The sequence below is a fragment of the Actinokineospora diospyrosa genome (assembly GCF_024171925.1).
Lineage (GTDB): Bacteria > Actinomycetota > Actinomycetes > Mycobacteriales > Pseudonocardiaceae > Actinokineospora > Actinokineospora diospyrosa.
In genome coordinates this window covers 1-57,671 of record NZ_JAMTCO010000019.1, presented here as the reverse complement: position 1 = coordinate 57,671, position 57,671 = coordinate 1, and the positions used below count along the sequence as shown (strand labels likewise).

The following is a 57,671-nucleotide window of genomic DNA, read 5'->3' as shown; positions in this document are numbered from 1 at the left end:
TGGCTTGGGGTAGCCGTGCAGGCGCACGTGGACCTCACTGCCGTCGGGCAGCCGCATCCGTTGGTACGCGGCCGGGTTGCTGCCACCGCGCCCCTTGACAACCACGGTCTGGAACACCCGATCGGACACCACGACCGCGCAACGCGACTTGCTCGCGGCCAGCAACTCCTCCACCCCGGCCGCCCGCGCGGCATCCACCGCGAGCGTGACGTCCACCCCGGGGCGGTCCTTGATCACCTGGCCGCTGTGCACGCCCACCCGCAGCGGACCCGAGGTGGTGGCCCGCTCCCGGCTGATCGACTCGATCGTGGGCACCAGATCGGTGAGCACGCAGGACACGGACGCCCTCTGCTCCGGCACGAGCGCCACGAGCCCGTGGTGGGTTGACCAGCGGTCGACGTCATCCGGGTTGACCTCGCACCGCTCCAGCGCCCTGTTGAACGCTTTGTGCAGATCGGGGTCTTGGCCCTGGGTGACCACCGCCAACACGGTCGCCCGCAAGCCGATGGCCTTGGGCTTCCTGCCCAGCTTCTCGATGATCATCTCGGCCACTCGCGCGGGCGAGACGAGGCGCGTGTCCACCGCGCACGTCGTCGAGGTGATGTCGGGCATGCTGGTCTCGTCGAACAGCAACGGCAGCAGGTACGTTTCCGCGCTGCTACTCGCCTTCTCCTGCGCCGCTTTGCGTTCGAAGGCGGTCCATTCGCGGCGCGCGTACTCCGCGGAGGCGAACAGAACGCACAGCTTCGACCTCTCCCGGTAGATCTTGCCGAGATGGTCGAGGAGGTTGTGGCCCCACAGGTGCACCGTCGCGTGCGCGTCATAGAAGACTCGCACGCGGCGAGCCTTCAACAGCGTGGCGATCTCCTCGGCGTAAGCGCGCTCAGTTCCAGCGAACGTGAGGCTGACGTCATATTCGCGCTCGACGACCATCGCGCGTGTCTCCCGTACCTCCGGTGGGTGTGTGCCACCAGGAAACCGCCACCACCACACCCGCGAGCTAGTTGGCACCCTTCTGTCGTATAACTGTCAGCCCAGCACCCGAACCAGGCTCCAGTCGTGTCCTTGCTCTCCGTGCACTGGCGGTTCAAACTGTCGTGCGCGGTCGTCTACTTCTCGCGAGTGCGATGCAGGAGTATCGCGAGGTCTATCCGTAGGTCGTTGAGGGTCCTGGACATAGCTCCCATCCGCTGCTCGATGGCATCCAGGCGTGCTGTCACGGGGTCAGGATCGCTTGGGGATGATGGCGGCTACATGGGTCCAGTTCCCGGCTTGCGATTGGCTCGGCATGTCAGAGGTTCCAGAGGTGTGGATTCGGATGACGTCGAAGAGCATGTCCTCGCCCAGCTTGAGTGGGTATCCGGCTGGGTGAGGACGCACCCATCGCTCTACTCGGCCGGGTATCCGCTCGCGGCGAGCGCGTCGACCGAGGGCTGAACGGTGGTGCTCTGACCAACCGCTGCGGTTGCCAGGGCGAGGAAGTCGCGGAGGGCGTCGTCAGTGAAGGTGAGCACCACGGCTCCGCTCATGCGGCCTCCGAGCGTGAACTCGGTCTCGCCCGCAGCGATGCTCTCGTAGGACATCGGGCACCCGGTGGTGAGCTTCGCGTAGACATCGACGGTCGGGGTGTGCATCTGTGGAGCCTCGCACTTCTGTCGCATGGTCGAGCCGCGCGACGTTGATATTGAGCGGATGTCAACTGGTGGGTGCCATACGGCATCCCGTGCTGTGCCGACAAAACTACGTCGATGGCTGCAGTCGCGACAGAGCGGAAATGTGCCCACTTTGTGGCGTTGTTGTGGCGCTATCGCCGCAACGCGTTCTTTCTGGACCATCCTGGGTCCAGTGCATGTCTGACCCATGAGAATTGCCATACCTACTCGCGATTTGTCTTACTGTTAGGTGAACTCCGGCATCAGATCTGCTGATGTCAGCCCGACCGGATGGTTCGTTCGGGTGAATCGGGGCGACTCAGGCGGGCCTTGGTGCTGCCCACGGACTGTTTGCCCAGGTCAGCGCTTCAATGGCGACTGGTGACGCTGTCGCGAAACGTGACACGATTGAGGGCGTCAGATGCGAGTGGACGGGGATGTCATGGCTACGCGACGGCGTGCTCTGGCCCAGCGCAGAGTGGCGATGGGATTCACGCAGGAGACCTTGGCGGAGGCGCTAGGGGTCGAGCGGTCGACGGTAGCTCGGTGGGAGTCGGGAAGCCAGGCGCCAATGCCAGGGTTCCGGCGTCGGCTAGCGGATGCGCTGTCGCTGTCGCTTCGCGAACTCGTGGTGCTACTCGAAGTGGGTCCTGCCGAGTCTAATCTCGATCCAGAGCCCGTCGGTGTTGTCGAGGCGGACCAACTGACTGAAGGGACAGCGGGGCCACCACAAGACCAGGCGCCACGGGATCGACGGCCACACGTTGAGGCCCGGGGATGGCACGCTCGTGCAGGTGTAGACGTCGATGACGGACTGCCCGGCAGAGATGCCGTGGAGTCGGTGATGAGGTTGGGAGGCGCTGACGTGGACCGTCGCGAGTTCCTCATGTCTGCCGCAGCGACCGTCGCGGCCGCGGCGTTCGCCCCCAGCGACCCGGATGCGATCACACGTCGAGTGGCGCGCGCGGGAGGGGTTCGGGTCGGTGCCGGAGAGGTCGCGGCGATCCGCACGATGACCACGGCCCTGGGGGACACCGCGTCGGAGTTGGGAGGTGCGCACGCGCGCCACCTGGTCGTGCGCTACCTGGTCGATGACGTCGGGCGCTGGTTGAACGGGACCTACAACGAGGCCATCGGACGCGAGTTGGTCACCGCGACCGCCGAATTGGCGCATCTTGCCGGGTGGATGGCTCGAGACGCCGGCGAGAACGGCGTCGCCCAGCGGTACTACCTCCACAGCTACCGCTTGGCGAACGAAGCAGGCGCTCCCGAAGTCGCCGCCACCTCACTGCGCGGGCTTGCCGACCAGGCCCTTGATCTCGGCTGCGCGGGTGCGGCGCTCCACTTCGCCGATGCCGCCGACCACACAGGACGCCATCTTGGCGAGCCGAAAGCACGGGCCTACTACGCCACGACTCACGCGCGCGCGGCGGCAGCCGACAGCGACCTCGCGACCGCCCGCGCCCGACTGTCAGTGGCCGAAATCGCCATGGAGCGCGCGGTGGATACACCAGGCATCAGCTGGGCCGGTCATTACAGCCCGGGCCGATGGGCCCACGAAGCGGCACTGGTTCATGCCCGCATGGGAGACATGCTCGCCGCCGAGGAACACATCGACCAAGCGCTCTCGCTTGGCCTCGACCGCCGCCGCACCCGCGCCATGGTCTTGGCCGATCTTGGCAAGATCCGATTTCGCCGCGACGACGTCGACGGCGCCGTTGACGCGTGGAGCGAGTTCGTGGTTCTCGCCGAGGGCGTGCACTCGACACGTATTGATCGCAGCGCTGCTGACATCGCCTTGCGTCTGGGCTCGGTCAAGGGAACCACGGCTGTTCACGTCCGCAACCTGCTTGCCCACCGCAGCCCACTCTGATCCGATTCGCCGAGCACGATCCGTGCGGGAGGTCACTCGATGGTGGAACCCAGGGGGCTATTCACGGCTTGCCGCGGAGCAATGAAGCCCCCGGAGCGTGGCAGAACGAGAGCTGCGCGAGGAACTCGACCTCGAGACCACCGCGGGCCGAATGCTCTCGCTCGACTGGGTCCTACCTGTGGCCCGCTCCGTTGGGGTAGCACCGATTCCTCGGAGTGGTCTTTGCGCCGCGTACGGACGCAGTTGTGCCACCTCGACGCCAGGCGCTGCAGGATCGACAAGGCCTATGCCGAGGCTTACGCGCAGTGAGCCTGCCCAGAGACGCCTTCCACGCTCCTGCCGAGGACCCGCTGCGGTTGGCACATGAGTGGCTGTTCGAGGACGGCCCGGTGGTGGTCCATGCGCGGGCCGGGCGACGTGTCGGTGCTGCTCTTGTCGGGGAGCTCGAAGCGCGGGTGGTGCGGCTTCGCCTTCTTGATGACGTGGTCGGTGGGGGTGACCTGTATCCAATGGTGCACGCTGAGTTTCGGCACGTGGGCGACGTCGTAAACCGCGCTGCCTACACCGAGGACACCGGCAGGCGACTGCTCACCGTCCTCGGCGAGTTGGCGCAACTGGCGGGGTGGGTGTCCAGCGACGCCGGGCGTCACCACGAGGCACAGCGGGTGTACCTGGCCGGGGTCGCGGCGGCGCGATCGGCCGGGGACCACGCGCTCACCGGCCAACTGCTGTCCTCGCTGGCTTACCAGATGACCACCGTGGGCGACCCCCGTGACGCGGTGTTGCTCGCCCGGTCGGCGGCTAAGGGAGCCAGGCAGGCGACACCAGTGGTGCGGGCGCTGCTGCACGAACGAGTCGCCTGGGCTGCCGCCCGATGCCGGGACCGCGACGGCACGCGTCGCGCGCTGGACACCGTCGACGAACTCTACGAGGGCCGCGCATTGGGCATCGCGGAACCGGAATGGGTCTACTGGCTCAACCGCCACGAGATCGACGTCATGGCCGGTCGTTGCCTGATCGAGCTGGGCGAACCCGAGCTCGCCGAACCCCTGTTGACGGCCGCGATCGCCGCCTACCCCACCGGACACGCCCGCGAGATCGCCCTCTACCTGTCCTGGCTGGCCGAGTCCTACGCCCGCAGCGGCAACCTCGACGCCGCCCGCGCCACCCTGCATCGCGCCCGCCACACCGCTGCCGGGGTGCATTCCGCACGGCTGGACTCGCGCATCCACGAGGTCACCAGCCTCGCCTGAGGTCCGTGATGGGTGATCCCGTGATGACGCCTACCGCCGGTGTCGTGGGCAATCCCGGCCAGGCCAACTACGTCGCCGCCAACGCCTACCTCGACGCCCTCGCCGAACACTGCCGCGCCCAGGGCAAATCCGCCACCGCGATCGCCCGGGGCCCGTGGGCGGGATGGGCGCCGAGCACAGCCCCCAGCATCCTGGCCATCTGCTTCGCCTGCCGAGGACGACAACACTCCGCTGCGTCAACTTCGACAACGGTATAGCGGGGTCTGGTGTATAGACGAGGCGTGGCCGATCTAGGTGAGGATGAGGCTCGGTTCGCCTACTACGCGGAGGGCAATGCGCGCCAAGCGCGGAAGAGGGTGGCGGCTGACCTGGTCATCCGGGATGAGGTGGGGCGGGTCTTGCTGGTCAATCCGACCTACAAGGATGGGTGGGATCTGCCTGGCGGCATGGTGGAGAGCAATGAAGCGCCCCGGGGGGCGGCGGAGCGTGAGCTGCGTGAGGAGCTTGGCCTCGAGGTGACCGCAGGTCGGATGCTCGCACTCGACTGGGTCCCGCCGAACGGACCGTGGGATGACCTGCTTGCCTTCGTGTTCGACGGCGGCGAGCTGTCGGCCGCAGATGTGCTCGGGCTCCGGATCAGGGACCCGGAGATCAGTGAGTTCGTCTTCGTGAGTGTCGCGGAGGCTACGACCATGCTCGGGTCAATCCTGGCTGACCGGCTGCTGCGTGCCCACGCGGCACTCAGCTCCACAAGCCTGGAGTACTGCGAGCGCGAGGCGGAGTGACCTGACGGGTGCGCTCAAGTTTCGTTGGTGACGTGACCCCATCGCCCTTCCTCACGGGTGAGTCAGCGAGGCTCCGAGTTGGCCAACCAGCGTCAAGCGGTTCCGCGGTGGGCTGCTGAGCTGTCCGGTGGTCGCGTTGGGGGTGTCAGCGTGCTGCTGCGACCAGTGCTTGTTCCCAGGCCTTGAGCAAGTCGACAACGGTGAGCTCTGGGAGGTAGGCGGTGTCCCTGATGTCGGACCGCGTGGGCTCGTGTCGGGCGAGCCCCACACGGTGTGGCCCGTGACCAGGAACGCTGGTCACGGGCCGAATCTGTTGCGTCCGACTGGGATGGCGCTCCTGGAACGTCGGTCAGGTCTGTTTGCCGCAGGTGCCGACTGGGAGTTGGTTATAGCCTTGGGCTCGGATGATGTCCTTGGCCTGGGTGCCGCAGATCCAGCCGACGCCAGTGGCGTCTGGGCCCACTATGCCTGTGCCGAACAGGGGCTGGAGGGGGTCGGGAACGCCGCCGTTGGGGCCGGGGCCGTTTGTATCGCGGACTACCGTGGAGATGAATACGGTGCCTGCCAGTAGGTAGGTGTCGACCTTGATCGGCCTGGGGCTGGGGAGTTTGGTGTAGCGGCTCTGGGCAAAGGGGCCGATTCGGTTGGGGTTGCCCGCGAACGCCGTCGGGTCGTTCTCGTCGACTTCGGTGACGCAGGGGCCGGGGGTGGTAACGCGGATCGCGCGCAGGAAGGTGATCCGGCTGCCGCTGTCGCCGCGGGGGAGGACCGGTTCGATGGTTTGGCCGGAGCTGCCTGGCCTGACCTGGTGCCAGGTCGTGGCCGTGCATTCGAAGATGCGTTTGAGGAAGTCGGGGAGCATCGGGGGTGCGTTGGTCACGGCGGCTGTCGCGTAGCCGATCTTGTCGGTGGCGAAGGGGAGGTAGAGCACGCCCGTTCCGCCATCGGTTGGTTGGCGGGGGCGGCTGACGCGGGCGAAGTCGATCGTGCTGCCCGGCCGGTTGAGTTCGGCGAGGCTGGTGGTGGGGTCGTTCGGGCGGTCGATCGGGTCGGCGCCCGTTCGGGGGACGATGGGTGACGGGCCGGTGGCGGCCCACGACGCCAAGGCGGCCGACGGGCCGCTCGCGTTGTAGGCGGCGGCGAGCCCGTCGAACAGCGCCTCGCTGCTGCGGTCCCCGACACCCACGATGTCGTCGGCGTCGGGTGCGGCGGGGTCGGCGGTGGCGGTGGCGGCCGAGATGGTCAACAGCGTGGTGAGCACGATCAGGATCAACGAACGCACGGGGCCTCGTTTCCGGTCGAGTCGAGCTCGGTGCCTGTCGTGCCGTCATCCGGGCACGGACAGCGTTCGACTGTACGACAACGGATGGCGGCGGACCAGCCGCACGCCGGGTGAACCGCAGCCACCGTACTCAGTGGACAGTCGTAGCAGACTAGGTCAGCTCGCGACCTCGGCGTCGGACATGGTGCCCTGGTCCACGTACGCCTCGTCGAGGCCGCCGTTGAGCAGCTCGGCGGGCAGGCCGTCGACCTCGGCCCGGCCCAGGGTGCCCTCGATGCCGCCCGCGCCTGCCGGGCGCAGGGCCACGCCGGTGGACTCGACGCCGGAGGTGAGCGCCCGCAGCGCTGGGTTGGCCGCCGCGTCGCGGTTCTTGACCACGAGGTGCTGGGCGTAGCCGTCGGCGGTGGGGTGGGCAGCGTGCCCGGCCGGGTGAGTTCGACGCTCTTACCCGCGCGCCCGAGCCGGACGGCCGACTGCTCGGCGCCCCCGGCAGAGAACGGGGGTGAGCAGGAAACCACGGACTTCACGTGAGATCGGGGCGCCAGGCACACCCTGCGTGGTATAGACCTTGACCTCTTCGTTAGAAGAGCTGTGGTAGGCGTGGTTGTGCGTCCGATTGGTGTCGTGGTCTTGGCTGGGCTCGGACCGCTCGGTCCTGGGGGTGTTCCCGGTTGGACGCTTCTTGTTCGGGCTGGCGCAACCAGGGAGCCCGCCTGGGTTCGCACAGTCCACAATGGTCTTCAGGAACCACGCGACTGTTCGGTGGAAAGTGTTGGCGGCCATAGGGAACAGTGGGTACCGGGTCGCAATACCCTGGTACTGGTGGGAAAAGGACGAAACCCTGCTCCTCGTCGGTGATCGGTTGAGGGGGAAGGGGTTTGTCGTGCGCAGGAGCTTGGTGGCGATGACCGTCGCCGTGGTGGCGGTGGGGTTGGTGCCCGGGGTCGCTGAGGCGGCTGGGCGGGCGTACTCGTACGTGGAGTTGACTCCGTTGCCGGGAGATCAGGGGAGCATGGCGACGGATGTGAACGCGAGCGGGGTCGTGGTCGGGTACAGTGTGGGGTTCACCGAGCGGACGGCGCGGCGGGCTGTGCGGTGGGACGGGAACTCGACGCCGGTCGACCTCGGGACCTTCGGTGGGGAGCGGAGCCGGGCGAACGCGGTCAACGACGCCGGGGTCGTGGTGGGTGAGGCGCAGGAGTACAGCGGGTTGTGGCGGGCCGCGCGGTGGGACGGGCCCGTGCCGCGGGACCTCGGTGTGCTGCCCGAGGACAACAGCAGCCGCGCCGTCGCGGTCAACCGGGCGGGGGTCGTGGTCGGGGCGTCCGGGAACCTGGAGATCGGGTGGCGCAACGCGGTCCGGTGGGACCGCGACGGGCAGATCAGCAGGCTGGCGGTGCCCGCGGGGTACCGGGGCGTCGCCGCGGACGGGATCACCGACGGCGGGATCGTCTGGGGTCGGGCGACCCCGCAGGACGAGATCGGCACGCGTGCGGTGCTGTGGGCGCCCGACGGTGCGGTGCGGGTGTTGTCCACGGTGCTCGAGGGCAGCGTCGACGCGATCTCCGACGTCAACGAGAGCGGGATCGCGGTCGGGAGCTCCGACGGGTTCGCGGTGCGCTGGAACCTCGACGGCACCATCACCTCGCTGGGCGCGCCCGACGACACCACCTGGAGCAACGGCGCGGCGGCGGTGACCGAGAACCAGAACATCGCGGGTACCTACATCAGGGGCATCGGCGATATCAACGCGGTCCGGTGGACCCCGCAGGGGACTCCGCAGGTGCTGGCCACGCAGGCGGGCGGCGGGAACTCCTTCGCGACCGACGTCGACGAACTCGGTACGAGCGTGGGCTTCCAGAACCTGTCCCCGCGGATCCGCGCGATCGTGTGGGACCCGGCGGGCAACGCCACGACCCTGCCCCTGTCGCCCGCGGCCAGTGGTGCGACCAAGGTGTACGCCAGGCAGCTCACGGCGAACGGGTTCATCATGGGCAGCATCACCTACCCGGGGGTCGTCACCCGCGGCGTGCTCTGGCGCTGATCAGACGGCCCTTGTCCCGCCCGCGGATTTCCCGGGCGGGACGAGGGCGTTGTGCCCTGTCCACGGGGATACTGGGGACGTGACAACGGGCGCGGTTCCCGTGACGCGGGCGCGCAAGAGGTTCCACGGCGTCCACTGCACGGTGGGGCGGAGCTTGCGGTGTGTGGTGCTGGGGTACACGACGCGGGACGAACAGATCCGGGTCGCGGCAATGCCAGCCTACGTGGCGATGGCGGCCGCGGAATGGGGTCGGACCATTCGTCGGGGTGGCGATCAGCGGCAGGGCGGTTGGTAGCCGTCGATGCGCAGACCGCGGAAGTCGAGCTTGTTCGCGGTCTTGCCGACGAAGACGAAACCGCGGGCCTCGGCCAGGGCCGAAGCGAAGGAGTAGGACGGCTGGCCGAGTTCGGGTAGCCAGGTCCAACTGTCCGCGGCGAAGCTGAAGAACGCGGTGACCCGCTTGCCGCCGGTGGCCGGGACCTTGGTCAGCCACTTGTCACCACCGCTCCAGTGCGAGGCGGGCCGGAGTTGGAGGTACAGGTCGTCGGTGGCGCTGTAGGTCAACCAGAACCCGGACGACGCCGACAGATCGGCCCGCGCCTCGAACTGGTTGCCCAACCAAACCACGACGACATGCCACTCTTCCCTGAGGAAGGCCACCTTCGCGGCATAGCCGCGGCCCTCGCGGACAAGCAGACTGCCGGTGGCCGGGACAGTGGTGCCCTCGCCGGAGGCCAGCCACTGCTGGTACCGATCGATCGACGGACCCGCGCACTCATAGACCTGTCGGTCCCGCGGCCCGGCCGCCTGCGCGACCGCACCCGAGGCGAACAACGACACCACCACCGCACCCGCGGCGAGCGCCCTGACAAATGGGACATTCATCGACTTCGACCCTACGCGCATTCTTGGAACGTAACACAAGGGTCGACATCTGCAGAGTTCCTTCGACCGCTGAGCTATTCCGCTATTCACGCCGATAAACAACTCGATGAGAGAAGTGTGAAAGCAGGGGTGTCAGCGTGCTGCTGCGACCAGTGCTTGTTCCCAGGCATTGAGGAGGTCGACCACGGTCGGCTCGGGGAGGTAGGCGGTGTCGGCCCACAAGGACACTTCGAACACGCTGTCCATTCTGTACACGGTTGCGTAGGCGCTGACGAACATGAACTCGCTGGGGGCCACTGTGATCGTTGTCGTTCCGGTGGCGGGGGAGTGTGGTGGGGCGGGTTGGCCGAAGATGCTAGGGGAGCTGACGTCGTTGTAGACGACGTCCCGGAGGAAGGGGGTGCCTCGGGCGGCGTCGGTCTTTTCGCGGACCAGTTGCTGTTCGTCGGGGTCTACGGTGCTGTGGGTGTAGGCGGAGGTGGCTGATTCCCAGATCTGGGAGGTCAGGTCGTCGAAGGGCTGAGGGGTGTCTACGACGATGAGGGCGTCTTGGGAGAGGGTGCCCATCATGCGCAGGGTTTGGGCGCTGGATCGGTTGGCGGACAGGGAGCTCACGGCGATCCGGGACTGGCCGGAGTGTTCGCCCAGGATGGTGCACAGGCCCGCGAGGGCGACCATGGAGGGGCTCACGCGGGTGCGGCGGGTCAGTGCTCGGAGTGCGGTGGCGGCGCCGAACGAGAGCATGCGGGCTTCGATGTAGCGGGGGTCGCCGGGGGCGTCGACCGGGGTGGGGAAGACGGCGGCGGGGGCGGTGCGGTACTTGGCTTCCCACCACGAGAGGGTGCGGGCGTTGCGGGCCAGGCCCTCTGGGCTTCGTTGGGCTCGGGCGAGTTGGCGTGGTTGCCAGGCCTGCCAGGGCAACAACTCGCCTGCCAGTGCATCGGCGACGCGGGAAGTGAAGAACTCCAGAGCGATTCCATCAACGGCCATGTGCGTCAGCACGGCCACGATCTCCTCAGGCACGCCGTCACGGAGGATCAAAGCCAGTCGTACTGGTAGATCGGTGGGGCGGAATCGCGACGACATCATGTCGGCGTGGATGGCCTCCGCGGTGCCGTTTTCGATCAGTTCCAGCTCATATCCGGGTGAACCGAGCACCCGCTGCAGGTCGGCACCGGGGTATATGGTGCGCAGTGACTCGGATTCGGCCAGAACGGAAGCGAGAGCGGCGACCACACCATCCACTGTGGATCCGTGAGCCGGGATCGTGACTGGCAGGAACGCGAGGTAGAGGTCGTCCGGGTAGGCGAGGAGTTCCCGCTGGATCTTGCGCTGGCCCCAGGTGAGCGGCGCCTCGACGTCCTCGCCCTCGGAGACCGGGATGGGCACAGTGGTCACTTCGCGCTCCTTCGGTCGGTGCGGGGCAAACGGCACGTCAGGCGGGCGGTGGCGATCCGGCGGTCGGGGCGGTCCAGGACGGCGATCTCGAAGGTGGCGACGTCGATCCCGGTGAACACCGGCACGCACACGCCGGTCACCTGACCGCCGGTGGCGACTCGGTGGTGGGTGACCGACAGCTCCTGGCCGAGGACCTGGTCGGCGAGCAAGCAGGCGGCGACCGACCCGAGCGTCTCAGCGAACGCGGCAGTGGCGCCCCCGGCGAGAAACCCGGCGTCCTGGCGGTTCCCGGCGACCGGCATGGTGCCGACAACTCTTTCCTGCCGCCGCTCGACGATCCTGATGCCCAGCCGGTCGGTGAGCAGGCCGTCGTGGTCGGGATCGACGGCGCCCACGGCGGCGGCTAGACCTTCGAGCCAGCCCAACGGACCGGGCACAGTATCGAAGGGGGCCACGTCGACCGGCCCGGATCCCTCCCGCAGCAACAAACCCGCGGCAACATCGCCGTGGGGAACGCCGGATAGCCCCAGTGTCGACGCGATCGCGGCGGCCCGCGCGTTCGGTGCGAGGTCGGCACCGATCAACAAGACCGTGTCGGCGGCGTCGGTTTCCAGTAGCAGCCGGGCCGCTCGCAGCGCCTCGACCGCCAGGTCCGCGATGCCGGACACGCAGATCATCGGTCCGGTGATCCCGTAGGCGCGGCTGATGTGGCCGAGGATGGAACTGTTGGCGGACTGGAAGAAGTACACCGGGTTCGGAGTGCCGCCGTTGGCCAGCCCGCGAGTCGCCTCGTCAGCGGTGACGGTGTCGCCGAACAGGGTCGCCAACACGATCGCCGTACGAGAGCCGTCGTCCAAGGGCTCAGCGGCCAGACAGCGGCGAGCGATGTCGAACACCAGCGGCCCGAACCGGGACTGGGCGTACCCGCGAACCGGCTCGAGTTCGACCGGGGCCGCACCGGGCAGCCCCGCAGCCGCCTCTCCCCACGGAGTCAGCACCGCCCCGGTGGTCACGACGCCCGCTCCAGCACCAAGGCGGCATTGGCGCCACCGAAGGCCGCGTTCAACGACACCGCCACCCTGATGTTCGCCACCCGGGAGGCATTCGGTACGCAGTCCACATCGCACTCCGGGTCTGGTTCGAGGTAGCCCATCGTCGGTGGCAGCACCCCATCGGCCAGCGCGAGCAACGTGATCACGGCCTCCACCGCACCCGTCGCCTCCAACAGATGACCGGTCGTGCTCTTGGTCGAACTCACAGTGACCCCGGGCCCGAACACCTCCCGCAAGCCCCGGGTCTCCGCCGAGTCGTTGAACGCCGTCCCGGTACCGTGTGCGTTCACGTAGTCGACCGAGCTGGGCTCGCGCCCGGCCATCCGCAACGCGGCCCGCGCTGCTGCGGCTAGCCCGGCGCCGTCCGGATGTGGTCGCACGACATGATGACCGTCGGCTGCCATTCCCCAGCCGGTCAGACGGCCTAACACAGTTGCGCCCCGCTGAGCCGCCGATGCCGCCGACTCCAGGACCAGCGCGGCTGCGCCGTCCCCGTGCAGCAATCCGGTGCGACCGAGTGAGAATGGACGGACCGCGCCATCAGTGCTCATGGCCTGGCCGGAGTCGAACTTGGCGAAGATGTCGGCGCTGACCATGTGCACCCCAGCGCACACCGCGGCCCGCGCGTGCCCGCCGCGCACCAGTTGCGCCCCGGTGATGATCGCCGTCGTGGAAGCGATACAGGCGTTGACGTACGCCAGCCGTGGTGTCCCCAGCCCCAGATCCGCACCGATCCGGTGCGCCAACTGTCCCGGCAGGCTGTCCAGCGGCGGCTCGGTTCCAGGTGTTTGCCAGAAAGACGGGTCCGCGCGCCGATCCCCGGCGCTGCCCAACAGCAACGGCGCTCCGGAACCGTCGTGCCCCGCCATCTCCAACGCCGCCACGACACAAGCCCGCAACACCGGTGCCTGGGCGGGGGTCTCCAGAGGACTGATCGTCACTCCCGGCACACCGTCGCCGGAGTACACTGCGGCTCGATCCGTCCGGAATCGTGCGGTGTCGAACCGCTCGATCGGCCGGAACCGGTCACCGCCGCCGAACACGCCCGACCGGACCGCGTCCGCCCCGAACCCGAACGCGGTCAGCACGCCGTACCCGGTGATCACGACATCGTCGCTCATCTAGTGCCCCATCCCGAGACCGCCGTCGACCGGGATCACCGCGCCCGTCACGTACCCGGCGCCCGGGGAGGCGACCCACAGCACGGCATCGGCGACCTCGGCCGCGGTCGCCATCCGGCCCAGCGGTACCTCGGTGACGATCCGCTCAACCGTCGCGGCGGGCAACGTGTCGGTCATCCCCGCATCTACCAACCCCGGGGCCACGACATTCACCGTGATACCCCACTGCGCGAACTCCCGGGCCAGCGACCGGGCCATCCCGATCAACCCCGCCTTGCTGGCCGCGTAGTTGGCCTGACCGGCGAACCCGCGCAACGCCGCGACCGACGACATCAGCACGATCCGTCCGCGACGAGCCCGGATCATGTCCGGCACCACCCGCCGGACCGCCTCGTAGCCGTTGCCCAGGTTGACCTCCACCACCGACATGAACCGCTCCCGGTCCATCCCCAGCAGCAGTCCGTCGTCGGCCACCCCAGCGTTGGCCACCAGCACCTCAACCGGCCCCTGCTGCCGCTTGACCTCAGCGAACGCCTCCCCGGTCTGGGCCGAGTCGCGCAGGTCGCAGACGACGCCGAACAGGTCGTCCGGGGCGCCGCTGCCCCGGTGGGTCACCGCGACCTTGTCCCCGGCCGCCGCGAACGCCCGCGCGCACGCCAACCCCAGCCCCCGGTTTCCCCCGGTCACCACCACCGACCGCCCGCTCACCGGGCCTCCCCGACGATCGTGTCCAGCACCCCGGACAGGCCCGGTCGAGCGCACCGCACCGCGTAGACGTCGTTGTGCCGCGTGGTGGGGGAGTCGAACCGTAGTGGCGAGCCATCCAGGTCGGTGCACTCCCCGCCCGCCTCGGTGACCAGGACCGCGATCGGTGCGATGTCCCAGATCCGCATGCTCCGGTGCAACAAGGCCCCATAGGCGCCCCGGGCCACCATCACCGCGTCGAAGACGCTGTTGCTGGAACGGATTCCCCGACATGAACCCGCCAAACCGGTTAACAAGGCGAGATCGGGCGCTATGTCCGAGGGGGAGCCGACATCGACACCGTAGGCCACCAGTTCGTCCACAAGGGAGGAAACCGGCGTCAACCGCAGCCGCTGGTCACCCAGGAACGCGCCCTCACCGAGAGCGGCCGTGTACAGCTCGTCGAAAGCGGGCAACGCGATTCCACCGGCCACGACCTCGCCGTCGCGCACCGCCGCCACCATCGACCCGTACAGCGGGCTGCCCGCGGCGAAGTTGCTGGTCCCGTCGATCGGGTCGATGATCCAGGTCAATCCGTCGCCTTCGACCGGGTCGGCCTCCTCGCTGACGATGGCCGAGGCCGGGAACCGCGCGCGGATCAGCTCGGTCAGCGCGGCGTTGACCCGCAGGTCAGCGGCCGTGACCACCTGGTTGCGATCACCGGGGTGCGTCCCGACCACCTGCCGGGGAAGGTCCACCACGCCCCGGGTGGCCTCCCGCAGCGCGTGCCCGATGAACGCGCGGAGTTCACCCACCGACCCGCTCCCGGTACCGCTCGATGATCGGGACTTCCGGCGGCAAGATCGCCGCGGGCAGCTCGTCCAGTGCGAAGAACCGGGCGCTGAACGCCTCATCGAGGTCCGCGCTGACCGCCACCCCGTCCGGCACCCGGGCGATGTAGCCCGCGGTGACGTTGTGGATCTCGTCCCCGTTGGGGCATTTGTAGTAGAACTCGGGGCCGGAGAAGACGCCGAGCAGTTCCAGCTCCTCGACCTTGACCCCGGTCTCCTCGAACACCTCGCGCCGCGCACAGTCCTCAAGCGACTCGCCCGGGTCCATCAACCCGCCGGGCAGGCCCCAGTCCAGCGTGTCGGCCCGCTCGATCAGCAGCACCCGCCCGGCCCCGTCAACGACGACGACGTTCGCGCCAGCCAGGATGAGCGGCGCGGTGCCGACAGCGGCACGCAGTTGTCGCAGGTAGTCATTCATTCGGTCCTCCGCAGGGTCTGGGCGATCGCGGCGCTGTGCTCGTGCACGCGGGCGATCGTGTCGCAGACCCGGTCGACCGCGGCCGCCGCCAGGTGTGTCGACAGCGGCAGCGTGATCATGGTCCTGGACAGCTCTTCGGTGCCGGGCAGCGGCCCGGTGGGCACGTCGGCGTACACGCTCTGCCGGTGCAGCGGCGGGTCGAAGTAGGGCCGGGTCGAGATCCGCTCCGCGCGCAGGCACGCCGCGAGTTCGTCGCGGGTCAGGCCGAAGTCGCTGCCGACCCGAACGGTGAAGTCCTTGTACGAGCTGACCGCCCCCGCCGGGATCTCCTGGAATGACAAGCCCGGCACGTCCGCCAGCGACTTCACATACCGTTCGACAAGGCTGTGCCGCTGCTCCAACCACCCGGGGAACCTTGGCAGCGCCGAGTTGCCGAGCAGCGCGGCGATCTCGGTCATCCTGCCGTTGAGCCCGAGCAGCACCGAGTCGTAGTTGCCCGGATTGCCGTATTCGCGGGCTACCCGGAGTTGACGCGCGAGATCGTCGTCGGCTGTCGTGATCAGACCGCCCTCGCCCGTGGTGAGCGTCTTGGTCGGGCTCAGGCTGAACACCTCGGCCAGCCCCTTCGCCCCCACTTGAGATCCGTCCGGGTAGCGGGCGCCGAACCCGTGCGCCGCGTCGAACAGCAGCACCGCCCCGGCCCGCTCGGCCCGCGCCGACAACTCATCCACCGCACACGGCGAACCGTAGGTATGGGTCGCCAAGATCGCCGAGAAACCGTTGTCCGGCAGAGAAGACGGGTCGATGGTCGCGGTACGCGGATCGCTGTCGGCGAAGACGACCGGAAGCCCGTTCCACAGCACTGCGTGTCCGCTCGCGATGAACGTGAAACTCGGCACCACAACCGGCCCGTTCAAGTCCAGGCAGCGCAACAGCAACAGGAGCCCGGTGGTCGCGTTGCTGACCGCGACCACGTTCGGCACACCGAGGAACTCGGCCACCAACCGCTCGAACCGGCGCACCTCGGCCCCGTTGGTGATCATCCCCGAGTCCAGCACGGCACCGATCCCGGCCAACAGGTCGTCGTCGGTGGCCAGGCTGGGCCGGATCAGCGGCAGTTGCTCGTCGAACGCGGGAGCGCCACCCAGTGCCGCGGGCCTCACCGGGCCACCGGCTGGCGCGCGGTCCGCTCGACCATGAGCAGGTAGTTGTTGTAGCGGGCGCTCGCGTGGTCGGCGTATCTGCCGGACCGCACCGCGGCGGCGATGTCGCGGATCGAGTCGAGCACCCGCAATCGCGGGGCGAACCCCAGGTCGGTCTCGATCGGGTCGAAGTCCACCCGGTAGTTGCGCGGGTCCCTGGCCGCCTCCACCACATCCACCTCCGCGTCGGGCACCTCGGCGTGGATCAGCTCGCCCAGGGTCGCGATCCGGTAGTTCTCCGCGTTGGAGCCGCAGTTGTAGACCAACGACGGTACCGTGGTCCCGAGCACCATGCGCACCGCCTCGGCCGCGGCCCGCACGTGCAGGAACGGGCGCCACTGGTCGCCCCCGTGCACCATGAACCGCCCGTCGGCGGCCGCCCGCGCGGTCATCGTGTTCACCGCCAGGTCGAACCGCATCCGCGGCGACAGCCCGTGCAGGGTCGCGAACCGCAGGATCGACGGGCGTGGACCATCGCCCGCGTGACTGAGCAGGTAGTGCTCGGCGAACACCTTGGTCTCCGCGTACAGCGAGCGCGGTTCGACCGGCGAGTCGACGCCGACCGGGGCGTCCCCGGCCGCGCCGTAAGTGCTACAGGTGGAGGCGAACACGAACTGCCCGACCCCGGCGCGCTTGCTCGCCTCGGCCAACCGGATCGTGCCCAGGTAGTTCGTGTCGCGGGCCAGGTCCCCGGCGAGGTCGCAGGCCGGGTCGCCGACGATCGCGGCGAGGTGCACGACCGCGTCGATCCCGGTCAACCGCGAGGCCCAGTCCCGCGGCTCGCGGATGTCGCCGGTGATGTAGGTGATGCCGGGCCGCTCCTGGCGCTCGCGGGTGATCGACTCGTCGTCGACGACGGTGACGTCGGCGCCGTGTTTGGCCAGCAGCGGAGCCAGCACCGAGCCCAGGTAGCCCTGGCCGCCGGTGACCAGCACGGTGGGAGGTCGCATCAAAGCCTCATTTCTCAGGGACGAGGGGTCAGCTCGAGCAACTGGTAGGTGACGTCGCGATCGGGGGCGCTGGTGGCGAAGCCGGTGGCGGTCAGCCCGGCCTCGGCGGCCAGCCCGTCCAGCCGGGCCCGGTTGCCCAGCGAGCCGAAGCCCAGCAGCACCCGCCCGCCCGGCGCGGTGAACCCGCGGGCCCGCTCCAGGAACCGGCGGTGCGCGGCGTACCCGGGGTCGAAGATCGCCAGGTCCAGGTCGGACCCGGGCGCGTGGTCGGCGGGGGACTCGATGAACGGCGAGTTCCAGAACACGAGGTCGTGGCGGGCGTCGTCGGGGACCGCGTCGAACAGGTCGCCCAACCGAGCGTCGACCCGATCGGCCACGCCGTGCCGCTCGGCGTTGCGCCGGGTGTTCGCCACGGCGGCAGCGCTGATGTCGGTCGCGGTGACCTGGGCGCAGATCCGGGCCGCGGTGACCGCCGTGACCCCGGCGCCGCAGCCGATCTCCAACATCGTGCCGCCGGGTGGGTAGGGCAGGTGCGTGGTGAAGAACCGCGTTGAGGCGTCGTAGACCGGGGAGAAGACGCCGGGCAGCAGGTCCCAGGTGTCGCCGAGCAGGGTGAAGGTGTCGGGGCGGCGGGCCTGGTTCGCGGCGAGCAACCGCAGGCCGAGGTCGTAGCTCATCGGGTGCTCCTGGCGGGCTCGGTGACCGCGTCCCGCTCGGGGAACCGCCTGCCGGTCAACCCGAGCAGCACGGCCGCCTTGACCGCCGTCTCCTCGAACTCGACCGCCGGGTCCGACAGCGCGATGATCGCGCCGCCCACCCCGAACTCCACCCGCTCCGGCGTGGCCACCACGGTGCGGATGACGATGCTGAGGTCCGCCGCGCCGCTGAGCGAGAAGTAGCCGATGGCCCCCGAGTACACCCCGCGCGGGCCCTGCTCCAGCCGGTCGATGATCTGCATCGTGCGGATCTTCGGCGCCCCGGTCATCGACCCGCCGGGGAACGCCTCCCGCACGCACCGCACCGCCGAGACGTCCGGCCGCAACTGCGCGCTGACCGTGCTGACCAGTTGGTGCACGGTCGTGAAGGTCTCCACGTCGAAGATCGGGTCCACGGTGACCGTCCCCGGCAGCGCGCAGCGGCCGAGATCGTTGCGGACCAGGTCGACGATCATCAGGTTCTCCGCCCGGTCCTTCTTGCTGTGCCGCAGGTCCAGCCGCAGCCGCTCGTCCTCCTCCGGCGTGCGCCCGCGCGGCCGGGTCCCCTTGATCGGCTTGCTCTCCACCCGCCGGTCTTGCCCGACCCGCAGGAACCGCTCGGGCGAGCAGCTCAGCACCGACAGGTCACCGAAGCGCAGGAACGCGCCGAACGGCACCGGGTTTCGCGTGCGCAGCGCCCGGTAGGCGGGCCACGGGTCGAGGCGGCCGGTGGCGGTGATCATGTTGGTCAGGCAGATCTCGTAGCTCTCACCGGCGGTGATCTGCCGCAGGCACTCGTCGATGAGGTCGAGGTAGCGCGCGCGGTCGTGCCGCAGGTCCAGCGGGCCGACCGGCTCGGAGGCGTCCTGGGCCGGGACAGCGGGTTCGGTGAGCCTGTGCTCGGTCTCGTCGAGCCACGCGTCGGCCCCGGCTGTGTCGCCTGCTTCGGCCAGGGCCATCAGGTACAGCTCGCCGGTCTCGTGGTCGACCGCGACGGCCCGGTCGGCGAAGATCATGGCCGCGTCGGGGTGCGGCGAGGTGTGTGCGGCCTCGCCGCCGGTCTCTGCCTTCAGCTCGTAGCCGAGGTAGCCGACCCAACCGAGGGCGAAGTCGAAGGGAAGTGGCGGGACGATTGTCCTGCGGGCAGCCAGGTCCCGGTCGAGCCAGTCGAAGAATCCACTGTAGATTGTCTGGGTGTCGGTGGCCGAGCTGATCGTGACCGTGCCCAGGGAGACGTTCGCGGTGGCCACTTGAGCCGCTGGGCCACTGGCGTCGACCAGGAACGAGAACCGGTCCGGCCCGGTGCCACCCGGTGACCCGGTGCCGCTGTCGAGCCACACCGCGTGCTCGGAGTCGGCGAAACACCGCTCGAACACCTGCTCCGCGGTCACCGGGGCGCTCAGCGTGCGTACCACGACCCGGTCCAGGCCCTTGACCGAGACCGGCGACCGACGCGGCGGCACCGCGAGGAAGTTGCGCATGATCCGCGAACCGTCCGGGGTCCCGATGGACTCCGGGTGGAACTGCACCCCCCAGAACGGGCGGTCCCGGTGCCGCAACCCCATCAGCACCCCGTCGTCGGTCCACGCGATCGGCAGCAGCTCCTCCGGCAGACCGGTGACCGCCAGCGAGTGGTACCGGATGGCCCGGAACGACTCCGGCACGTGCGCGAACAACTCGTCGCCGCTGTGCCGGACCACCGACTCCTCGCCGTGGCGCGGCACCGGGGCCGGTACCACGGTCGCGCCGAAGACGTGCGCGATTCCCTGGTGCCCCAGGCACACCCCGAGCAGCGGCAGGTCGGCGGTGGCGATGACCTCGGCGCAGATCCCGAAGTCGGCCTCCCGCTCCGGGGTGCCGGGGCCGGGCGAGACGATCACGTGGTCGAAGCGGTCCAGTTCGGACGGTCGCCAGTCCTGGTCGTCGTTGCGCACGACGGTCGGCCAGCTGCCGGTTGCCCTGGCCACGTCGTGCGCGAGGTTGTAGGTGAACGAGTCATAATTGTCGATCAGCAGCGTTCGCATGCGGGTCCCCCTTTCCGCGGTGGGCGTGCAGCAGCTCGTGGCTGCGGATGAGCTTGCCGGTGGGGTTGCGCGGGACCGCCCGGTCGACCGCGAACCGCTTCGGCACCTTGAAGTCGCTGAGCCGCTCCCGGCACCACCGCAGCAACTCCGCCGCGGTGACCTCCTCCGGCGCGCCGACGTACGCCTCGATGGCCGACCCGCTGTGCACGACAACGGCCTCGGTCACGCCGGGGTGCGCGCGCAGGACGGACTCGACCTCCATCAGGTCGATCTTGAGCCCGGCCACGGTGACCACGGAGTCGGCGCGGCCCAGGATGCTGATGGTCTCACCGTCGTCGGCCAGTTCGGCGCGGTCGAAGGTGCGCAACCAGCCGTCGTCGAACCGGTCGACCCCGTCGGCGCGCAAGTACGGCGACCGGTCCAGGCGGACGTACAGTTCACCGTCGGTCACCCGGATCGTGGTGTTCGACACCGGGCGGCCGACTCGCGGCGGCGGGCACGGTTTCGTCAGCTCGGCCGTGAGGATCCCGGTCTCCGTAGTGCCGTAGACCGGGTTGACCGGCACGCCGAACCTGGCCTCGAACGCCGAGTTCACCGCGGGCGGCAGCATCTCCCCGGCCGACACAGCCAACTGAAGATCTGGCAGTGGCGGCGGTGTGGTCCGGGACAACAGCTCGAAATGCAGTGGTACACCGAGGATCGCGGTGACCCGGTGCTCTGCGGCCCGCTCGACCCACCCGGCCGCGCGCGTTCCGATCGGCAAGATGAGCTCGGCACCGGAAGCCAGGCCGTGCAGGACACCGCCGACCAGTCCCATGGTGTGGATCAGCGAGTTGAGCAGCAGGATCCGCCCGCCGCGCTGGGGCATCCCGTCGAGTACCGCGTACCGGTCGAGCTCGGTGCTCAAGTCTTCCGCCGTACGGCCGATGACCTTGGGCAGACCGGTCGACCCGGAACTGAACTGCACCAAGCGGATGTCGCCGGGGTCGGCCCCGGGACCGAGGTGGTTCAGACCGGCGTCTGTGATCTCGTGGGTTGGCGGGTGCAAGCTGTAGAGCCGAGCGACCTCCGGTTCCGGGAGCCGGGTGTCGACCAGCATGACCTGGGCGTCAAGCCGCCACAGCGCGAACAACGTGTGCAGCGCGGCAGGACCGGGCGGCAGCCGCAACGCGACCACCGAGCCCGTTCCGATGCCCGACAACGATTTCTGCCGCGAGATGACAGCTCGGCGCAGATCAGACCGGGTCTCCGCGCGGTCGGCGACCAGCCAGGGGGCGGTGTCTGCGCCCCGGCCGAGCAGTTCGTCGATCCAGTTCACCGTGTACCTCCCGTGCTCTGCAAAGCCGGGGCGGACAACAACTTCCTCGCACCCACCAGCGCCACCGCGAACGCGACCAGACCGGCGACCACCGGCACCCGGTACCCCTCGGCAGCGCCGACGTGCTGCACCACCCACCCGCCGCTGGCCGCGCCGATCGAGATGCCGACGATGAGCGCGGCCTCGGTCAGCGTGACGCCCTCGTTGATCTGTTTGGCGGGCACGACTTCCTGCAGCAACGTCATGCTGGTCACCATCGTCGGCGACACCACGAGCCCGGCCACCGCGAGCCAGGCGCCCAGCAGCAACAGGTTGTCGACGAACAGCAGCGGCACCATCGCCAGGCCAAGCACCGCGACGCCGGTGAGGTAGCGGACCGCGGCGGTGCGGTGCGGCCGGAGCAACCCGAACACGATCCCGGAGACCGCCGACCCCGCGGCGAGGAGTGCGAGCACGAACCCGGCGGAACTCTTGTGCCCCTGGGAGTCCGCGAACCCGATCGTCACGACCTCCAACGACCCGAGGATCACCCCGATGGCCAGGAACGTCACCAGGATCACCTGGACCCCCGGCGCCCGCACCGGCGACTTCGGCTTCACCTCGGAGGTGTGCGGCTCGACCGGCGGCTCGGTGCGCTTCTGGGCGGAGAACAACACCGTCCCCACGACCAGCAGCGCCGTCGCCACCAGCAGACCGGCTTCCGGGAACACCAGCGTGGACAGCAGGGTCGCCAGGATCGGCCCGCCGACCAGGCACACCTCGTCCACCACGCGCTCGAACGAGTTCGCCACGTGCAGCCCGTCCGGGTCGTCGGCGAGCACGTACGCCCACCGCGCCCGGGCCATCGCGCTCACGAACGGCACGCCCGCGGAGATCACGTAGGTCACGAAGACCGTCCACACCGGAGCCGAGTTGTACGCGCAGATGACCGTCACCGTCGACGACGCCGCCGAGATCAGCGTCGCGGGCAGCGCCACCCTGGCCTGCCCCAACCGGTCCACCAGCCTGCCGATGAACGGCGAGCCCACCGCCACCGCGACCAGACCGGCCGCGGACACCGCGCCCGCCAGGGCGAACGAGTCGTACCGGGTGGCCACCATGATCACCGTGCTCACGCTGAACATCGCCATCGGCAACCGGGCCACGAACCCGGCGGCGGTGAAGGCCAGCGCTCCCGGTGTGGCGAAGATGCGGCGGTACGGGCTGAACATGCCCCAGGTCCTCCCTCAGTCGGCGTACAGCTCGCGCAGCATCTTCACCAGGACCGGCGAGTACCGGGCGGCCGCCAGGATCTCCGCGGGCGGGACCTTGACCGGGTGGATCTCGTCGGCGAACCGGGCGAACTCGATGCGCAGGCTGTGCTCGATCGTGCGCGGCCAGTCGACCGGCAGGTGCCAGTCGTACTCGTAGCCGGTCGCCAGCAGGTGGGCCACCGCCGTCGAGATCACCTCGTGCCTCTGGTAGGGCTGGATGGCCTGGCGCACCGGGTGGAAGCGCGACAGGTCGACCCGCGTCTCGCCGCCGGTGATCCGCGCCGCCAGCTCCTCGGCCAGCAGGGGGGACAGGTGCAGGCCGTCGCGGTAGGTGCCGGTGAGCAACCACAGGCCGTCGAGCTCGGTCGGGCCGATCAGCGGGAACCCGTCGAGCGAGACCGGCCGGTTGCCGACCTGCGCGGCGCGGATGCCCGAGGTCCACAGGTCGCGGTGCAGCTGGCGGGTCGCGCAGTCGAGCAGGAAGTGCAGGTCGCGGACCACCGGCTTGTCCACCACGGTGGGGGAGATGATGTTCGTGGCGCCGACGTAGACCTGCCCGCCCGAGCGCGGCACGAGGTGCAGACCGCAGGCGAACGCCCGGTTCGGGGTGCGCAGCACCGACCGGGGCCCGTCGGCGCCGTCGGTGTCCAGCAGCGCCGACACGCCGAACCCGGCCACCAGCCGCGGGATCCGGCCCGCCGCGCCGCCCGCGGTGTCCAGGATGTCCTGGGTGCGGGTGCCCGCGGCGAGCACGACCTGACCCGCCTCGACGCGGGTGCCCGAGGTCAGCACGACCCCGGTGACGGCGCCGTTGGTGTACTCCAGGCTCGCGGCCGCCTCACCGGCCAGGACACCACCGCGGGCGGTGAAAGCCTGTTCCAGCCGGACGAGCAGCCGGTGCGAGTCGACGGCGTGCTCGTCGGGCAGGTGCACCGCGCGGAACGGCCTGCCCGCGTTGTCCGGGTTGATCCACTCGATCTCGGTGACGTCGATGTCGTGGCACGGCTGCTCGTACTCGGCGGCGGCCCGGCGGATCGCGGCGAAGTTCGCGTCGTCGATCGAGGCCACGCCGACCCCGTTGAGCAGCACGATCGTGCCGTCGGCGGAGAGCACGTCGTTGTCGGTGCCCGCGTCCTCGGCCAGGCCCGCCAGCCAGTCGTCCCAGGTGCCCAGCGCGCGGATGCCCAGTTCCAGCTTCGAGCGGCCGTCTTCACTGCCCAGCAGGACGTCGGTGACCTCGCCGATCGCCCCGAGCATCGCCCCCGCCGCGACCGACGCGGCCCCCGGCCGGTGCGGCTCGCCGAGCACGGTGACCCGCAGCCCCTTGCGGACCAGCGCCAACCCGAGGGACAACCCCAACACGCCGTTCCCGGCGACGACGACATCGGCCCTGCTCATCGCTGCCCGCTTTCCGCCGTCGCGGCCACCCGCTCCGGATGGGTCCTGGCCAGGTAGTCGTGGATGGCCCTGGCCGAGGAGAAGTCCAGGACGTCGTCGCGCCCCGGCTCCACCACCAGCCCGTGCCGCTCCTCCAGCAGGTGCCGCAACCACACCAGCGCGAACGAATCCACCATGATCGGCGTGTCGTAGTCCAACGCCACGTCGGACTGCATGTTCATGCACTCGTTGACCACGCCGAGGACGTCATTCCGGTCGATCATCATTCCCCTTTCCCGCACCCGGACAGCCGGAATCCTCCACTGTCGACACCCGACAGCGGACATAGGCGAAACACGAGGACTGCGTAGGATGTCAAATAAGAACCGGCCCACCCGCCGTCAGCGGGCGGTTAGCACGGCGATCGCATCAGTGGACAGTGCTCCGCAACGGACCCCCTTGGACTGTATCCACCAGGAACTTAACCAGAGGCTAGTGCCCCAGGCAAGGTCGTCCTCACCCCAGGAACGACGACGCCCTATCCCACCCGCCACCACCCCCACCTGAATGGCGGATATCCGCGCCCGATAAGTAGGTCGACCATCAAAATGTTCAACGATCACCCCCGTCGCCCAGCGACTTCACGGGTTTGTCCGCCACCCCCGGTCGGCGGTATTCAATTGCTTTCCAGGCGAAATGGAGGACAACTGGACCATTGTCGGCTTTAGGGGGTGCTAGGGGTAACCCCTGCGTGCCCGCCCCGCGCCAGTCACCGGCGTCCGGTAGCCGTTCGCCCGGCACCCGAGTGCGGCGTCGGCGACCCGGTCGGTGGTGAGGAGGCAGCCGCGGAGGAGGTTGAGGCCGTAGTTGAGGGAGTCGATCGTGGCGAATACGTCGAGGGAGGAGTGGTGGTCGGGGCCGTACCAGCGGGTGAGGAAGTCAGCGAGTAGACCGGCTGTCGGGTCAGGAGGGGGAGATTCGCTAGTTGGGTGGCGGTGATGGGGTGGGACGCGACTCACCGATCACTCCGCACTCACGGTGCGCCTGACCCTGACCGCCACGGCACGCCTGATAGCGTCCGATCCCGCCACGGCGGGTACGCGTGTGGAGCCGGAGCCGACTTTGTTCTAAGTCGGCGACCTGCTCACGGTCTGGCCGCAGGCACACTACGCCCGCCAGCGGACCGCGAGGACCAACCCACGCCATGCCCAGCCGCACCACAGCTCCCCGCGTCGGCGCCCGCGTCCTGCTGCTGGACCGCACAGATCGCGTTCTGCTCATCCACGCGCTCGACCCCACCGACCCCGATCACCACTGGTGGGAACTGCCTGGCGGCGGCCTGGATCCCGACGAAGACCTCCACACCGCCGCACGCCGAGAGCTCGCCGAGGAAACCGGCATCCTCCTCACACACCTCGACCGCAAACTCTGGGCCCGCGAGACCCGCTTCCACTACAAGGGCCGCGACCACCACCGCATCGAACACGTCTTCCTCGCCCGCGCCGCCACCACAACACCCCAGACATCACCCAAGCCCACGGCCAACGAGAAAGCCGGGTTCATCGAACGCCGCTGGTGGACACCCCACGACCTTCCGCACTGCCGAGACAAACTCCTTCCCCCAGCATTGCCCACCCTCTTGCACGACTTACTTAGCAACCAGTTCAGTTCCGAGCCGCCGACGCTCACCGACTGATCTCAGCTAGCGCGCTCGCACCACGCTCCTGATCGTGGATTGGGGAGTTGGATGCGGACCACTTAGCCAGAGGACTCGCTTAGCTCTCGGACTTCTTGGGCCTGGGGTTGAGCCTGTCGCAGGCGTTGTCGATTCGGCTGTCGAGGGTGACTGGGAGGAGTTCTAGGTTGTCGTCGGCCAGTAGCTCGGTTGCGAGGGTTGTGTCGCAGGCGAGGTAGGACGAGGTCAGGTCGTAGTCGGTTTCGACGATCCAGGCTCGGTCTTGGGGCCAGATGTATTCGGGGCCCGCGATCGGTATGCCCGTGACCTGGGAGGCGGCTTTGAGCACGGCCTCGATCGCGTCGACTCGCGCGCGGTAGAGCAGCGGTTCCGAGCCCAGCACCTCGGCCGCGAGTCCGAAGTAGAGGAAGACTGGTTCGGGGGAGTGCCGGGCGAGGTGCGCGCAAAGCGGCGCGCGCACGAGCGGGTCCAACCGGCCGTCCTCGACCTCCCACCCGGGTGGTCGCTCGTCCGGGTGAACGACGGGTCGGAGGGTGTACCAGTCCAGCTCGGCGTGGTAGATGGCGCCTGCCTGGGCGGCGAAGTGCCGCCAGGTCTGCCGGACCGAGGTCTCGGTCGGCTCGGTGTCCCAGGGCCGGAACGGCGAGAACAACCTCAGGTAGCGGGCGTAACCGGGCGGCAGGACCGCGCTGAGCGGACACCCTTCCCTCGACCGGTCGGGCGGCGGCAGGTCGACCAGCCACCGCTCGGGTCCGAGAGGTAGCCGCTCTACAGGTGGCGCGTCCACACCGGACATCCTAGGGCTCCGCCGCCGGACCGCAGGTCGCCGCGCGTGCGTCCTCTAACGGTCACCTTCCTGGGTGGCGCGCAGCCGATCACGATCGTTGATCGGTGGGCATCACGATCTTTGAGCAGTCGGTGGGGGTCATTCGGCCCTAGCATTTTGGGGGTGAGCGTCACTGTTGGTGTAGCTGAGTTGTATGGGCGGGTGGCTGAGTTCCGCGTCCTTGACGTCAGGTGGCGGTTGGGGGAGCCGGATGGTCGTCCGGCGCACGCGAACGGGCATGTCCCGGGGGCGGTTTACGTCGATCTTGAGTCGGAGTTGGCCGCCCATTCCGGCTCGGGTGATGGCAGGCATCCGCTTCCTGGGCGCGCTGAGCTGCAGGAGGCGGCGAGGGCGTGGGGGATCAATGATGGTGACTCGGTTGTGGTTTACGACGACTCCGGGAACTTGGCGGCGGGGCGGGCGTGGTGGTTGTTGCGTAATGCTGGGCTGAGGGATGTGCGGTTGCTCGACGGTGGGCTCAAGGCTTGGGTGGAGGCAGGTCATCCGCTGGAGAGTGGGGCGGTGGTGGCCGAAAGAGGCACGGTGACGCTGCAAGAAGCGGGACTTCCGACCACGGACATCGATGGGGCAGCCAAGTGGCCTGAGCATGGTGTGTTGTTGGACGCGCGGGCGGGGGAGCGCTACCGCGGTGAGGTTGAGCCGGTGGATCCTCGGGCGGGGCATATCCCGGGGGCGGTCAGTGCGCCGACTGCGGAGAACTTGGCTCCAGACGGTACTTTCCTGCCTGCGGAAGCCCTACGTGAGCGGTTCGAGAAGTTGGGTGCGCGGCCTGGTGTCGAGGTTGCTGTGTACTGCGGTTCCGGTGTCACGGCCGCTCATACGATTGCCGCACTGAGCATCGCGGGCATCGACGCGGTTCTTTACCCAGGGTCGTGGTCGCAGTGGTCGAGCGACGAGAACCGGCCGGTCGCGACGTGAGCCACGTCGAGTTGACGTCCGCGCTAGCCGCCTGGTCCACCAACTCCGACGAGCTCACCCGCGTCTCAATTGACCGATCAGGCGTAGCCCCCGCAGGACTGCCAGACCTGGTGGTATTCGCGAAAAGCGTCGACGATGTCGTGCGCACCGTCTCCTACGCTGCGGCTAAAGGCGTTCCCGTTGTGCCACGCGGCGCGGGTTCCGGAGTGGCGGGCGGAGCGGTCGCGGGGGACGGGTCAATCGTGCTGGATCTGTCGGGTCTGGACCGGATCGTGGCCGTGCACGCGGACGAGGCGATCGCGGTCGTCGAGCCAGGAGTGATCACCGCAGACCTCGACGCAGCCGCTGCCGCGCAAGGATTGCGGTACGCGCCGGACCCGGCCAGCGCCGCGATCTCCACCATCGGCGGCAACATCGCCACCAACGCGGGCGGGCTGCGTTGCGTGAAGTACGGGGTCACCCGGGACGCTGTGCTCGCCCTTGACGCGGTCTTGGGTGACGGCACTCTCGTCAGCACCGGTCGCCGCACCCTCAAAGGTGTCACCGGTTACGACCTCACCAGCCTGCTCGTCGGCTCCGAAGGCACCCTCGGGGTCGTCGTCGGCGCCACTCTCCGCCTGTCCCCGCAGCCGGTGTCGACCGCCACAGCCAGCGCGTTCTTCGCCACCGCCGAAGACGCGGTCGCGGCCGTGACCGCTTTGCAGCGCAAGGGCCTCAGACCGTCCACAGCGGAACTGCTGGACCAAGCCACCCTCGCCGCTATCGATGAGGCCAACGGCGGCGATCTGCACACCCGCGGCGAGGTCTTCCTGTTGCTGCAGACCGACGGCTACGGCGCGGAAGCCGAGTTGGCGGTCGCCGAGCAGGTCATCCGGCCGCTGGCCACCTCGGTCGAGACCACCACCGACCCCGACACCGCCGTACGGCTGGTCGCCACCCGCCGCGCCGCGCTCCCGGCCATCGAGCGGCACGGCCGCGTGCTGATCGAGGACATCGCCGTGCCCCGCTCGCGCCTCGCCGAGACGGTCACCGCGGTCGAGTCGATCGCTGCGGCCACCGGGGTGCGGATCTTCGTCTTCGCGCACGTCGGCGACGGCAACCTGCACCCCATCGTGCTCGCCGACAGCGCGCCCGCGGAGCAGGTCGACCGGGCCGTCGCGGCGATCTTCGAGCACGCCATCGCCGTCGGCGGCACCCTCACCGGCGAGCACGGGGTCGGTGTGCTGAAACGACCCTGGCTCGCCGCGGAGTTGGGCGACCCGGTGCTGGAGCTGCACCGGCGGATCAAGGCCGTGTTCGACCCCGCCGGGATCCTCAACCCGGGCAAGGCGATCAGCTGACCGATGCGGATAAGTGATGACCTGGCATCACGAATCGGCATTGGACCCCTCGCGCACCGCCGCCATACCTTGTGAACACACCACTCAACCACGGAGTCCGCGCAATGACCGCGTCCTACGACAACCCACCCCACCTCACCGCCCGAGCCACCGTCGTAGTGCTACCGGGGCGTGGTGAGGACGCCTCCGTCTACGAGCGCCTCGGCGTGCGGCTGGCCTTCGACGCCTACCGGGTCCGCGTTCTCGACGACCCGAACCGCGACCCGGCCGCGACCGAAGCCGCCGTGAAGGCGCTGCTCGCCGATGAAGACGCCGCCGCCCCGCACGTCCTGCTCGGCTCTGACACCGGTGCCCTGTTCGCCGCACTGCTCGTGGCGCAGGGCTCGGTAGCGGTCGACGGTCTCATCCTCTCGGGCCTGCCCGTCGACCGGGCGCCCGATGGCACACCCGACTGGGACGCGGAACTGGCTATCCGCACAACGTGCCCCACGCACCAGAACCGCCTCGCCAACGACGCGGATTTCCAGCGCGGCGCGTTGTGGAACGCTCCGCCGTCGGACTGGGTCGAGGGTGCGAAGCCCGCGGCCATCTCGATCCCGGTGCTGGGCGTGCACGGCGCGGCCGACACACTATCCACAGTGGACGATGTGCGCGGCTGGTACGGCCAGCTCCCGCACGGTGAACTTGTCAGCATCGCCGACACCGCCCACGACGCGCTGAACAACCAGACACACCGCACCGCCGCCACCGTCGTGGTCGCGTTCCTCGAGCGGCTGCGGCTCGGCGCGGACCTCCCGGCCATCGCCACGGTCGAGGTCCGCTCGTGAGCCGCTACATCGTGATCGGCGCCGGAGCCGTCGGCGCCTCGACTGCGGCCGAATTACACCTGGCCGGACGGGAAGTTGTCCTCGTAGCTCGTGGTGCGCACCTCGTAGCGCTGCGGGAATCCGGCCTGCGCTACATCCGCCCAGACGGCACCACCACGCTGCGGCTGCCCGTCGTCGGCGGTCCGGATGAGCTGGACCTCAAGCCCGACGACGTCCTCGTGCTGGCCACCAAGACCCAGGACGCGGACACGGCCCTGGCGGCATGGGCCTGGCAGCCGGTCGGCACGGGCGTGGCGGCCACCGAGCTGCCGGTGGTGACGCTGCAGAACGGCCTCGACGCCGAACGCGGCGCGCTTCGCCGCTTCAGCACCGTTCTCGCCTCCGTCACCTGGTCCCCGACGACCCACGTGGCGCCCGGCGAGGTCGTATCCCCCGGAGCGCCAGTGGTGGCCGTGTACTGGATCGGGCAATACCCGACCGGCGACGATCCGCGACTGGCCGACATCACAGCGGACTTCATCGCCGCCAACCTGGCCGTCGAGGTCGTCGACGACGTCCTCGCGTTCAAGGCGGGCAAGCTGCTGTCCATCCTCCCCAACGCCTTGGACGCCCTCTACCTGCCGAGCCCGTTGCGCGACAAGGCCGGTGACCTGCTGCGGCAAGAGGCCAAGGAAGTGTTCGCCGCCGCCGGGATCCGCGCAGCGGACCTCATCGCGGACACCAAACAGGACATCTCCGGGTTCGTGATCCAGTCGATCCCCGGCCACGAACGCGAGGGCAGCTCCACCTGGCAGAGCCTGTTCCGCGGCGCGACCCTCGAGACCGAGTTCCTCAACGGCGAGATCGTCCTGCTCGCCCGGCTGCACGGCCGCGAGGCACCCGCCAACGCCGCCGTCCTGGCCAGGATCGCCCGCGCGGCCGCCGAACGCCGCCCAGCACGCTCACTCACCGACGACGACCTCCGCACCACCCTGCCCAGCCTCGCCTAGCAACTCGCCCCGGAACGTCGGCCGTCATTGGCCACGTTCCGGGGCGAGACCGCTAGCTCAGGCCGAACCGGCTGCGGTGGAACACCAGTGGCGGCGCGTGCTCAGCGTGCGCGGCTGAGTGCAGCCGGAGCAGAACGATGGTGTGGTCGCCCGCCTCGATGTGCCGCTCGATCGAGGTGTCGAACCAGGCGACGCCGTCGGTGAGGGTGACGGCGCCGTCCACGGTGGAGACGGTGTCCAGGCCGTGGAAGCGGCCGTCCGCGGGCCCGGCGAGCTGGCGGGCGACGATGTCGTGGTGTTCGGCGAGCACGGTGACCCCGACCCGCTCCGCGCGCCGCAGCACGGGCCAGGTCTTGGAGGTGGTGCCGATCGAGAAGGAGACCAGTGGCGGGTCCAACGACACGGAGGTGAACGAACTGGCGGCCAGGCCGACGATCCGGTCGTCGACCCGGGCGGCGACGGCGACGACACCGCTGGGGAAGGCGCCGAAGGCCGCGCGCAGCCGACCGGGGTCTAGGCCCTGCTGAAGGTTGCTCACCCTCCCACCCTCGCCCGCGCCGCCCCGCGCGTCCAACAACGTTTCCCGATCGCTTCCCATGACGAGAGGTGATGGATCGGCGCGACCGGGCCGCCGGACCCGGTTGGCAAGACCGCCGGGCGCCGTTCCCATATGCCGGTCGGCGCTCTGGATCTCCGGGTGGGTCGGTTCTAATCAGGACATGACGAACTCACTCGACCTCGAGCACCTGCGGACGCTGGTGGCGATCGCCGAGTGCGGTGGGTTCAGCAAGGCCGCCGCCGTCCGCCACATCAGCCAGCCCGCGCTCAGCCAGCACGTCCGGCTGCTGGAGCGCGGCCTCAAGCGCAAGCTGTTCGAGCGCGACGGCCGCAACATGCGCTTCACCCACGAGGGCGAGCAGGTGCTGGCCGAGGCGCGGCGCATCATCGAGGTACACGACGCATCGTTGCGCCGGTTGGCGGCACGGCCGAGCCGGTCGATCGTCGTCGGGTCCACCGAGCACAGCGCGGGCCAGATCCTGCCGGAGATGATCCGCGCGTTGCAGGCCGCCTTCCCCGATTGCTCCACCCGGTTCGAGATCGGCCGGTCGACGCAACTGGCCGAGTCCGTCGGCAAGGGCACGGTCGACTTCGCGTTCGTGCTGGACCCGAGCGGTCAGGGCGCCGGGCACCTGGTCGGCAAGTTGCCGCTGGTCTGGTACGCCGCGCGGGGGTGGCAGCCGCCCGCGCCGGGGGAGACGTGGCCGCTGATCGCGTTCGAGGAGCCGTGCGGTCTGCGTGAGCGGGCGATGTCGCTGCTGGCGGGGGAGGGGCGGCAGGTCGAGGTCACCGCGCAGTCGACGACGCTGGAGGGGGTTCTGGCGGGCGTGCGCGCAGGTCTCGGCGTCGCGCTGCTCCCCAGCGGTGGCGGACGGCCGACGGGGCTGACGGTGTGCAGTGAGCTGCCCGACGGTGGTACGACGCAGCTCCGGCTCGTGGTCCGCCGCGGGTTGAACGCCGAGATCGAGCAGACCGCGCTCGCCGCCGGGATGGACTTCTTCGCGCAGCGCCCACACCTGCAGTTGGTCCCCGCCGCCCAGGGCGCCTGAGCCCATAACCCCGGACTATCGGAACCCATCGCGCTCTTGTCTTGGACGCGATCAACCGCCCCGACCTACGTTCTCAGACGTGACCAGCGCACCCGCTTTCGACCAGCAGATCCCCGAGACCGCCGCGCGGACCGTCGAGTTCATCAGCCTGTCGCACCTCAACCCGTCGACCGAGCTGAACCCGGTCCCCGCCAGGGGCATCGACCCGGCGTACTTCCGCCGCTACGTCCGCGCCCTGGAGGACGGCGGGTACGACTACACGCTGCTGCCCTACGGCTCGGGCACCGCGGACTCGTTCGTCACCGCCGCCGCCGTCGGCCAGCTCACCGAGCGGATCAAGCCGATCGTCGCGCTCCGCCCCAACACCACGTTGCCGCAGGTCGCCGCCCAGAAGCTGGCCACCCTGGACCAGCTGACCGAGGGCAGGGCCGTGGTCCACCTCATCTCCGGCGGCAGCGACGCCGAGCAGGCCCGCCACGGCGACTACCTGCCCAAGGAGCGCCGCTACGCGCGCACCAGCGAGTACATCGACCTGCTGCGCCGTTCCTGGACCGAGCCCGCCCCGTTCAGCCACGACGGCGAGTTCTACAAGTTCGACGGTTTCGGTCCCGGCTTCGCCCCGTACGACACCCCGATCCCGATCTCCATCGGCGGCCAGTCCGACGAAGCGTTCCAGGTCGGCGGCGAGAAGGCCGACGTGTTCAGCTTCTGGGGCGAGCCGCTCGACGACTTGCGCGCCGAGATCGAGCGGGTGCATGCCATCGCCCGCGCCGCCGGTCGGACCACGCTGCCGCGGATCTGGGTGACGTTCCGGCCGATCATCGCCGAGACCGACGAGCTGGCCTGGCGCAAGGCGCACGAGTACGTCGACAAGATCGCCGCCACGTTCGCCAAGTCCGGCTACGGCAAGCAGATCTTCCAGCAGGGCAGCCCGCAGAACGTCGGATCCCAGCGGGCGCTGTCGTTCGCCGACAAAGCTGACCTCTACGACCGTGCACTGTGGACTCGAACCGCCGCCGTGACCAACGCCGCCGGGGCATCCACCGCGCTGGTCGGATCTCCGGAGACCGTGGCGGCCGCGATCCTGGACTACGTCGACCGCGGCGCGGACCTGGTCAGCATCCGGGGCTACGACACGCTCAACGACGCCGTGGACTACGGCAGGTATGTGCTCCCCTTGGTGCGACAGGAGATCGCGCACCGTGAGGCGACCGGCAGGCGCGGAACGCTGCAGGCCGAGCACCTGGGCAACTACACGGAGGACTACCAGCGCTACGCGACGGCGGGTCAGGCGTGACGATCACCGTTCCCGATCTGAGCGACGAGGCCCTCGCGGCGGTCACCGCGGAGGTAGCCGAGACCGCTGCCGAGTACGACCGCAGCGGTGAGATCCCGGCGCGCGGTCTGGAGGTCGCCGCGAAGGCCGGCCTGCTCACCGCGAGCGTCGGTCACCGCTATGGCGGGCCCGGGGTGAGCCCGCTCGATACCGCCCGCATCCTCACCGCACTGGGCGAAGGCGACCCGTCCGTCGCGCTGATCGCCGCGAACACCCTGATGGCGCACGCGTCGCAGGCCGCGAACCCGCACTGGCCGCAGGCGTACTACGACGATGTGCTGGAGCGGTCCGCCGCTGGACCTGCCCCGATCAACGCGATCCGCGCCGAACCGGAGCTGGGTGCGCCTGCCCGGGGCGGACTGCCCAAGACCTCGATCCGGCGCACGGCGTCTGGTTGGGTGCTCGACGGCCACAAGGCCTACGCGACGGGTGGCACGGCGCTGGCGTACCACCTGGTGTGGGTGGTGGCCGAGGACCGGGTCGGCCACGTGGTCGTGCCCGGTGACCTGCCCGGGATCGCCTGGCTCGACACCTGGGACCACCTGGGACTGCGGGCCTCCAACACCCACGACGTCACCTATACGTCGGTCGAGCTGCCTCTGGACGCGTTCGTCGAGATCCCGCGCGGTGCGGATGGGGTGTATCGGGACCCGGCGGCTACTGCGGGGCCGGGCAGTTTCGGCCATCCGGCGCTCTACATCGGGGTGGCGCGGGCGGCCCGGCGCGCGTTCGCGGACTTCGCCCGGTCACGCGTGCCCGCTGGGCTGGGCAAACCCATCGCGACGCTGGAGCGGATCCAGGCGGTGGCGGGTGAGATCGACCTGCAGATCGCCCAGGCCGAGACCCTGCTGCACGGCGCGCTGCTGCGGGACGAGACGGTGTTGCCGCAGCTGTCGGTGATCAAGGTGGCCATCGCCCGATCCGTCGTGGCGGCGGTGCAGGCGGCAGTGGCTGCCCTGGGCAATCCGGCGCTGTCCAGGCACAACCCACTGGAGCGACACCTGCGCGACGTCCTGTGCGTCCGGGTGCACCCGCCGCAGGAGGACGCGGCGCTGGTGGCTGCTGGCAAGCGCGTCTTGTCCACCGTGAAAGACTGAAATTGACCTGCTCCGATGGGGTGTATCCGGCGCGCCACGGGCAGAATCGATGGCCGGATGCCTCTAGCGTGCCCGCATGAGCACCTCCGCCGCCTACCGGGAGCTCGGCGCGACGCTGCGCGGGCTCCGGGAGAACGCAGGCCTGACCCTCACCGAACTCGCCAACCGCCTGGGCCTGCCCCTGACCACCCTCTCCCGGATGGAAACCGGCCACCGGGCGTCGACCACCACGGACGTGATCCAGCACGTGGTGGGCTGCGGCCTGTCGTACCGGAAGGCCCAAGAGCTGTTCGAGTTCACCAGGATGGCCGAACGCCAACAGGGCTACTACCTGTCCGACCAGGGCATCGGCGGCTCACTGCAGTCCCTCATCTTCCACGAGTCCATGGCCGACTACACGGTCGGCTACGAGGCCCAGATGGTCCACGGCCTGCTGCAGACACCCGAGTACGCCCGAGCCATGATCTCCTCCGTTGACGCGGACTCCACCCCAGATCAACTGGATGGCGCGGTGCGTACTCGGATGGAGCGCAGTCGCATCCTGGCCGTTCCCGAACCCGCGTGGTTCACGTTCTACATCCACGAGCAAGCGCTCCGGCTTCAAGTCGGCACGGCCAAGGTGATGCACGAACAGCTGCTGCACCTGGTGTTCACGGCTGCGAGGGAGAACGTGTCGATCCGCGTCGTGCCTAGCGCGGCGGGGGAGCGGTCTGTGCTGGGCGCCTTCAGGTTGATGGAATTCGCCCTCCACAAACCCATCGTGTATCTCGACAACTTGGCCAACGGAGGCTTGATCATCGATGAGCCCGCTTATGTGCGCGGCTACTATGAGTTGATACCCAAGCTCGAGGGCATCGCGCTGGATGAGGAACAATCTCGGGAGTTCGCGGCTGGACTGGCCGACGAGTACGACCGAGGGAGTCACTGGGATGGCGCAGACACCATGGCGCAAGAGCAGCTTCAGTGGCGGATCGGGAACGGACTGCGTGGAGGTGGCGTGGTCAGCTGATCGTCCGGCGGGCGACGACGTGCTGGTGCGTGACTCCAAGAACCCTGCCGGTCCGATGCTGACTCTTCCATCCTCCGCGTGGCGGGGGTTGCTCAGCTCTCCCTGAGACCGAGGAGGCTAGGAATGGCGCAAACACCATGGCGCAAGAGCAGCTTTAGCGGCGGGTCGGGAACCAGCTGCGTCGAAGTCGCTTGGTCTGATCTCCACATCGCGCGTGAGGCTGTGCTGGTGCGTGACTCCAAGAACCCCGCCGGTCCGATGCTGGCCCTCCCGTCGTCTGCGTGGCGCGGTTTGCTCAGCTCTCGCTGAGAGGCGGCGGGTCGTAGGCCCGTACTGGCGGCACTGGGCCGTCGTAGCGGGTGACCGCCACCAGTACGTGGGCGCCGCTGGTGGCCTGGGTCAGGGTGGAGGTAGCCACATCCCTGGTCAGCACGTTGACGTTGCCGTTGATGCAGGTGGCGATGTGTGGGGCGCTGGGGTCGAACCAGGCGCCGGTGTGCATTCGGGCTACGCCGGGGAGGATGTTCTCGGTGGTGAGGACGCCTGCCAGGAGGCTGCCCTGGGGGCTGCGGACCAGCGCGAGATCACCATCAGCCAGCCCTCGGGCGGCGGCGTCCGTCGGGTGTAGGCGCAGGGGTTCGCGCCCGGCCACCTTGGTCGACTGGCTCGCTGACCCCATGTCCAACTGGCTGTGCAACCGGTGCGACGGCTGCGTACACAGCAGGTGCAGGTCGAACTCCCCACCCGCGCCCCACCACTGCGTCGGCTCCCGCCACTGCGCGTGCCCCGCCACATCCGCCAGCTCGAATCCCGCCAGCGCCGCCGAGAACAGCTCGATCCGGCCACTGGGCGTCTGCACCGGATACCGCACCGGATCAGCGCGGAAGTCGGTGAACACCGTGTCCCGGTACGGCTCCTGCGGCAGGTCAACACCCCCCTCCCGCCAGAACTCCTCGAACGACGGCTCCGCGCGCGACTCCGAGTAGATCCGCCGCAACCACTGCCACGAGTCCAGCCCCTCCGCGAAATCCGCCCCCATCCGCTCCGCCAACCGCGAGTAGATCCAGAACTCCTCCCGCGCCTCCCCGCGCGGCGGCACCACACGCGGCACAGCCCGCAATCGACTATCGCCAGCCCCCGCCGCCACGTCGTCGCGCTCCAACGTGGTCGCCGCTGGCAGCACCACATCCGCGTGTCGGGCGGTCGGCGTCCAGTGGGTTTCGTTCACGATGAACGTATCCAGTGTGGACAGTGCTTCGCGGAGTCGTCGCAGGTCTTGGTGGTGGTGGAAGGGGTTGCCGCCCGCCCAGTAGGCCAGCTTGACCTCCGGGAACCGGACCGTGCCACCGTTGTACGGGATCTCCGCGCCGGGGTTGAGCAGGAGATCGCTGATCCTGGCGCACGGGATGTAGTCCGGCACCGGGTTGTAGCCCTGCGGGAACGTCGGCAGCCGCGGACCCGTGACCCCGACGCCGTAATCGCCCATCGACCCGAAGCCGTGCACGAACCCGCCGCCGGGTAGCCCGATCTGGCCCAGGAAAGCCGCGAGGGTCAGCCCAGCGAACACCGCCTGCTCCCCGCGTTCACCCCGTTGCAGCGCATAGACCACGTTGATCAGCGTCCGCCCGGTCGCCATCCGGTGCGCCAGCTCGCGAATCACCCCCGCAGGTGTCCTGCTGATCGCCGAAGCCCACTCGGGCGTCTTCGGAACCCCATCAGCCGACCCCAGCACATACCGTCGAACCTCCTCAGCGCCCACGGTGTACCGCGCGAGGAACTCGTCATCAGCCAGACCGTCCACGACCAGCACGTGGATGAGCGCCAGCATGACCGCCGTGTCCGTCGCGGGCATCACCCCGATCCACTCGGCGTCCAGATCAGCGAACGCGTCATCCCGCTGCGCCGACAAGGTCACCACCCGCGTGGTCCGCGCCGCCGCCCTGGCCAGGCCGGATCCGACGTGCCGCGCGTGACCGCCCGGCACGACCCACATGTTGGACCGCCGCACCCCACCGAAGGTGACCAGCAAATCCGTGTGCTCGGCCGCGTCGGCCCACGACACTGGCTTGTAGCGGAGGTCCAGCGCGCCTTGGGCACCGATCAGGTGGGGGAGCAGGACCATGCTCGCGCCACGGCTGTAGTCGTTGATCGAGCGCGTGTACCCGCCGATCGTGTTCAGGAACCGGTGCAGCTGGCTCTGTGCGTGGTGCAGCCGACCCGCGCTGCCCCAACCGTAGGAACCGCCGAAGATCGCCTGGTTGCCGAACCCGGACCGGACCCGTTCCAACTCACCCGCGACCAGGTCCAGCGCCGTGTCCCACGAAACCTCGACATAGTCGTCCCCGCCGCGACTGGTGTCCGGACCAGGGCCGCGCTCGAGCCACCCGCGCCGAACACTGGGCCGCGCGACCCGGGACCGGTGCCGGTTCCCGTCCACCACGTTGCCGATCGCGGGCGCGGCATCCGGGTCCCGAGAACCGGCGCCGACCACTTCACAGCCGTCGGCGGACACCTCGACCAGGTACGTTCCCCAATGCGCGCTGGTCTCCACGAGCGGAACCCTAGCCAGGGTCGCGTGGCGCAGCGATCACACTCCTCGATGGGTTCCCATTCCCATTTCGTCTTGGACCGAGCCGCGCGGGCGCTCCTAGATTCGTTGCCTGCCTGGAACTCGCCTGCCCGACCCCATTCCCCGCCCCGAGGAGAACCGTGAAGACCAGACCACCCGGCCGCGCCCTGCGGATCATCGTCGGCCTCGCCACCGTCATGGGCCTGGCCGCGTGCGGGTCCCCGGCGGCGGGCGGGCCTGCCGCGGGCACCGCGACCCCACCCAAGGACGGCGGCGCGATCACGTTCCTCATCGACTCGCTCGGTGACACGTGGATCCCCAACAACAGCGCCATCTCCAGCTTCCAGGGCCACATCTGGGGCCACTTGACCGACAAGCTCGTCTACGTCGACGACAAGGGCGCGGTCAGCCCGTGGGTCGCGGAGAAGTGGGAGCAGAACGCCACCGCCACGGAGTTCACCCTCCACTTGCGCCAGGGCGTCACCTTCTCCGACAAGACCCCGCTCGACGCCGCCGCCGTCGTCGCCAACCTCGACATCTGGTCCAAGGGCGACCCGACCAGGGGCATCAACCCGATCGGCCTGTTCCCCAAGACCTACGACCACTCCCAGGCCGTGGACACGACCACGGTCAAGGTGTTCTTCAAGGCGCCGACCCTGGGATTCATCCCGACCTTGGGCTACCACGGCTCCATCCTGATCTCGCCCAAGACCATCGCGCTGCCGTCCGCGCAACAGGCCGACCTCAGCAACGACATCGGCAGTGGCCCGTTCGTGCTGGCGTCGTGGAAGGAGGGCGACAGCGTCGTCCTCAAGAAGCGCCCGGACTACAACTGGGGTCCGAAGGCGCTCGGCCACGAGGGTCCCGCGCGGCTGGACTCGATCACCTACAAGCTCGTCGCCGAACCGTCCGTGCGGACCTCCGCGGTTCAGTCCGGCCAGGCGGACGTGGCCTACAACCCGTCGCCACAGGAGCTCGCCTCCTTCAAGAGCCAGGGCTTCACCACCGCGACCCCGCGCTACCTCGGGTTCGTCAACGGGTTCGCCATCAACACCAAGGTCGCACCGTTCGACGATGTCAAGGTGCGGCAGGCGTTGCAGCACGGCATCGACCGCAAGGAGATCATCTCCACCGTCTACACCGAGGACTGGCTGCCCGCGCAGTCGCTGTTCCAGAGCAATGTTCCCGGCGCGACCGACCGCAGCGCGGACTTCGCCTACGATGCCGACAAGGCCAACCGCCTGCTCGACGAGGCGGGCTGGGTCAAGGGCGCCGACGGTGTCCGCGCCAAGGATGGCAAGCGGCTCGAGTTCACCCTCTACGCCAACCCGTATCTCGCCGCGTCGAAGTCGGTTGACGAGCTCGTCGCCCAGCAGTTGGGCAAGCTCGGCTTCAAGACCACCATCCAGGCCTTCGACGTCGTCACCTACGGCGAGCGGGTGAAGATCAACAGTCCCAGTGTCGCCGCCTACGAGGTGACCCGCAGCTTCATCGACGCGGGCACGGTGGCCGGTGTGCTGACCGACGCGAACAAGGGCGAGAACTGGTTCGGCCTCGGGCAGACCGACGCGAAGCTGGTCCAACTCGCGACCGGTGTGGCCGCGGCCGACAGCGTGGAGAAGCGGGCGCCGCTGCTCGACGAACTCCAGGGCCACGTGCTCCAGCAAGGCTACTTCGTCCCGTTGACGCAGATCGTGCAGCGCCTCTACCTCCAGTCGCCGAAGTTGCAGGGCGTGACCTACAACGGGATCGCCTACGCCAACTACTACGCCGCCTGGCTCGGCTGACGGTCGCGCCGTGGACCGGGACTACGTGAAGTACGCACTGCGACGGGTGCTGCAAGCGGTCGTCGTCGTCCTGCTGGCGTACGTGTTCACCTTCGTGGTGATCAGCGTGCTACCCGGCGACCCCGTGACCAACACCCTGCGCAACCCGCAGAACGGCTTCTCCGAGGAGGAGATCCAGCGGATCGTCGCCTACTACGGCCTCGACCGGCCGGTGCACGAGCAACTGTGGCAGTCGCTGTCCCGCTTCGTCGTCGGCGACCTGGGCGTCTCACTGCGCTCCGGACTCCCGGTCTCACGACTGATCAGCGAAGTACTCAGCTCGACCCTGGTCCTCGCGGCGTCAGCACTGGGGGTCGCCCTGGTGCTGGCGTTCGCGATCGGCTTCGGCACCCAGTACCTGCCCAAGCGCTACGGACAGGGACTGCTGCGGGCGTTCCCGTCGCTGTTCCTGTCCGTGCCGAACTTCGTCATCGGGCTGCTGCTGATCAATGTGTTCGCGTTCCAGCTCGGCCTGTTCCGGGTGATCGACTCCGAGGGCGGGTTGGCGACGTTGTTCGCCGCGATCGCTTTGGGGATCCCGGTGAGTGCGCGGATCGCTGAGGTGTTGGTGGCGAACCTGGATCACGAGTCGGCGGAGGAGTACGCGTCGGTGGCCCGGTCTCGGGGTCTGGGGCGCACTGGGTTGCTGTTGCGGCACTTGCTCAAGCCGTCGTCGTTGCCGGTGGTCACCGTCGTGGCACTGGCGGTGGGGGAGCTGCTCGGTGGGGCTGTGATCACGGAGCAGATCTTCGGGCGGACCGGCATCGGCAGTCTGGTCGAGCGATCAGTGACCACTCAGGACTTACCGGTGCTGCAGGCGGTGGTGACGTTGGCGGCGATCGTGTTCGTGGGTGTGAACCTGATCGCGGACCTGGTGTACCCGCTGCTGGACCCGCGAGTGCGGCTGGGCGAGTCGCGGTCGCGGCCGAAGGTGGAGGTGGCGGCGTGAGCGCGGCTGTTGCGTTGCCGACCGTCCGGTCGTTCAGTACCCGGAGCGTTCCGGTCGGCGTCGTGATCTCCTTCGCCGTCGTGGTGTTTGTGTTGGCGTGGTCGTTCTTGCCGGGATTCTTCACCAGCCACGATCCTGCGGTCGGGGTTCCTGCGGACAAGTTCCAAGGACCCAGCAGCGCGCACTGGTTCGGCACTGACCACCTGGGACGGGACTTGTTCGCCCGCGTGGTGCACGGCAGTTCGTCCTCGGTGACCAGCGCGTTGATCGCGGTGCTCATCGCGGTCGTGGTCGGAGGGCTGATTGGGCTGGTCGCCGGGTTCGTGGGTGGGTGGGCTGACACCGTGTTGTCGCGGCTGGTGGATGTGCTGCTGGCGATTCCCGAGTTCCTGCTCGCGGTGATCGTCGTCAGTGCGCTCGGGTTCGAGACGATCAACGTCGCGATCGCCACCGGGGTCTCGGCGGTGGGGGTGTTTGCCCGGGTCATGCGGTCGGAGGTGCTCAAGACCAGGCGGGCGGTGTTCGTTGAGGCCTCGTACCTGCAAGGGGGCGCCCGCTGGCACATCCTGACCCGGCACGTGCTGCCCAATGCGTCGCGGTCGGTGTTCACGTTGGCGGTGCTGCAGTTCGGGTTCGCCATCCTGATCATCGCCGGGCTCGCGTTCCTCGGCTACGGCGACCCGCCGCCCGCGTCGGACTGGGGTCTGCTCGTGTCCGTGGGCAAGAACTACCCGCTGGCGCCGTGGTTGGTGTACGCGCCCGCGCTCGTCATGATCGCCACCGTCCTCTCCGTGAACAGGATCAGCCGATGGCTCCGCAAGACCGACTGACCGGAGAGCTGCTGCGGGTCGAGGGGCTCACCGTCTCCTACGGCGACCACCAGGTCGTCACCGACGTGGGCTTCTCGTTGCGGCGCGGGGAAAGCCTGGCGTTGATCGGCGAGTCGGGGTCGGGCAAGTCTACGATCGCCCGGTCGGTGTTGCGACTCCTGCCGCGCGGGGTGGGACGGGCGACGGGGACGGTGGAGTTCGAGGGGCAGGAGATCCTGTCGCTGTCCGAGCGGCGGTTCCGGCCGTTGCGCGGCAGGCGGATCGGGTTCGTGCCGCAGGACCCGGGCAACTCGCTCAACCCGGTGCGCACGATCGGCGTTCAGGCGCAGGAAGCCGCCGCGCTCATCGGGGAGAAGGGGCCGGAGGTGGTCCTGGAGACCTTCGACCAAGTCGGGCTGGACAACCCGCGCCGGGTGTACGACTCCTACCCGCACCAGCTCTCCGGCGGCATGCTGCAACGTGTCCTCATCGGACTCACCGTGTTGCCCCGTCCCGCGCTGATCGTCGCCGACGAGCCGACCTCGGCGCTGGACGTCACCATCCAGAAACGGATCCTGGACCTGCTCTCGCAGCTGAGGCAGGACCTGAACATCAGCCTGCTGCTGATCACCCACGACCTCGCCATCGCGGCGGAGCGGGCAGATTCGCTGGTGGTCCTCAAGGATGGCGTCGTGCAGGAGGCAGGCAGCACGGCATCTGTGTTCTCGGCCCCGTCGTCGGAGTACGCCCGCAAGCTGCACGCCGATGTCCCAGCGCTCAACCCCGACCGCTACCAGCACCTGCGTGACTCCGATCGCCCGGTGGGTGAGCCGCCGCGGATCGAGGTGCGCGGCGTGAGCAAGACGTTCACGGTCGATGGGAAAGTCCTCACCGCGGTCGACGACGTGTCTTTCTCCGTGGCGCCAGGCACCACGCATGCGCTGGTGGGCGAGTCCGGCTCGGGCAAGACGACAACGATCCGCCTGTTGCTCGGGTTGGAGGAGCCCGACAGCGGCAGCATCACGGTAGCGGGGGAGGAAGTGACCCGCCGGTCGCACGCGTCATTGCGATCTGTGCGCAGACACCTGCAACTGGTCTACCAGAACCCGTTCACCTCTCTCGATCCCTTGTGGACAGTCAAGCGGCTGGTCGGGGAATCGCTCGACCGGTACCGGGTCGGTGACCGCGACGAGCGAGTCCGGGAGGCGCTCGACTCCGTTGGGCTAAGCCAAGATCTGCTCTCCCGGCGGCCCACCGCCCTCTCGGGCGGTCAACGCCAACGGGTCGCTCTCGCTCGAGCGCTGGTACTCCGGCCGGACGTGATCGTGCTCGATGAACCGACCTCGGCACTGGACGTCAGCGTCCAAGCGGGGATCGTCGAGGTGATGCTGACCTTGCAGGCTTCCTTGGGCCTGACCTACGTCTTCGTGTCTCACGACCTGGCCCTGGTGCGCCAACTCGCCCACACTGTCTCTGTCATGCGACAGGGGCGAATCGTGGAAAGCGGACCGGTCGCGGCCGTGCTCGACAACCCGCAAGAGCCCTACACCCGCGCCTTGGTCGACTCGATCCCCGCAGGTGCCGATCCCGTCGCCGGAGGAGTGTCATGACCCGTCTTGGCTTCAACACTCGGGTGTCCTTCACCGACAGCGACGGTCCCGCACAAGGCCTGCGCGACGGTATCGAGCTGTTCAAGACCGCTGAGGTGCTCGGCTACCAATCGGGTTGGGTCTACCAGCGGCACTTCGACCACTACCTGTCCTCTCCGCTGCCCTTCCTCACCGCCGTCGGCCAGCACACCAGCCGCATCACCCTCGGTACCGCGGTGCTGCCGATGCGCTACCAGGAGCCGATCCTGCTCGCCGAGGCCGCCGCCACCGCGGACCTCCTGGTCGACGGCCGACTCGAACTGGCCGTCGCGACCGGGACGAACGCCGCCTTCGACGCGCTGTTCGGGGCCGTCGACACCGACACCCGCACCGAGGCTGAACGTCGCCAGACCCGCTTCCTCGCCGCCGTCGGTGGTGAGACCCTGCACCTCGTCGACGGTCCGGGGCAGGGTGCTCCGGTCGGCACGGAGATCAAGGTCACCCCACACAGCCCCGGCCTCGTGGACCGGATCCGCCAGGGCGCCTCCAGCATTGGGTCGGCTCGACGAGCGGCGGAGTTGGGCATCGGTCTGATCGTCGGCACCGTGCTCCACGACCTGGCCGAAGGCGAGACTTTCAGCGCCTACCAAGCGCGAATCATCACCGCCTACCGCACGACCTGGCGCGAGAAGCACACCACCGAACCGCCCCGAGTCGCTGTCGCCGCCTCGATCCTGCCCGGCACCACCCCCGAACTACGCGACACCTACGCGGCCTACGACCACCAGCGCCGCACCCAAGGCATGGCCGCCTCCCGCCCCGACGGCGCCCTGACCCCCGTGATCACCGCCGACCTCCCCGCGGGCATGCGCATCAGCCCCGTCTTCCACGGCACCCCCGACCAGGTCATCACCGCCGTCCAAGCCGACCCCGGCCTAACCCAAGCCGACGACCTCGTCCTGTTCCTCCCACCCGCCTTCACCCTCCCGCAGAACACCCGCCTGCTCGCCGACCTCGCCGCCACAGTGGCCCCATCCCTCGGGTGGACTAGGCCGTGATAGGCCGCTGCGGCTGCCCGGTGTAGCTGCTAGAGGGCCGGATGAGGCTGCAGGCGGCGACGAAGATGGGTGTGTCGAAGCCCATGAGGTGAGGTGCGGGCCCTCGGCCGAGTGGCATGGCGCCATCCTCGTAGCGGTCCAGCGACTTGTAGCCGTCTCAGAGTTCGGCTACCTCTTACAGGGCATGGACGAGGGGAGTCCCCTTCTCGTAGACGCGGCGGCCGAAGCCCCTGATCTCGCCTCTGGGACTGATTTGGCCGTCTTGACTACCGCCGCTGCTACGGTGCCTGGCCTGGCGATCCGTACCGTGACGCAGTAGAAGGGGCTGCCGTGGCGCTGTCTGTTGCCAGCTCCGGGTGGCTCTCGCTGCCGCGTCGGGCCGTTGGCTTGGCACCCGTCATCCTCGTTCGCGCGACTGCCGCCAGCGCCCGCCAGGCCCGACCAGGCGGGCAAACCGTCCGAAGTGGTGGCAGGCCGTCACGGTGGCCTGCCACCAGCTCGGTCAGGCTTAGCGCCGCCTGTTGCCCGGCTTCCGGGTGGCGACTCGCCGGAGCGTTGGGCCCCTGGCGTCCATCGTCTCGCCTGGTGGACAAACCGTGTGGAGTGGTGGTCTGCCCACTACGGCGGTCAGGCGTGGCGGAATGTTGGGGGGCGCTTCTCGGTGAAAGCTGCCATGCCTTCCTTTTGGTCGTGTGTGGCGAAGGTGGAGTGGAACAGGCGGCGCTCGAAGAGGAGACCCTCGGTGAGGGAGGACTCGAAGGCGCGGTTCACTGCCTCCTTCACCATTCGAGCCGCGGGGCGGGACATGCTGGCGATCTTGGTCGCCACCCCTGTTGCCTCCTCCAGCAAGGCCGCGGCGGGCACGACGCGGGATACCAGGCCTGCGCGTTCGGCCTCGTGGGCGTCGATGGTGCGGCCGGTGAGGCAGAGGTCCATCGCCTTGGCTTTGCCGATTGCGCGGGTGAGGCGCTGGGAGCCGCCCATGCCGGGGATGACGCCCAAGGTGATCTCGGGTTGGCCGAACTTGGCGGTGTCGGCGGCGATGAGGAGGTCGCACATCATCGCCAGTTCGCAGCCGCCGCCGAGGGCGTAGCCCGCGACGGCGGCGATCAGCGGGGTGCGGACCCGGGACAGGGCGTCCCAGCCCGCGAACCAGTCCGCCGCGTAGACGTCGCTGAAGGTCTGGGGGGCCATTTCCTTGATGTCGGCGCCCGCCGCGAAGGCCCGTTCGGAGCCGGTGATCACGATCGCGCCGATGTCGGGGTCGCGGTCCAGCTCGGCGGTCGCGGCGGTGATCTCGCGCATGACCTGCAGGTTCAGCGCGTTGAGCGCCTTGGGCCTGGTCAGGGTGATCAGGGCCACCCGGTCGGCGGGGCGGTCGATGGTGATGGTGTCGGTCACGGGGTGCCGTCCTGGTCGCGGATGCTGGTGATGATCGCCGAGAAGTCGCGGCCGGGGCCGTCGTGGTCGACGAACCGGGCGTAGAGGTCGGCGGCGTGCTGGCCGAGTTCGGTGGTGACGCCCGCCGCCCGGGCGGCGGCTTGGGCGAGGCGCAAGTCCTTGAGCATCAGGCCGCTGGCGAACCCGCCGCTGTAGTCGCGGTTGGCGGGGCTCGTCGGGACCGGGCCGGGCACCGGGCAGTTGGTGGTCAGCGCCCAGCACTGCCCGGACGCGGTCGAGGCCACGTCGAACAGGGCCTGGTCGGTGAGCCCGAGCCGGGCGCCGAGGGCGAACGCCTCGCTGACCGCGATCATCGAGATGCCGAGGATCATGTTGTTGCAGATCTTCGTCGCCTGCCCGGCACCCGCGTCACCGCAGTGCACGGACCGGGCACCCATGTGCCGCAGGTACGGCTCGGCGGCGGCCACGGCCTCGACCGGCCCGCCGACCATGAAGGTCAACTTGGCGGCCTCGGCACCTACGACCCCACCCGACACGGGCGCGTCGACGGCGAGGTGACCGGCTGCCGCGGCGATCTCCGCGGCGGCTCGGGCGTCAGCCACGTCGATGGTCGAGCAGTCCAGGAACAGGGTGCCGGGCTTGGCGCGCGGCACGACCTCGCGGTAGCAGTCGAGCACGTGCGCCCCGCTGGGCAGCATCGTGATCACCACATCCGCGCCAGCCACGGCGGTCACCGCCGACCCCGCGATGGTGATCCCGACCGCGTCCGCCGCCGCCCGCGCCGCGGTGACCGGGTCGTACCCGATGACCCGCTCTCCCGCCTTCACCAGGTTCGCGGCCATCGGTCCGCCCATGTTGCCCAAGCCGAGGAAGGTCACGCTCACCGGGAACCCCCCGCTGCGTTCGTCAGTGAGTCTCGGTGCTTCCGGGTCGAGATGGACAGCGTGATCGAGTCCACCGGTTCGCGCGTGCCACTCCGATCGAGGACAGTGACGCTTATCGGGAGCTCGCTGACACCGAGATCGGCGAAGCAGCCGCGCACCTCAGTGGGCGCAATCGGCACGCACGGCACGCATAACGCCACCGCATCGCGCGTGCTCCCCGAGCCGAGAGTGGTCACGCTCATCGGGCGCTCCCATCCCACTCGTCGGCACCCAGGGCGGCGAAGTAGCTGTCCACCAGGTCCTCGTCCACCTCCGCGAGGCTCGCCGGGGACCAGCGCGGCGAGCGGTCCTTGTCGATGATCTGCGCCCGGATGCCCTCCACCAGCTCCGTGGACCGCAACGCCCGGCGCGATGTCCGGTACTCCTGCGCCAGCACGGACGCCAAGTCGGGCAGCGCCGCCGCGGTTCGCAGTGCCCGCAAGGTCACCTTCAACGCTGTCGGAGACTTCCGCTCGATCTCTTTCGCCGTCGCGACGGCCGCGTCGCCGCTGCCACGGAGGCCGTCGAGGATCTCCTCGACGGAGTCAGCGGCGTAGCAGTGGTCGATCCACGCCTGGTCGGCCGCCAGTGTGCTCGGTGGGGGAGTCTCGGCGACCGTGGCGATCGCGTCGCTCGGAGTTCGGGTGGCCAGGGCGTCCAGCAGATCGGCCAACCGGGCGCTGGGGACGAAGTGGTCGGCCAGTCCACAGTGGATCGCGTCCGCGCCGGACACCGGTGCGCCGGTGAGGGCGATGTGGGTGCCGAGCTCTCCGGGCGCCCGGGACAGCAGGTACGTGCCGCCGACGTCCGGGGCGAAGCCGATGCCCACCTCGGGCATGGCGAGGCGGGTTCGTTCGGTGACGACCCGGTGGCGGCCGTGCGCCGAGACGCCGACTCCGCCGCCCATGACCACGCCGTCCATGAAGGCGACGTAGGGCTTGGGGTAACGGGCGATCGAGGCGTTCAGGCGGTACTCGTCGGCCCAGAAGTCCAGCGACTCCGTCCCGCCGGAGCGGGCGTCCTCGTAGATGGACCGGATGTCGCCGCCCGCGCAAAGGCCGCGCTCACCCGCGCCGTCGATCAGCACCGCCCGCACGGCCGGGTCGGCGCGCCAGCGGTCGAGGTGTTCGGTGATCGCCAGGACCATGGGGTGGTCCAGGGCGTTGAGCGCGCGCGGCCGGTTGAGGGTCACCCGGCCGATTCCGCTGTGGACGACGAACTCGACGCTGTCACTCATGATGCCTCCCGCAGCATCCGCCGGGAGATGATCACCCGCATGATCTCGTTGGTCCCTTCGAGGATCTGGTGCACCCGCAGGTCGCGGACGATCTTCTCGATCCCGTACTCCGCGAGGTAACCGTAGCCGCCGTGCAGTTGCAGCGCCTGGTTCGCCACGTCGAACCCGGTGTCGGTGCACAGCCGCTTGGCCATCGCCGAGAGCTGCGTCGCGCCGTCCTCGCCCTGGTCGAGGGCATCCGCGGCCCGCCACAGCAGGGTCCTGGCCGCCTCCAGGTCGGTGCGCATGTCGGCGAGCCGGAACCGCAGGGCTTGCGCCTCGACCAGCTTGGCGCCGAACGCCGAGCGCTCGGAAAGGTACTGGATCGCCTTGGCAAGAGCCGATTCCGCGCCACCGACGGAACAAGCGGCGATGTTGAGCCGCCCACCGTCCAAGGCGGACATGGCGACCGCGAAGCCCGCCCCTTCGCCACCGAGGATCGCCGACGCCGGGATGCGGGCGCCTTCGAGCACGACCTGACGGGTGGGCTGGGCGTTCCAGCCCATCTTGACCTCGTTGGGGCCGAACGACACCCCGGGGGTGTCGCGGTCGACGATGAACGCCGAGATGCCGCGCGCACCGGGGCCGCCGGTTCTGGCGAGCACGACGTAGACGTCGGAGGTGCCCGCGCCGGAGATGAACTGCTTCACCCCGTCGAGCACGTACTCGCCACCGTCGCAGCGGGCCCGGGTGGCCAGTGCGGCGGCGTCGGAGCCCGCGTTCGGCTCGGTGAGGCAGTAGCTTCCGAGAGACTCCATTGTGGACATCGCGGGCAGGTACCGGTGGCGCTGCTCCTCGGTGCCGAACCGGTTGATCATGGTGGCGACCATGTTGTGGATCGACACGTACGCCGCGATCGAGGGGCAGCCGGTGGCCAGCGCCTCGAACACCAGCACGCCGTCGAGCCTGCCGAGCTCGCAACCGCCGACGTCCTCGGGCAGGTACAGCCCACCCAGGCCCAGCTGCGCGGCCTTGCGCAACACGTCGACCGGGAAGTGCTTGGCCTGGTCCCATTCCACCGCGTGCGGGGCCAGGTGTTCGGCGGCGAAGTCGGCCGCTGTGGCGCGCAGTGCGCGTTGTTCTTCGGTCAGTCTCATGGTTCGCGGCCTACTTCATCGTCGGGATGACGAAGCTGGCGCCCTCTTTGGTGCCAGAGGGCCAGCGGGAGGTGACCGTCTTGGTCTTGGTGTAGAAGCGGATCGAGTCCGGCCCGTGCTGGTTGAGGTCGCCGAAACCGGAGCGCTTCCACCCGCCGAAGGTGTGGTAGGCGATCGGTACCGGGATCGGCATGTTGACCCCGACCATGCCGGTGTTGACCCGGGTGGTGAAGTCGCGGGCGGTGTCGCCGTCGCGGGTGAAGATGGCCACACCGTTGCCGTACTCGTGTTCGCTGGGCAGCCGCAGCGCCGCCTCGTAGTCCTCGGCGCGCACGATCGACAGCACCGGGCCGAAGATCTCCTCGCGGTAGATCCGCATCTCGGGTGTGACCTTGTCGAACAGGCAGCCGCCGAGGAAGAAACCGTTCTCGTAGCCAGCAACCGTCAGTCCACGTCCGTCGACGACCAGCTCCGCGCCCTCGGCGACACCGATGTCGATGTAGTCGCGCACCCGCCGCACCGCCTCGGCGGTCACCAGCGGCCCGAAGTCCGCGGCCTCATCGTGCGAAGCACCCACCTTCAACGTCCGCACCCGCTCGGCCAGGCGCTCCACCAGGGCGTCCGCCGTGGCCTGACCGAGCGGGACAGCGACGGAGATCGCCATGCAGCGCTCACCCGCCGAGCCGTAGCCCGCGCCGATCAGCGCGTCGGTCACCTGGTCGAGATCGGCGTCGGGCATCACGATCATGTGGTTCTTGGCGCCACCGAAGCACTGCGCGCGCTTGCCATGGGTGGCGGCGGTGGAGTAGATGTACTCCGCGATCGCCGACGACCCGACGAACCCGACCGCCTCGACGCGTGGGTCGGTGAGCAGCGCGTCGACGGCTTCCTTGTCCCCGTTGACAACCGAGAACACGCCAGGCGGCAGGCCGGCCTCGACGAACAGTTCGGCCAGGCGCAACGGGACCGAGGGGTCACGTTCGGATGGCTTGAGCACGAACGCGTTCCCGCAGGCGATCGCAGGTGCCGCCTTCCACAGCGGGATCATCGCGGGGAAGTTGAACGGGGTGATCCCAGCCACCACACCGAGCGGCTGGCGCATGGAGTACACGTCGATGCCGGTGCCCGCGTTGTCGCTGTACTCGCCCTTGAGCAGGTGCGGGATGCCGATGGCGAACTCGACGACCTCAAGGCCGCGCTGGATGTCACCGCGCGCGTCCGGGATCGTCTTCCCGTGCTCGGAGGACAGCAGCCGGGCGAGGGAGTCCTCTTCGGAGCGGACGAGGTCGAGGAAGCGCATCAGCACACGGGCCCGGCGTTGCGGGTTCCACGCGGCCCACTCGCGTTGCGCCCGGGCCGCGTCACCGACCACGGCCCTGACCTCGTCGGCTGCGGCGAGCGGCACCCTGGCCTGGACGGCGCCGGTGCTGGGGTCGAACACGTCGGCGAAGCGCCCCGATGTTCCCGGGGCGGGTTTCCCGGCGACGAAGTGGTGGAGTTCGGTGGTCATGGCTGGCCTTTCGCGAAGGAGCGCAGGACGGAACCGCCCAGGGGGTGCCTTGTGGGCGACCCGGGCTGAGGGCAGGAGGGACTACCCCGTCACCGGCTCGCGTGGCGTCGGGCGGTCGGCTTCTTTCGCGCAGGCAGGACGAATCCGCATGCGTTCAGCTCCATCCTCGTGGAAGAACACGGTTCGTCCATGGCCGGTATCCTGGCTCCCGGATCGGCGGCGCCCCGGCCTTCCCAGCTCGCGCCAGTGGCTTTCGGTGGGACGTCACTCCCCGGTCACAGTGGCGGGACCGCGCCGGAATCGCACCGGCTTCCCTGACACCATGGACCTGTGGACACCATAAAGTAGGAAGCCCAACCATGTCGAGCGGTCACCTGTCCTGACCCGTTCGGCGCCCGGCCGCCGCGCTAAGCCGGGTGCGGCAGTTCCTCGGTGACCACGTGGCCCAGCCACGCCGCCGTGGCTGCCTCGGCGGTGGCGATCATGGCGGGCGCCCCGGTGAAGTCGAAGCCCTTGATGTGGCTGGTGGGCTGCCCCGGCGGGCAGAGCACCGGGACTGAGGCCCGAGCGTGCTCGACGTCGCGTTCGTACTGCTGCTTGAGCGCTGCGGCGAAGGCGAACGTCATGGTGTCGCGCACGTCCTTCGGGTCGCCGCGGTGCGTGATGCGCGGTCGGGAGTCGAACACCACAAGTGAGGCGGCTCCCAGCGACAACGCCTGCCGGATGGGGACGTTCGCGACGTAGGCGCCGTCGGCGAGCAGGCGGCCATCCCGGCGCGGCACCGGGAACACGCCGGGGATCGCGCAGGTCGAGTGCAGAGCGGAGACCAGGTCACCCTCGTCCAGCAGCGCGGGCTCCCCGGACTCCAGATCGGTGGCGACACAGGCGAAGCGCACCGGCAGTTCGGCGAAGGTGCGCACGCCGACCTCGCGGTCGAACAGTTCGGCCAAGCGGTCGCCGCGGAACATGTAGTGACCGCCGAGCAGGTTGCGCAGTACGCGAAACCGGGTGTCCCCGATCACGGTTGACCGCCGACAGTCGCACCACACCCGCGTCAAGACCTCGACCGCGCGCTTGGGGTCCTTGGCGAGGACGGCGCCGTTGAGCGCGCCCGCCGAGGTGCCGACGACCAGATCGGGTTCGATGCCCGCCGCCAGCACGGCTTTGAGCATGCCGACCTGCGCGGCTGTGGACGCCGCGCCGCCGCCGAAGACGAAGCCGGTCGGCCTGGGCAAGCGCGGCCCGCTCACGCGACGGCCGGATCCCGCTCGAGGGACACCCTGGGCGCACCCACCGCCGTGAGTTCGCTGATCGCGGCCCGCACATCGGCCGCGAGTTCCTGACCGGTGCGACCAGCCGGGTGGATCGGCGCGCCGATCTTGATCGTGACCCGTGGCCGGACCAGCCGGACGAGTGGCCACGGGCGCGCGCCCGGCCACACGAGGTGCGTCCCGTCGGCGACGATCGGCACGATGGGCACACCGGCCGCGATCGCGATCTCGACGGCGCCGAGGCCGTGCGTGCTCGTCGCGGCCTCGGCCGGGTGCGTGATCCGGCCCTCGGGCATGATCGCCACCGACTCCCCGGCGGCGATGGCCGCGACCCCCGCGGTCACCGTGGCCGTCGACCGGCGGATCGCCGGGATCGCGCCGAACGCGAGCAGGGCCTTGCGGTAGCCCTTGGTGAAGTACTTCTCCGCGACCACGAGCACCGGTGACACCCCGAGCCGGTCGAACGTCAGCAGCCCGGCGGGCACGTCGAACACCGACCGGTGGTTGGCCACGTAGACCGCGGGCCGGTCCGCGGGCCACCGCTCACCGGGCGCGCGCTCGAAGGAGAGGTCGGCCACCACGGGGGCGACCAGTTTGGCGGAGCGGGTCGCCACCGCCCGCAGCGCGCCGCGCAACCGGGGCCGTGCGGATCCGTTGGGGTGGGCCAAGGCGGGGACGACCCGTTCGCTGCTGACCTCGGGCAACCCTAGGCGGGAGCGCGGCACGACAGTCGGGTGGTCTCGTGCCAGCCGCTCGACAGCGTAGAACGCGGACCTGCACGCGCCTTCGGCCGAGTCCACGGGATAGGTGTTGTGGGTGTGGCTACCCGCGAAGTAGACCCGCCCACGCAGGGGCTCCTCCAAGGCGACCGGGTCGATGTACTCGCCGATGAACACCGCCTCGGAGGGAGCGGTGTTGCTCCGCACCCGAACTCGGCGGGGTTCGTGTTCCAAGCGGAGCTGATCGCGGATGGTGTTGAGCACGAACTCCGTTCCGGTCGAACGGGGGAAAGCCGCAAGGGCGACACACCTGTGCTCGGCTGGTTGCACGACGGTGGTGATGCCCGCTCCCGCGTACACCCGAACATCCTTGTCCGTCAGGACTTCTTCGCGCGGGTCGAGGTCGATGGTGAACGCCACGCAGTGGATGTGGGTGCGGTTGTCCAAGCGCCGGGGGATCCCGGAGCGGTCCAACAGGGCGTAGGCGTCGTGCGCGAATCCGGTGAAGACCACCGCGTCGAAGGTCTCGTTCCCGCTTGTGGTGGTGACCTGAACACCACCGCCGACCGGGGCGACCGACTCGACGCGACTGCGAGTGCGCAGTCGAACTCCACGCTCGCTGAGCAAAGCCGTCCACGGCGTGGTGAGGTGGCGGTCGGTGGAACCGGGCAGCGCATAGGCGATCCGTTCGCGTCGAGAGCTCGCGACGGCCCTGGCCAGCGACGACGGTGTCCAGTTCCAGATGGAGCCGAACGCGGTCGCCGACTGCGCGCTGCGCCTGGCCACCAGGAACGCCCGCCGGTTGGCCCTCGCGATGGACCGCTTGTCCTTCATGGACAGACCGGGTGTCTTGGCCAGGCTGGCGTAGATGTGGTCGATCTCGACCCAACTACCGTTGTCGCGGCTGGCGAATCTCCGACATCTGCGTAAGGAGTCCAGCACCGTCCCGTCGATCGCCGGGATCTCCCGGAAAAGTGCCAACAAGTGGTGGTAGTCCGCGAGGAACAGTCGCGTGCAGTGCTCCCCGTCAGCCGTCACGTTGGCGCGCCCGCCGAACTGCTCGGCTGCTTCCAGCAGTGTCACGGACACACCTGGGTGATCGGTCAGGTAGTGCGCCGCCGACAACCCGGCGATTCCCGAACCGACAACGCACACTCGCATGTGAATACCTCCCGGCAGAGAACGGTTGGAATACCGCCAGCGTTTCGTTTGGCCGATTCCCGCAGGCGATGTTCTTTGGTGAAGCGGAGATGTTGCGGGAGGTGTCGCAGGGCTACTGCGGACTGTTACCGAGCGGTGTGGCGCAATGCTCGAACGGAGTAGTCATTGCTCTGTTCTTGTCGCGTCGCTGCCAACACGGTCCCTTTCTGTCAATTTCGGCCGAGCGCGGCCGCTACACAGTGGACGGTTGGCGGCCCACCTGCCGGTGACCCGATTGGCGCTGGACGCCGGGTGCGGTCGAGGGGCTAGGGTGGGTGGCGCAGCTGGTTCGGTCGCCGCGCGTGGACGCGGGTGGTGACCGAGGCAAGAGGGAACCCGGTGTGAGTCCGGGACTGCCCCGCAGCGGTGAGTGGGAACGACCGCCGTCATCAGCACTGGGCCCGGTGGGTCTGGGAAGCGACGGCCAGTAGGAACCCGGCGTGCGCCGGAGTGCCCGCGAGTCCGAAGACCTGCCCGCTGTGCGCCCCGCGACCGCGGGGCGCTGGCTGAGACCTCGCGGGCGGGTCCGTGCCGAACCAGGTGCCCCTGGTTTGTCATGCCCTCCTCGCGGCGGTCCACGTGGACTCGCGAAGGAGAGCCCCGTGACGAGCACTTCCACCAGCGGCGCGACCGTGTACGGATACCCGCGCCAAGGTGCCAACCGGCAGTTGAAGAAGGCGACCGAGGCCTACTGGGCCGGTCGCACCGACGCCGACACCCTGCTCGCCGCCGCCCGCGACCTGCGGTCGAAGCGCTGGGTTGAGCTGCGCGACGCAGGCGTGGACGAGGTCCCGAGCAACGACTTCTCCCTCTACGACCACGTCCTGGACACCGCCTGGCTGCTCGGCGCGATCCCGGACCGGCACGCCGCGGTGGCCGAGGGCCTGGACCGCTACTTCGCGATGGCGCGCGGGACGGCCGAGGTACCGCCACTGGAGATGACGAAGTGGTTCGACACGAACTACCACTACTTGGTCCCCGAACTGGGACCGGACACGACCTTCGCGCTGGACCCGACCAAGCCGCTCGCGGAGTTCGCCGAGGCGCTTGAGCTGGGGATCCTCACGCGGCCGGTGATCCTGGGGCCGGTGAGCTTCCTGCTGCTGGCCAAGGACCCCGCGGGCGCCGCGGAGCCGCTGGAGCTGCTCGACCGGCTGGTCCCGCTCTACGTCGACCTGCTCGGTCAGCTGCGGGCCGCGGGCGCGGAATGGGTCCAGCTGGACGAGCCCGCGCTGGTGACCGACCAGCCCACCGCTGTGCTCGAGCGGGTGGCCGAGGTGTACGCGGTGCTGGCCGCCGAGCGGGTGCGGCCGAAGATCCTGGTCGCGACCTACTTCGACCGCCTCGGTGACGCCCTGCCGGTGCTGGCCGCCGCGCCGGTCGAGGGCCTCGCGATCGACTTCACCGGACCCGCCGCCGCCAACCTCGACGACCTGGTCGCGCTCGGCGGGATCCGGGGCAAGCGGCTGGTCGCGGGCGTGGTCACGGGCCGCAACATCTGGGCGGCGGACCTGAGCGCGGCGCTGAGCACCCTGGAGACGTTGCAGGACCTGGCGGGCATGGTGGACGTGGCGGCTTCGTGCTCCTTGCTGCACGTGCCGCTCGACGTCTCGCTGGAGAGCGACCTCGACCCGGAGCTGGTGGGGTGGCTCTCGTTCGCCCGGCAGAAGCTCGACGAGGTCGTCACCCTGCGCGACGGGCTGACCGAGGGGCGCGCGGGGATCCAGGAGGCCCTGCGGGTCAACGCGGACCGCCTGGCCGCGCGCGCGGCGTCGCCGATCGTGCGCGTGGCCGCCGTGCGCGACCGCGTCGAGACGGGTGCGCGGCGGGTCAGTCCGTACGAGAAGCGGCGGCAGGCGCAGCAGGACCGGCTGGCGCTGCCCGATCTGCCGACCACGACGATCGGGTCGTTCCCGCAGACCTCCGCCCTGCGCAAGGCGCGCGCCGAGTTGCGTGCCGGGCGGCTGACGGACGAGGTGTACCAGGAGGCGATGCGCGCGGAGATCCGAGCGGTCATCGCCGACCAGGAGGACCTCGGCCTGGACGTGCTGGTGCACGGCGAGCCCGAGCGCAACGACATGGTGCAGTACTTCGCCGAGCAGCTCGACGGGTTCCTCGCGACCCGCCACGGCTGGGTGCAGTCCTACGGCAGCCGCTACGTCCGACCGCCGATCATCGCCGGTGACGTGTCGCGCCCCGCCCCGATGACCGTCGAGTGGTCGACCTACGCGCAGGGCCTGACCGCGCGCCCGGTCAAGGGGATGCTGACCGGCCCGGTGACGATGCTGGCCTGGTCTTTCGTGCGCGACGACCAGCCGCGCGGGGAGACCGCGCGCCAGGTCGCGCTGGCGCTGCGCGACGAGGTGGCGGACTTGGAGGCCGCCGGGATCGCAGTGATCCAGGTCGACGAGCCCGCTTTGCGCGAGACTTTGCCGTTGCGCCAAGCGGATCGGGCGGCGTACTTGGAATGGGCGGTGACCGCATTCAAGCTCGCCACGTCCGGCGTGCGCGACGACACCCAGGTCCACACGCACATGTGCTACGCCGAGTTCGGCGATGTCCTGCAGGCCATCATCGACATGGACGCCGACGTCATCAGCCTGGAAGCGGCCCGCTCGAAGATGGCGATCGTCGCTGATCTGACGGCGGCCGGGTATCCGAACGAGGTCGGCCCGGGGGTGTGGGACATCCACTCGCCACGGGTGCCCTCGGTGGAGGAGATCGTCGGCTACTTGCGCACCGCCGTCGCCGGATTCCCGGCCGATCGGCTGTGGGTCAACCCGGATTGTGGGCTGAAGACCCGTGGCTATCGCGAAGTCCGCGCCACACTGACGAACCTGGTCGCCGCCACCGGCCAGCTGCGAGCCGAAGCGTGATCTCACTTTCCCCGCGGTGGGTGGGCATCCCACCCACCGCGGGGCCCCATGAACCGAACCCCCAAGCCCCGCCGAATACAGGTGGACGGAGATGAGCTGGTGGTCCTATCGCGCGTGACCTACGAGAATCTTGTCGCTCAACGGCGCCAGCTTGGCGCACAGAACGCCCGTCTTCGAGCCCTCTACGACCGCGTTGATCGGCTTACGACGTTTCTTGACCATGTGGAACCACTGGTCGCTGCGTTGCCTCAATGTGTGGATGAGGAGGGAGAACGCGCGGTCACCGCCTTGCGCACGGCGTTTGCCGCGCGCTCGTGGGATGAGGCCGTGTTGCGGTCCAAGCAGCGTCCCTGATCGGAGGTGGTTGATCTTGGGGGGTGCTGAGGTGGGTAGTCCACAACGGATTCGCTTGTCCACAGGGCGTTGGTCGCTGCTGCCGGTTTGTCGGGGTGCGGCGGTAGGCTGTGAGGGTTATTCAGAGGTGGACTCACCCTCGCCTGGCGATCATGAAGGCCGGGGTGGGTTGACGTAGGCGGCGGTCCATTTGAGAGGATCTGGTTACCACACCAAAGAAACTCACCAAACGGACCGCCTGACATGTATCATACCACTGGCCTGACGCGCGAGTCCGTCGAGAACCTCTGCGCCGCGATTCACCACCAGGTCGGTGATGGTCGGCGGCCGTGGCCGCCGGTGTTGGGTTTGTTCACCTCGTTGGTCGTCACTTTGACGTATTTACGGCGGAATCGTGTCCAGGCGGAGTTGGCGGAGACCTTCGGGGTGTCGCAGTCGACGATCAGTCGAGCGATCACCGC

At 69.2% G+C, this 57,671-nt stretch carries 53 protein-coding genes and 2 riboswitches (1 of these 55 running past the window's edge); of the genes, 23 read left to right on the top strand and 30 right to left on the bottom strand.

The annotated features are described in order from the left end of the window. Together LV75_RS31915 and LV75_RS31910 are read right to left on the bottom strand one after the other, a co-directional pair. Window positions 1–933, bottom strand: the 5' portion of a protein-coding gene (locus tag LV75_RS31915) for a TIR domain-containing protein (protein ID WP_253891092.1). Its footprint begins 150 nt before the window's first position; 933 of the gene's 1,083 nt are visible here — the first part of the coding sequence; its start codon is at window positions 931–933; the stop codon falls past the left edge of the window. A gap of 455 nt (window positions 934–1,388) precedes the next feature. Then, window positions 1,389–1,634, bottom strand: a complete 246-nt coding sequence (locus tag LV75_RS31910; RefSeq protein ID WP_253891091.1) for a hypothetical protein — start codon at window positions 1,632–1,634, stop codon at window positions 1,389–1,391. A gap of 439 nt (window positions 1,635–2,073) precedes the next feature. Between LV75_RS31910 and LV75_RS31905 the strand changes: the two genes are divergently transcribed. From LV75_RS31905 to LV75_RS31890, 4 genes are all read left to right on the top strand, one after another. Next, complete coding sequence (locus LV75_RS31905) at window positions 2,074–3,525, top strand: NsdA family TPR-like regulatory protein (protein ID WP_486303608.1); 1,452 nt, start codon at window positions 2,074–2,076, stop codon at window positions 3,523–3,525. A gap of 305 nt (window positions 3,526–3,830) precedes the next feature. Further along, the gene (locus LV75_RS31900) at window positions 3,831–4,778 is read left to right on the top strand and encodes a tetratricopeptide repeat protein (RefSeq protein ID WP_253891089.1); all 948 of its coding nucleotides are present in this window, start codon (window positions 3,831–3,833) and stop codon (window positions 4,776–4,778) included. A gap of 8 nt (window positions 4,779–4,786) precedes the next feature. Next, a complete protein-coding gene (locus LV75_RS31895) occupies window positions 4,787–5,035 on the top strand; it encodes a KR domain-containing protein (RefSeq protein WP_253891088.1) in 249 nt (82 codons plus the stop codon). 24 nt (window positions 5,036–5,059) lie between these two features. After that, window positions 5,060–5,563 (top strand): NUDIX domain-containing protein, encoded by a 504-nt coding sequence (locus LV75_RS31890; protein ID WP_253891087.1) that lies wholly within the window; start codon window positions 5,060–5,062, stop codon window positions 5,561–5,563. Between the two features lie 349 nt (window positions 5,564–5,912). Here the strand turns inward: LV75_RS31890 and LV75_RS31885 are convergent, their stop codons facing one another. Both LV75_RS31885 and LV75_RS31880 read right to left on the bottom strand, forming a co-directional pair. After that, the gene (locus tag LV75_RS31885) at window positions 5,913–6,845 is read right to left on the bottom strand and encodes a substrate-binding domain-containing protein (RefSeq protein ID WP_253891086.1); all 933 of its coding nucleotides are present in this window, start codon (window positions 6,843–6,845) and stop codon (window positions 5,913–5,915) included. A gap of 156 nt (window positions 6,846–7,001) precedes the next feature. Beyond that, complete coding sequence (locus tag LV75_RS31880) at window positions 7,002–7,223, bottom strand: hypothetical protein (protein ID WP_253891085.1); 222 nt, start codon at window positions 7,221–7,223, stop codon at window positions 7,002–7,004. Between the two features lie 505 nt (window positions 7,224–7,728). On the opposite strand from LV75_RS31880, the gene LV75_RS31875 reads away from it, so the two are divergent. Further along, the gene (locus LV75_RS31875; RefSeq protein ID WP_253891084.1) at window positions 7,729–8,889 is read left to right on the top strand and encodes a hypothetical protein; all 1,161 of its coding nucleotides are present in this window, start codon (window positions 7,729–7,731) and stop codon (window positions 8,887–8,889) included. A 273-nt stretch (window positions 8,890–9,162) separates the two neighbouring features. Here the strand turns inward: LV75_RS31875 and LV75_RS31870 are convergent, their stop codons facing one another. From LV75_RS31870 to LV75_RS31795, 16 genes are all read right to left on the bottom strand, one after another. Next, window positions 9,163–9,774: a hypothetical protein gene (locus tag LV75_RS31870; RefSeq protein WP_253891083.1), complete on the bottom strand. Its 612-nt coding sequence runs from the start codon at window positions 9,772–9,774 to the stop codon at window positions 9,163–9,165. A gap of 132 nt (window positions 9,775–9,906) precedes the next feature. Then, complete coding sequence (locus tag LV75_RS31865; protein ID WP_253891082.1) at window positions 9,907–11,172, bottom strand: condensation domain-containing protein; 1,266 nt, start codon at window positions 11,170–11,172, stop codon at window positions 9,907–9,909. After that, window positions 11,169–12,185: a hotdog fold thioesterase gene (locus LV75_RS31860; protein ID WP_253891081.1), complete on the bottom strand. Its 1,017-nt coding sequence runs from the start codon at window positions 12,183–12,185 to the stop codon at window positions 11,169–11,171. Before LV75_RS31860 ends, LV75_RS31865 begins: the two co-directional genes overlap by 4 nt. After that, complete coding sequence (locus LV75_RS31855; RefSeq protein WP_253891080.1) at window positions 12,182–13,345, bottom strand: beta-ketoacyl-[acyl-carrier-protein] synthase family protein; 1,164 nt, start codon at window positions 13,343–13,345, stop codon at window positions 12,182–12,184. Before LV75_RS31855 ends, LV75_RS31860 begins: the two co-directional genes overlap by 4 nt. After that, entirely contained in the window at window positions 13,346–14,053 is a 708-nt protein-coding gene (locus LV75_RS31850) for an SDR family oxidoreductase (protein WP_253891079.1), read from the bottom strand. Further along, window positions 14,050–14,844 (bottom strand): inositol monophosphatase family protein, encoded by a 795-nt coding sequence (locus LV75_RS31845; protein WP_253891078.1) that lies wholly within the window; start codon window positions 14,842–14,844, stop codon window positions 14,050–14,052. The genes LV75_RS31850 and LV75_RS31845 overlap by 4 nt, the downstream gene beginning before the upstream one ends. Further along, a complete protein-coding gene (locus LV75_RS31840) occupies window positions 14,837–15,298 on the bottom strand; it encodes an NUDIX hydrolase (RefSeq protein WP_253891077.1) in 462 nt (153 codons plus the stop codon). Before LV75_RS31840 ends, LV75_RS31845 begins: the two co-directional genes overlap by 8 nt. Then, window positions 15,295–16,461 carry a DegT/DnrJ/EryC1/StrS family aminotransferase gene (locus tag LV75_RS31835; RefSeq protein WP_253891076.1) on the bottom strand — a complete coding sequence of 389 codons (1,167 nt, stop codon included), beginning with the start codon at window positions 16,459–16,461 and terminating at the stop codon, window positions 15,295–15,297. Before LV75_RS31835 ends, LV75_RS31840 begins: the two co-directional genes overlap by 4 nt. Next, window positions 16,458–17,450 carry an NAD-dependent epimerase/dehydratase family protein gene (locus LV75_RS31830; protein ID WP_253891075.1) on the bottom strand — a complete coding sequence of 331 codons (993 nt, stop codon included), beginning with the start codon at window positions 17,448–17,450 and terminating at the stop codon, window positions 16,458–16,460. Before LV75_RS31830 ends, LV75_RS31835 begins: the two co-directional genes overlap by 4 nt. A 14-nt stretch (window positions 17,451–17,464) precedes the next feature. Then, complete coding sequence (locus LV75_RS31825) at window positions 17,465–18,127, bottom strand: class I SAM-dependent methyltransferase (protein ID WP_253891074.1); 663 nt, start codon at window positions 18,125–18,127, stop codon at window positions 17,465–17,467. Next, complete coding sequence (pabB, locus tag LV75_RS31820; RefSeq protein WP_253891073.1) at window positions 18,124–20,169, bottom strand: aminodeoxychorismate synthase component I; 2,046 nt, start codon at window positions 20,167–20,169, stop codon at window positions 18,124–18,126. The genes LV75_RS31825 and pabB overlap by 4 nt, the downstream gene beginning before the upstream one ends. After that, the gene (locus LV75_RS31815) at window positions 20,141–21,487 is read right to left on the bottom strand and encodes a class I adenylate-forming enzyme family protein (RefSeq protein ID WP_253891072.1); all 1,347 of its coding nucleotides are present in this window, start codon (window positions 21,485–21,487) and stop codon (window positions 20,141–20,143) included. The genes pabB and LV75_RS31815 overlap by 29 nt, the downstream gene beginning before the upstream one ends. Continuing rightward, entirely contained in the window at window positions 21,484–22,698 is a 1,215-nt protein-coding gene (locus LV75_RS31810; RefSeq protein WP_253891071.1) for an MFS transporter, read from the bottom strand. Before LV75_RS31810 ends, LV75_RS31815 begins: the two co-directional genes overlap by 4 nt. Before the next feature lie 15 nt (window positions 22,699–22,713). Beyond that, complete coding sequence (locus LV75_RS31805) at window positions 22,714–24,138, bottom strand: NAD(P)/FAD-dependent oxidoreductase (protein WP_253891070.1); 1,425 nt, start codon at window positions 24,136–24,138, stop codon at window positions 22,714–22,716. Beyond that, entirely contained in the window at window positions 24,135–24,401 is a 267-nt protein-coding gene (locus LV75_RS31800; RefSeq protein ID WP_253891069.1) for a hypothetical protein, read from the bottom strand. The genes LV75_RS31805 and LV75_RS31800 overlap by 4 nt, the downstream gene beginning before the upstream one ends. A 450-nt stretch (window positions 24,402–24,851) precedes the next feature. After that, on the bottom strand, window positions 24,852–25,136 hold the full coding sequence (locus tag LV75_RS31795; RefSeq protein ID WP_253891068.1) for a hypothetical protein: 285 nt from the start codon (window positions 25,134–25,136) through the stop codon (window positions 24,852–24,854). 185 nt (window positions 25,137–25,321) lie between these two features. Here LV75_RS31795 and LV75_RS31790 point away from each other — a divergent pair, with 185 nt between their 5' ends. Continuing rightward, the gene (locus LV75_RS31790) at window positions 25,322–25,813 is read left to right on the top strand and encodes an NUDIX hydrolase (RefSeq protein WP_253891067.1); all 492 of its coding nucleotides are present in this window, start codon (window positions 25,322–25,324) and stop codon (window positions 25,811–25,813) included. A gap of 79 nt (window positions 25,814–25,892) precedes the next feature. Here the strand turns inward: LV75_RS31790 and LV75_RS31785 are convergent, their stop codons facing one another. After that, a complete protein-coding gene (locus LV75_RS31785) occupies window positions 25,893–26,600 on the bottom strand; it encodes a hypothetical protein (RefSeq protein ID WP_253891066.1) in 708 nt (235 codons plus the stop codon). A 162-nt stretch (window positions 26,601–26,762) separates the two neighbouring features. Here LV75_RS31785 and LV75_RS31780 point away from each other — a divergent pair, with 162 nt between their 5' ends. The 4 genes from LV75_RS31780 to LV75_RS35700 all read left to right on the top strand — a co-directional run bounded on the left by LV75_RS31780 (window position 26,763) and on the right by LV75_RS35700 (window position 30,734). Then, the gene (locus LV75_RS31780) at window positions 26,763–27,578 is read left to right on the top strand and encodes a sulfurtransferase (protein ID WP_253891065.1); all 816 of its coding nucleotides are present in this window, start codon (window positions 26,763–26,765) and stop codon (window positions 27,576–27,578) included. Between the two features lie 110 nt (window positions 27,579–27,688). Continuing rightward, window positions 27,689–28,918, top strand: coding sequence for an FAD-binding oxidoreductase (locus LV75_RS31775; RefSeq protein WP_253891064.1), 1,230 nt, complete (start codon window positions 27,689–27,691; stop codon window positions 28,916–28,918). Between the two features lie 104 nt (window positions 28,919–29,022). Further along, the gene (locus LV75_RS31770) at window positions 29,023–29,745 is read left to right on the top strand and encodes an alpha/beta hydrolase (protein WP_253891063.1); all 723 of its coding nucleotides are present in this window, start codon (window positions 29,023–29,025) and stop codon (window positions 29,743–29,745) included. Beyond that, a complete protein-coding gene (locus LV75_RS35700; RefSeq protein WP_253891062.1) occupies window positions 29,742–30,734 on the top strand; it encodes a ketopantoate reductase family protein in 993 nt (330 codons plus the stop codon). The genes LV75_RS31770 and LV75_RS35700 overlap by 4 nt, the downstream gene beginning before the upstream one ends. A gap of 52 nt (window positions 30,735–30,786) precedes the next feature. Here the strand turns inward: LV75_RS35700 and LV75_RS31760 are convergent, their stop codons facing one another. Then, complete coding sequence (locus tag LV75_RS31760; protein WP_253891061.1) at window positions 30,787–31,272, bottom strand: flavin reductase family protein; 486 nt, start codon at window positions 31,270–31,272, stop codon at window positions 30,787–30,789. A gap of 181 nt (window positions 31,273–31,453) precedes the next feature. Between LV75_RS31760 and LV75_RS31755 the strand changes: the two genes are divergently transcribed. From LV75_RS31755 to LV75_RS31730, 6 genes are all read left to right on the top strand, one after another. Then, window positions 31,454–32,341 carry a LysR family transcriptional regulator gene (locus LV75_RS31755; protein WP_253891060.1) on the top strand — a complete coding sequence of 296 codons (888 nt, stop codon included), beginning with the start codon at window positions 31,454–31,456 and terminating at the stop codon, window positions 32,339–32,341. A 79-nt stretch (window positions 32,342–32,420) separates the two neighbouring features. Continuing rightward, a complete protein-coding gene (locus LV75_RS31750) occupies window positions 32,421–33,638 on the top strand; it encodes an LLM class flavin-dependent oxidoreductase (RefSeq protein ID WP_253891059.1) in 1,218 nt (405 codons plus the stop codon). Further along, on the top strand, window positions 33,635–34,774 hold the full coding sequence (locus LV75_RS31745; RefSeq protein ID WP_253891058.1) for an acyl-CoA dehydrogenase family protein: 1,140 nt from the start codon (window positions 33,635–33,637) through the stop codon (window positions 34,772–34,774). Before LV75_RS31750 ends, LV75_RS31745 begins: the two co-directional genes overlap by 4 nt. A gap of 76 nt (window positions 34,775–34,850) precedes the next feature. After that, on the top strand, window positions 34,851–35,783 hold the full coding sequence (locus LV75_RS31740; RefSeq protein ID WP_253891057.1) for a helix-turn-helix domain-containing protein: 933 nt from the start codon (window positions 34,851–34,853) through the stop codon (window positions 35,781–35,783). Beyond that, a complete protein-coding gene (locus LV75_RS31735) occupies window positions 35,704–35,889 on the top strand; it encodes a DUF397 domain-containing protein (protein WP_253891056.1) in 186 nt (61 codons plus the stop codon). Before LV75_RS31740 ends, LV75_RS31735 begins: the two co-directional genes overlap by 80 nt. A gap of 17 nt (window positions 35,890–35,906) precedes the next feature. Continuing rightward, entirely contained in the window at window positions 35,907–36,092 is a 186-nt protein-coding gene (locus LV75_RS31730) for a DUF397 domain-containing protein (protein ID WP_253891055.1), read from the top strand. On the opposite strand, the gene LV75_RS31725 is transcribed toward LV75_RS31730, so the two are convergent. Beyond that, window positions 36,079–38,334, bottom strand: a complete 2,256-nt coding sequence (locus LV75_RS31725; protein ID WP_253891054.1) for a molybdopterin-dependent oxidoreductase — start codon at window positions 38,332–38,334, stop codon at window positions 36,079–36,081. The genes LV75_RS31730 and LV75_RS31725 overlap by 14 nt on opposite strands. A gap of 158 nt (window positions 38,335–38,492) precedes the next feature. Between LV75_RS31725 and LV75_RS31720 the strand changes: the two genes are divergently transcribed. The 5 genes from LV75_RS31720 to LV75_RS31700 are packed head-to-tail and all read left to right on the top strand — an operon-like array spanning window position 38,493 to window position 44,583. Continuing rightward, window positions 38,493–40,139 (top strand): ABC transporter substrate-binding protein, encoded by a 1,647-nt coding sequence (locus LV75_RS31720; protein ID WP_253891053.1) that lies wholly within the window; start codon window positions 38,493–38,495, stop codon window positions 40,137–40,139. 10 nt (window positions 40,140–40,149) lie between these two features. After that, on the top strand, window positions 40,150–41,127 hold the full coding sequence (locus LV75_RS31715; protein WP_253891052.1) for an ABC transporter permease: 978 nt from the start codon (window positions 40,150–40,152) through the stop codon (window positions 41,125–41,127). After that, window positions 41,124–41,957, top strand: coding sequence for an ABC transporter permease (locus LV75_RS31710; protein WP_253891051.1), 834 nt, complete (start codon window positions 41,124–41,126; stop codon window positions 41,955–41,957). The genes LV75_RS31715 and LV75_RS31710 overlap by 4 nt, the downstream gene beginning before the upstream one ends. Beyond that, window positions 41,936–43,546 (top strand): ABC transporter ATP-binding protein, encoded by a 1,611-nt coding sequence (locus tag LV75_RS31705; protein WP_253891050.1) that lies wholly within the window; start codon window positions 41,936–41,938, stop codon window positions 43,544–43,546. The genes LV75_RS31710 and LV75_RS31705 overlap by 22 nt, the downstream gene beginning before the upstream one ends. Then, window positions 43,543–44,583, top strand: coding sequence for an LLM class flavin-dependent oxidoreductase (locus LV75_RS31700; protein ID WP_253891049.1), 1,041 nt, complete (start codon window positions 43,543–43,545; stop codon window positions 44,581–44,583). The genes LV75_RS31705 and LV75_RS31700 overlap by 4 nt, the downstream gene beginning before the upstream one ends. 627 nt (window positions 44,584–45,210) lie before the next feature. Here LV75_RS31700 and LV75_RS31695 read toward each other — a convergent pair. From LV75_RS31695 to LV75_RS31665, 7 genes are all read right to left on the bottom strand, one after another. Then, a complete protein-coding gene (locus LV75_RS31695) occupies window positions 45,211–45,984 on the bottom strand; it encodes an enoyl-CoA hydratase (RefSeq protein ID WP_253891048.1) in 774 nt (257 codons plus the stop codon). Then, complete coding sequence (mmsB, locus tag LV75_RS31690) at window positions 45,981–46,868, bottom strand: 3-hydroxyisobutyrate dehydrogenase (RefSeq protein ID WP_253891047.1); 888 nt, start codon at window positions 46,866–46,868, stop codon at window positions 45,981–45,983. The genes LV75_RS31695 and mmsB overlap by 4 nt, the downstream gene beginning before the upstream one ends. 238 nt (window positions 46,869–47,106) lie before the next feature. Further along, window positions 47,107–48,144: an enoyl-CoA hydratase/isomerase family protein gene (locus LV75_RS31685; RefSeq protein ID WP_253891046.1), complete on the bottom strand. Its 1,038-nt coding sequence runs from the start codon at window positions 48,142–48,144 to the stop codon at window positions 47,107–47,109. Beyond that, window positions 48,141–49,280, bottom strand: coding sequence for an acyl-CoA dehydrogenase family protein (locus tag LV75_RS31680; protein ID WP_253891045.1), 1,140 nt, complete (start codon window positions 49,278–49,280; stop codon window positions 48,141–48,143). Before LV75_RS31680 ends, LV75_RS31685 begins: the two co-directional genes overlap by 4 nt. Window positions 49,281–49,290: 10 nt before the next feature. Then, a complete protein-coding gene (locus LV75_RS31675; RefSeq protein ID WP_253891044.1) occupies window positions 49,291–50,790 on the bottom strand; it encodes a CoA-acylating methylmalonate-semialdehyde dehydrogenase in 1,500 nt (499 codons plus the stop codon). A 174-nt stretch (window positions 50,791–50,964) separates the two neighbouring features. Beyond that, window positions 50,965–51,147: riboswitch (cobalamin riboswitch) on the bottom strand. Between the two features lie 50 nt (window positions 51,148–51,197). Further along, entirely contained in the window at window positions 51,198–52,040 is an 843-nt protein-coding gene (locus LV75_RS31670; protein ID WP_253891043.1) for a patatin-like phospholipase family protein, read from the bottom strand. Beyond that, window positions 52,037–53,941 carry an FAD-dependent oxidoreductase gene (locus LV75_RS31665; RefSeq protein ID WP_253891042.1) on the bottom strand — a complete coding sequence of 635 codons (1,905 nt, stop codon included), beginning with the start codon at window positions 53,939–53,941 and terminating at the stop codon, window positions 52,037–52,039. Before LV75_RS31665 ends, LV75_RS31670 begins: the two co-directional genes overlap by 4 nt. Before the next feature lie 307 nt (window positions 53,942–54,248). Continuing rightward, a riboswitch (cobalamin riboswitch) is annotated at window positions 54,249–54,472 on the top strand. A gap of 110 nt (window positions 54,473–54,582) precedes the next feature. Between LV75_RS31665 and metE the strand changes: the two genes are divergently transcribed. Continuing rightward, complete coding sequence (gene metE / locus LV75_RS31660) at window positions 54,583–56,856, top strand: 5-methyltetrahydropteroyltriglutamate--homocysteine S-methyltransferase (RefSeq protein WP_253891041.1); 2,274 nt, start codon at window positions 54,583–54,585, stop codon at window positions 56,854–56,856. Between the two features lie 597 nt (window positions 56,857–57,453). Then, window positions 57,454–57,671, top strand: a 218-nt coding sequence (locus LV75_RS35220; RefSeq protein ID WP_301320181.1) for a transposase family protein, incomplete at its 3' end; no start/stop codon positions are given.

Bases quoted from the DNA above. Each gene is read 5' to 3' on its own strand.
- LV75_RS31740 (WP_253891057.1), top strand. From the start codon at position 34,851: ATGAGCACCTCCGCCGCCTACCGGGAGCTCGGCGCGACGCTGCGCGGG.
- LV75_RS31730 (WP_253891055.1), top strand. From the start codon at position 35,907: ATGGCGCAAACACCATGGCGCAAGAGCAGCTTTAGCGGCGGGTCGGGA.
- LV75_RS31770 (WP_253891063.1), top strand. From the start codon at position 29,023: ATGACCGCGTCCTACGACAACCCACCCCACCTCACCGCCCGAGCCACC.
- LV75_RS31870 (WP_253891083.1), bottom strand. From the start codon at position 9,774: ATGAATGTCCCATTTGTCAGGGCGCTCGCCGCGGGTGCGGTGGTGGTG.
- LV75_RS31910 (WP_253891091.1), bottom strand. From the start codon at position 1,634: ATGCACACCCCGACCGTCGATGTCTACGCGAAGCTCACCACCGGGTGC.
- LV75_RS31685 (WP_253891046.1), bottom strand. From the start codon at position 48,144: ATGAGTGACAGCGTCGAGTTCGTCGTCCACAGCGGAATCGGCCGGGTG.
- LV75_RS31830 (WP_253891075.1), bottom strand. From the start codon at position 17,450: ATGCGACCTCCCACCGTGCTGGTCACCGGCGGCCAGGGCTACCTGGGC.
- LV75_RS31825 (WP_253891074.1), bottom strand. From the start codon at position 18,127: ATGAGCTACGACCTCGGCCTGCGGTTGCTCGCCGCGAACCAGGCCCGC.
- LV75_RS31810 (WP_253891071.1), bottom strand. From the start codon at position 22,698: ATGTTCAGCCCGTACCGCCGCATCTTCGCCACACCGGGAGCGCTGGCC.
- LV75_RS31755 (WP_253891060.1), top strand. From the start codon at position 31,454: ATGACGAACTCACTCGACCTCGAGCACCTGCGGACGCTGGTGGCGATC.
- LV75_RS31735 (WP_253891056.1), top strand. From the start codon at position 35,704: ATGGCGCAGACACCATGGCGCAAGAGCAGCTTCAGTGGCGGATCGGGA.
- LV75_RS31680 (WP_253891045.1), bottom strand. From the start codon at position 49,280: ATGAGACTGACCGAAGAACAACGCGCACTGCGCGCCACAGCGGCCGAC.
- pabB (WP_253891073.1), bottom strand. From the start codon at position 20,169: ATGCGAACGCTGCTGATCGACAATTATGACTCGTTCACCTACAACCTC.
- LV75_RS31705 (WP_253891050.1), top strand. From the start codon at position 41,936: ATGGCTCCGCAAGACCGACTGACCGGAGAGCTGCTGCGGGTCGAGGGG.
- LV75_RS31675 (WP_253891044.1), bottom strand. From the start codon at position 50,790: ATGACCACCGAACTCCACCACTTCGTCGCCGGGAAACCCGCCCCGGGA.
- LV75_RS31800 (WP_253891069.1), bottom strand. From the start codon at position 24,401: ATGATCGACCGGAATGACGTCCTCGGCGTGGTCAACGAGTGCATGAAC.
- LV75_RS31790 (WP_253891067.1), top strand. From the start codon at position 25,322: ATGCCCAGCCGCACCACAGCTCCCCGCGTCGGCGCCCGCGTCCTGCTG.
- LV75_RS31840 (WP_253891077.1), bottom strand. From the start codon at position 15,298: ATGAATGACTACCTGCGACAACTGCGTGCCGCTGTCGGCACCGCGCCG.
- LV75_RS31905 (WP_486303608.1), top strand. From the start codon at position 2,074: ATGCGAGTGGACGGGGATGTCATGGCTACGCGACGGCGTGCTCTGGCC.
- LV75_RS31665 (WP_253891042.1), bottom strand. From the start codon at position 53,941: ATGCGAGTGTGCGTTGTCGGTTCGGGAATCGCCGGGTTGTCGGCGGCG.
- LV75_RS31855 (WP_253891080.1), bottom strand. From the start codon at position 13,345: ATGAGCGACGATGTCGTGATCACCGGGTACGGCGTGCTGACCGCGTTC.
- LV75_RS31805 (WP_253891070.1), bottom strand. From the start codon at position 24,138: ATGAGCAGGGCCGATGTCGTCGTCGCCGGGAACGGCGTGTTGGGGTTG.
- LV75_RS31700 (WP_253891049.1), top strand. From the start codon at position 43,543: ATGACCCGTCTTGGCTTCAACACTCGGGTGTCCTTCACCGACAGCGAC.
- LV75_RS31895 (WP_253891088.1), top strand. From the start codon at position 4,787: ATGGGTGATCCCGTGATGACGCCTACCGCCGGTGTCGTGGGCAATCCC.